The sequence below is a fragment of the Camelimonas fluminis genome, from assembly GCF_014656355.1.
Classification (GTDB): Bacteria; Pseudomonadota; Alphaproteobacteria; order Rhizobiales; family Beijerinckiaceae; genus Camelimonas; species Camelimonas fluminis.
Window position 1 is genome coordinate 363262 of sequence record NZ_BNCG01000001.1, and the last position, 57671, is coordinate 420932.

Below are 57671 nucleotides of genomic sequence, written 5' to 3' on the forward strand. Positions count from 1 at the left end.
GTTTGCTCTGGGCGCCGGTGACCACGTCGAAGGTGACGACGCCGTGATATTTGTCGGCGGAGGCTTCAGCCGGAGCGTAGCCCTTGCCCTTCTGGGTCACCACATGCACCAGGATCGGGCCATTTTCGGCGTCACGCACATTCTTCAGCACCGGCAGCAGGTGCTCCAGATTGTGGCCGTCGATCGGGCCGACGTAGAAGAAGCCCAATTCCTCGAACAGGGTGCCGCCGGTCAGCATGCCGCGGGCGTACTCCTCGGCGCGCTGGGCGTTGCGGTAGAAGAAACGCGGCAGCTTGCTGGCGAGCTGCTTGCCGATTTCGCGCAGGGAGCGGTAGGCGCCCCCTGACACCAGCCGGGCCAGGTAGGCCGACATGGCGCCCACCGGCGGGGCGATCGACATGTCGTTGTCGTTGAGAATGACAATGAGCCGCTCGCCGCGCGCGCCAGCGTTGTTCATGGCCTCGTAGGCCATGCCGGCGGACATGGCGCCGTCGCCAATGACGCACACCACGTTGCGCCGCTCGCCCTTCAGCTCGCTGGCCACCGCCATGCCGAGGCCGGCGGAAATCGAAGTGGACGAGTGGGCGGCGCCGAAGGGGTCGTATTCGCTCTCGGACCGTTTGGTGAAGCCGGAGAGGCCATTAACCTGGCGCAGGGTGCGGATGCGGTCGCGCCGTCCGGTCAGGATTTTGTGCGGATAGGCCTGGTGGCCGACGTCCCAGATAATGCGGTCGTCCGGCGTGTTGAAGACATAATGGAGGGCGACGGTCAGCTCGACCACGCCAAGCCCGGCGCCAAGATGGCCGCCGGTGACCGAGACCGCATCAATGGTTTCGGCGCGCAGTTCGTCGGCGATCTGCGGCAGATCGCTTTCGGGGAACGCCCGCAGGTCGGCGGGGATGCGCACTTGATCGAGGAGCGGGGTCTCGACTGCCAAAGTAGATACCTTCAACCGTTTGCCGCGTTACGGATTCTGCAGAAACGGGGGAACCCGCGCGCCCCCAGGACATAAGCCTTCACGAGCCGCAGGTCAAAGCCCGCGCGACGCGGCGTCACGCCGCCCGAGGCCGGGCCTGCCGTTCCGGCTCCTGTCCTATTCCTGCGGATCCAGCGGAACCACGCCCGTTGGGGCGCCGTCCGGACCAAGCGCGATCTTCTCGATCCGGGCTTCAGCGTTGCGCAGCAGCGTTTCGCAATGGCGCTTCAGCGCCTCGCCGCGTTCGAAGATGGCGATCGATTCCTCCAGCTCGACCCGCCCTTCCTCCAGCCGGCGCACGATGGCCTCCAGCTCGGACATGGCGGCCTCGAACGGCAGCGTGGCAATGTCGCTGACGCGGGCTTCTCCGGATTTTCCGGGCACTGGTTCGGTCATCTCGGCCTGTTTCCTTCGCGCCTTCCAAAGACGGCCCTTTTACGCGGAAACGTCGTCGTCCGCACCCCCGGCGCGCTCCTGGCGCGACGACGGGGGATACAGCAGCAACTGATAGGCTCGGGCGATGCCGATCAGCACCAGGCCAAGCCCGATGAACGACAGGGCGCGCCAGACGCCGTCGAGATTGGCCATGTCGAACAGGAAGGCCTTGAGCACCGCCGCGACGATGAAGGGCGCCGATGCAAGGCGCGCCAGACGCCGCTGGCGCAACAGGCCCCAAGCCAGCAGGCCGACGCCGATGACCAGCAGGGCGGCGGTGTAGCACCACCACTCCGCCTCGCCGGCATTCCGCCATATGGAGAGCACGGGCCCCTGGAAATAACGGCGGATGGCCAGCATCACCCATGCGGTGAACAGCGCGAGGCCGAGCACGGCGGTCGCCAGGGTGCGCCAGCGCGGCCAGCAGGCCCGGTTCAGCGCTGCGAGGCTGCCGGCGATGAGCGCCGGGATGAGGTAAGCCGGGATCAGCGAATTGAACAGGGCGCCGCCAATCACGACTTCACCCGTGAACAGCGGATTGACGAGCACGAACAGGCCCATGACGATCAGCCCCGTCGAAACGGCCATGAACGCCAGGCTGGCGACGCGATAGACTGGATCGGACCTTCGCCGGTTCATGCGCGACAGGGCCAGCGAGAACAGCAGGGAACTGCTGGCCAGCAGTCCGGTTTCGAGGTGATCGGACGCGACGCGGAACGGATCGCCGCCGTTGAGGGCGTGGCGGATCTCGAACAGGACGAGCAGCGCCGAGAAGATGATGGCGAGGCTTTCGCACAGGCCGGTGATCCGGTCGCGGCGGTGGCGCGCCAGCAACGTGGACGCGGCCCAAAAGGCCAGGGCCGGGACGCCATAGCCCCAGAGCAGCCAGTTGAACACCGGCGTCGTTCCCATGGCGCCATGGGCGGCGATGGCCGGGTTCCAGGCCAGACGGCCGAGGATCAGCAGGCCAAGGGCGCCCACCGCGTAGCGCAGGGCGGGAAGCTCAAGCCGCGCCGCCACCCAGGCCGCGCCCGCCGCCGCGAGGGCGAAGGCCACGGTCAGCATGCCCTTGTCGAGCGCGAAGGTGAGGCCCAGGGCAACGGCGGCGACAACCCCGGAGGCGATGGCGCCGACAGCAAGCCGCCAGTTGGGCGATGCGCTTTCCGGCCCGGCGCGCAGCCGCGCCGTTAGCGCCACGCCGGCGAGGGCCAGAGCGGCGGCGACAATGGCGAAAGGAATGCTGACCGCGAAACCGGCGATCTTCATCCACACCACGGTCATGACGCCGAGCGGCGTCAGCGTCGCCGCGGCGGCGTAGCTGGCGGCGGCGAACAGGGGCAGTTCACGCCCGGCCAGCAGCCGGCGCAGGGCGCCGGCGGCGATGGCGAGGCCGGCGACGATGGCGAAGCCAAGGTAGACCGTCAGGTTCTCCGGCATCGGATGGGAGCCGACGCCGCCGGGGGCGAGGGTTTGCGGCTCCTCCATGGCGAGCGCCACGACGCGCCAGTTCCACAAGGCGCCGGCGGCCGCCACGCCGGCCAGCGCCGTTGCTGGCGCCACGGCGGCGACGCGCCAGCCAGCAGCAAACAGCAGGCCGGCCATGGCGCCGCCAGTAAGCATGCGCGCCGCCGGCGTCAGCGGCAGGTCGGATGCTGCGAAGCCCAACGCCGTGAACGTGACCAGCACCGTGAGCGCGAACCAGTCCGGCCGCGCCTCTGCGTCCGGCGTGCGCCAGTGCGGCTCCACCGCCAGCACGGCGGCGGCCAGCAGCAACTGGATGATGACGTGGGCATTGATGGCGAGCGGCGCGTCATGGCCGGCGGCGACCAGCGCCAGACCCCACAGCCACGCGCCGACAGCGGCGGCGATGGCCAGCCAGCGCCAGCGCCGGATGCGGGCAAGAGCGTAGGCGGCGCTAACCACAACAGCGAGATAAAGCGTCAGCGCCCAGTGATTGGGCTGGTTCGACGAGACCAGCAACGGCGCCGCGAGGGCGGCCGGCAGACCGAGCGCGGCCAGCGCCGGGCCCTGTAGCGCCGCGCTGAACATGGCGAGCACCGCAACGACGCCGAGAGTGACGAAGGCCAGCGCCGGTCCGATGAAAGCGTAGAGCGCGTAAGCGGCGTAGACCGAGCCGAATATGGTCGCGGCGCCGGCGGCGGTAAGGGCGGCGGGCGCGCCGGGCGCGGCGAAGGGATGATCGGCGACAGCCACAGCCCGGCCGGCGCGCAGGTCGCGGCGCCGCAGCCATTCGCCGGCGCCGGTCAGTCCAAGGCCAAGCGCCAGCCCGAGCAGCACGCGCGCCGCAGGCCCGAAATAGCCCTCCTCGATGCTGAAGCGAACCAGCATCAGGCCGCCGACCGCAAGGGCAAGGGCGCCGACCCAGACGCTCCAGCGTGCGCCCAGCTTTTCTTCGAGACTGCGGCCTTCGCCTTTTGGCTTGCGGGATGCAGGAGATGCGGGGGCGGCGCCCTGGCTCTGGCCGGCCGTCGCAGGTTTTGGCGGCGCGGCGGCGGGAGCGTCCGACGGCGCAGCGGAGCCTGGATCGATGGCGGGTTTCTGGAGGCTGGCGGCGCCTGGGGTTGGGAGGGCTTCAGCGGGCGGCGCGGTGGGCGTCTGTTGCGGGGCGGCCCGGGCTGCGGTGGTTTCGGGCGCGGCCCTGAGCTGGGTGATGGTCTGCTCAAGCCGCATCACCCGGGCTTCCAGCAGGGAGGCGCGGTTGCGGGCGCCGATGCTCAGGGCCAGAGCGACAATGGCAATGACCGGAATGGACAATACGAGCAGGACGAGAAGTGTCAGTTCGCTGTCCAAGATTGTTTCCCTTCGCGGTCATCTGTCGGTTTGGGGGATTTCTTATCCGCAAATGGCCTGGATTGTGAAATCTGGCGGGCGGGCGTTTGGCGTCCGTTCCGTGACGGCGGCGGGGTTTGGTGGCGATCCGGCGGAAAACCTGATTCAGCCGGGGCGGCTATGACGTTGGTGATGCGGGGTTTTTGCGCGATCCTGTTGCCCGCCCCCGTCGCCCGGCGCCTTGCTGGCGCCGCCCGCTCACAAAATGGTCAGGGGGCGCGACCCGCAGCATACAAGGGCAGGCCGCCAGGTTCCGGGGTGCATTGGCGATATTTTACTCACTCCGGTCCAGGTTCTTCATAGCGATGGAGCGTCGCGCCGGATCAGGCGCGACCCATTTGCGCGCAATCCCTCATGTTCTGATTCAGAATCGCTGTTCGCCGACAAGTCATTGGCGGCGGCGGGAAAACGTCGTCCGGGTTCTGTCGCCCATGGCCCGGTTGCGTCTGGGAAAACTGCGAATTCGTCCGGGGAGCCTGGCAGGCCAGGGCGTCCCCTTGGGAAATGAATCGGGATTTTCCACTATCCCATTGAATATATGCGCTTTCATGGCGTGGCGCGGGCACTGTCCGGTTGGTCGGCGTCGTGAACTTCGGCCAGGGCCGCCGCCTCGCACAGGCCGCCAAAACGTTGCAGAAAGCGCTGGCTGGCGTCGTCGGCGCTCCACGGGGCGAGAAAATCGTCGATGGCGAAGGACAGGGGTAGCGGCGGGCCGAACAGGGCGCTGGCTTCCTCCGCGTCGAAGCCCGCCAGCCGGACCGCTTCATGCCAGGCCGACTGGCGGTCAGCCTGTTTGACGATGCGATGGATCAGCGGCGCGGTCCGCGCTGGCAGGCCGAAGCGGCGATGCACCGCCTCCTGAAGCCGTAGTTCGACCCGGCCATAGTCGTCGCCGAGCACGGCCTTGAACGGCGAGATCATATCGCCGATGACATATTCCGGCGCGTCATGCAGCAGCACCGTCAGCCGGCCCTTGCGCGACAGGTGTGGGTGCAGGTCGGCGGCGATGGCCTCGACGAACACGCAATGCTGGGCGACTGAAAAAATCGCCGGCCCCAGGGTTTGACCATTCCAGCGCGCCACCCTGGCCAGGCCGTGGGCGATGTCGGCGATCTCGATATCCAGCGGCGACGGATCGAGCAGATCGAGCCGGCGACCGGACAGCATGCGTTGCCAAGCGCGTGAGGGAGCCGGAGTGTGTTTGCGCGTCAAGGGCGGTGTTCCTGAGCAGCTTTTCCTGGACAAATTTGCCAGCGCTGGAAAATCATCAAGACGACGGCCGTGTGGCCGGAGGCCAGGTAAAGCCCATTCATGTAAAGCCCATTCATGCCGAACCGGCATTTTCCCGGATCTGGCGTGTTTGGGCGCATGCGCGTTCCGGCGCGGAGCCCGACGCGCTTGCCCGGATCCGGCCAGAGCAAAATCCGTCATGCTGAACCGGGGATTTGCTCTATCTTTTTGAAATAACGCACTATTTCATTTCAGGCGTCGTCCGTTCCGCCGGGAATGCTTCAAGCGGACGCCACGCCGCTGTCGCAACGCAGTGATCCTGCACTGGCGTTTCCAGCGCAGGCGGCGCATTCGCCGTGGCGGTAACAATCCACCAGATGGTCGTTGACCATGCCCACCGCCTGCATGAAGGCGTAGGTGATGGTGGGGCCGCAGAACTTGAAACCGCGCGCCTTCAGCTCTTTCGACATGCGCCGGGAGGCCTCGCTTTCCGTTGGCGCATCGGCGCGGGAGCGCAGGCCGTTCTGCACCGGAACGCCATCGACAAAATCCCACAAGAATTGTGAAAAGCCCTGACGTTCCTGAATGTCGAGCCAGACGCGGGCGCTGGCGATGGTTCCAGCGATCTTGGCGCGATTGCGCACGATGCCCGCATCGTTCATCAACCGGGCCACGTCGTCGTCGTCAAAACGGGCGATGGCCTCCGGCTCGAAACTGGCGAAGGCGCTGCGGAAACCGTCGCGCTTGCGCAGGATGGTGATCCACGACAGGCCAGCCTGGAAACCGTCGAGAATCAGCTTTTCAAACAGGGCGCGGTCGTCGTGCTCCGGCACGCCCCATTCCTCATCGTGGTAAGCAACGTAAAGCGGATCGGTTCCGGGCCACCAGCAACGGGCGCGGCCGTCGCCGTGGATGATCAGATCATTGCCGGTGGAGGCTTCGCCGGTTTCCGCCACGATCCATTCCCTTGCATCAGAAGTTATCGTCCGCCATTGAAGAACATATAAGGAACAAATGCAAGGCCCGACGCCTCGCTTCCGCTGCTCAGTCCCCGGCCATGTCGAAGCTGGCCCAGGTTGGCCTTGTCAGGGCCACAGGCGCGCCGCCGACGGTGGGCGTTACATTGTCGGCCAGGGCGTCGGCGTAACGGTCGAGCCGCACCATGGCGATGGCGCCGGCTCCGGCGCGGGCGCGAATGTCGCCGATGCGTTTTTCGCCGGCCATGATGTCGTCGCCCTGGCTGACGGCGGCGGCTTCTTCCAGGCGGGCCGCGACCATGCGGGTGCGGGCCGTGCCGCGGTGGTGCATGCGCGACACCACCTCCTGGCCGACATAGCAGCCCTTGTCGAAGGCGACGCCGCCGAGCTGGTCGAGATCAGCCTCGTGCGGGAACACCTCGCCACAGGCATAGTCCGCGCCGCCTTCGGGCACGGCCAGGGCGATGCGGTGGGCGCGCCACGCCGCCATATGGGCCGTATTCGCGTCGACGTCCGCGATCCCGGCCATGGCCGCGGCCGGCGCGATGGCGCGCTGGCCGAGGGCGGCGAGGCGGGGATCCGTCCAGTCAAGGCCTGGCAGTTGCGGGCCGTCGTCGCTCCAGCGCACGGCGATGGCGAAATCGCCGCTACGATCGGCGACAACCACTTTGGCGCGGAGCTTGTAGAAATTCAGCCGTTTGGCCAGGTCGGCGGCGCTGGCGGCCGCGACATCGAACAGGAAGCCGCCCTCGTCCAGCCCGGGCAGGCTTCCCGCCGGGGCGTGCACGACGAGAAAGTCGAACAGGATCTTGCCCTGAGGCGTCAGCAGCGCGCCCAGGCTGGCGTCGCCGGGCTGCAGATGGTCGATATCGCAGGTCACCAGGCCCTGCAGCAGGCCGGCTGCGTCGGCGCCTGTAACGGAAACGACTCCGCGATCTGACAGATGGGCGACCGGCATCGGCGTTCTCCTGGAGCGTTTTCCAGGGAGGCGGGCGCCGCTTCTCGTCTGGAAAACGCGTTAATTCAAAGACGTATAGCGAAAATCCGCTTCAGCCAGGACGGATTCGGCGCTGCGTGAGCGGCGCTTGCGCGCCTGTGCAGGCTGACATAATCCCACCTTGCGCCGGTTCCAACATACCGGAATGGTATGGTTCCGGAATGGGCGGACACGACGCAGGCAGGAGAGCAAGGCTGATGGCCGATATTTACGATCTCGTTCTCGCGGGCGGCAATGTCGTCAACCAGGATGGCGAGGGCGTGCGCGACGTCGCGGTGCGCGACGGCCGCATCGTGCATATCGGCTCGGTTGACCCGTCGCGGGCCGGGCGCGTCATTGATTGCCGTGGCCTGACGATTCTGCCTGGGGTCATCGACACCCAGGTGCACTTCCGTGAGCCGGGGCTCGACCACAAGGAAGACCTGGAAACGGGTTCGCGCGCCGCTGTCATGGGCGGCGTCACGGCGGTGTTCGAGATGCCGAACACCAATCCGCAGACGGTGACGGCGGAGGCGCTGGCCGACAAGGTGCGACGCGGCCATCACCGCATGCACTGTGATTTCGCCTTCTGGGTCGGCGGCACGCACGATAACGCCGCCGACATTCCGGAACTGGAGCGTCTGCCCGGCGCCGCCGGCATCAAGGTGTTCATGGGCTCGTCCACCGGCGATCTGCTGGTGGAGGACGATGAGGGGGTTGGCCGCATCCTGCGCCAGACGCGCCGCCGCGCCGCCTTCCACTCCGAGGACGAGATGATGCTGCGCGAGCGCAAGGACCTGCGCGTCCCGGGCGATCCGTCGAGTCATCCGGTGTGGCGCTCGGCCGAAGTGGCGTTGCGTTGCACCAGGCGGCTGGTGCGCATAGCCCGCAATGAGGGCGCGGCGATCCACGTGCTGCACATTTCGACCGCTGATGAGATGCGGTTTCTCGCCGGTTGCAAGGACGTCGCCTCGTGCGAGGTGACGCCGCATCACCTGACGCTGGCCGGACCGGAAGCCTACGAAAAGCTGGGAACCCTGGTGCAGATGAACCCGCCGGTGCGCGACGGCGCCCACCGCGCCGGCATCTGGGAGGGCGTGGCCCAGGGCGTGGCCGACATCCTCGGCTCCGACCACGCCCCCCATACGCTTGAAGAAAAGGCGAAGGCCTATCCGGATTCCCCCTCGGGCATGACCGGGGTGCAGACGCTGGTTCCGACCATGCTCAACCATGTCGCCGCGGGACGCATGACCCTGGCGCGCTTCGTCGACATGACCAGCGCCGGCCCGGCCCGGCTGTTTGGCGTCGCCCGCAAGGGGCGCATCGCCGTCGGCTATGATGCGGATTTCACCGTCGTCGACCTGAAGCGCACGGAAACCATCCGCAACGGCTGGATTGCCTCGCGCTGCGCCTGGACGCCCTATGACGGCGTTTCCGTCACGGGCTGGCCCGTGGGCACGGTGGTGCGCGGCCATGTGGTGATGTGGGAGGGCGATCTGACGACGCCGTCCCAGGGCGAGACGGTGCGCTTCACCCAGGCGCTGCCGCACTGACAGGCAGGCGCCGTCACACGCCGCACGCCAGTGAGGCCGCGCGGCCTGCGCGAGTTGCTGCCCGGCCCGGCGCCGTCTGTCATTGTGGCGGCGTACGGGAATGGAGCGGGCGATGGGCGGTTCATCTGACCAGCAACAGAATTCGCAGCAGGGGAACGGCGCTGTGCTGGCCTTGCTGGCGTTCATGCTCTGGGGGGGCGGCGGCGGCGGTCAGGCACTCCCGCAGGCGCGGCGGCCGCGTTCGGTTGGCAATCCCAGTTATGCGGGGGAGCCGCCGCCGGAGCCGCCGGATCTGCCTGTCGCGCGGCATGCTGGCTATCGCGACGTGCAGGGCGAACTGAAGGCGCATTTCAGCCAGGGCCGCACGCGCCCTGGGGACATTGTGGCCTGGAACCGGGAAGTTCCACGAGAGGTGAGGGTGCTTGCAGATCCCAATGAGTGGGCTGCCTTCCAGGACTTGTGCGCCCAATTCGCGCAACCTGCCGGCGTTACCGCCGCCCTGGGCGCTGGCGGACAGTCCGCCGGATTCATGTCCGCCGGATTCATGCCGGCGCTGAGTGCCGAAGAACTGGCGGGGCTGCATGGCGCCATGCGGGGCGCCAATGACGCGTTGCGGCGGTTGAATGGGCTGGGTGGCGGCGTCAGATCGCCGGCGGGCTTTGAGCGGGATGTCCGCATGGTTGAAGGCCGCGTGCGCCGGTCCGGTTCAATCCCGTCCGCAGGCAGCGTCGCCTCCCTGCCGCGATCGGCTTTCCGCATTGAGGTAGACGAGGGCATGGGGGCAATGGCGAGGGGGCTTTTGGCGTAGTGACGCCGTCACTCCGGATCGCCGGAGCGAGGCCCGTCTTGCCGTCCCCCGCCGGGACACCCTGTCAGAACGCCTGGTTCTGTATTGCCTGGCCCGATGCTACTTGACGATCACCTTCGCCCCGGACTGCACGCGATTGTACAGATCAATAACGTCGATATTACGCATGCGGATGCAGCCGGACGATTCGGCCCGGCCGATCTTCTCTGGCTCATTGGTGCCGTGGATGCGGTACAAGGTGTCCTTGCCGTTCTGATAAAGATACAGCGCCCGCGCGCCCAGCGGATTGCCGGGGCCGCCCTTCGTGTCGCGCACATGCGGCCAACGCTGCTTCATTTCCGCCGGCGGATGCCAGTCCGGCCATTCCGCCTTGCGCTGCACCACGGCGGTTCCCGTCCAGCCAAAGGCTTCATTGCCGACGGCGACGCCGTAACGCATCATCTTGCCGCCCGGCAGCACGTAGTAGAGCTGGCGCGCTTTGGTGTCGACGATGATGGTTCCCGGCTCTTCGCCAGTGTCGTCCTTCATCATGTAACGGGCGTAGATCGGGTCCTGTTCGGCTTTCGGAACTTGCGCCAGCCATTCGGCGTCGCGGCTGGAAACCTCCGGGTCAGGCGTCGCCGTGTAGCAGCCGGCGAGCAAAATTGCGGTCGCGGCCGCTATAACGACCCTTGAAAGATACGGCATTGTCAGTCCCTGAGCCGGCGGCGGCGCCAGCCGGGCCGCGAATCGTCATGCAAATCAACGAATGTCAGCGATATCCGACCGGCGTTCGCGGTACAATGATCAGCAGGCTCAACCAAATGAGAGTATGCCTGCTCTGGCATGCGCCATGGACAAGCCGGCGCCAGCTTGCAAGACTGCCGCTTCATATATGTTTTACAGGGCCCTCCATTGACGACGCTCTTTCTGTCGCATCCTGCCTGTCTCCTGCATGAGACGTTTCCTGGCCACCCCGAATGCCCCGATCGCCTGCGCGCCGTTGAACGGGCGCTGGAAGACGAGAAATTCGCGCTGCTGGCGCGGGAGCCGGCGCCGCTGGGCACGGAGGCAGACGTTCTGCGTTGTCATGGCCGGCAATATGTAGAGCAACTGCGCGCGCTGGCTCCCACCGACAACCGCCTGGTCGAAGTCGATGGCGACACCACCATGAGCATGGGCACGTGGGAGGCGGCGTTGCGCGGCGTCGGCGGCGCCGTGCGGGCGGTGGACGAAGTGCTGGGCGGGCAGGCGACCAACGCTTTTGTCGCCACGCGGCCTCCGGGGCACCACGCCGAGCGCGATCGCGCCATGGGGTTCTGCTTCTTCAACAACGCCGCCATCGCCGCCCGGCACGCCATCGAGGCGCATGGACTGGAGCGGGTGGCCATCGTTGATTGGGACGTCCACCACGGCAACGGCACCCAGAATATCTTCTGGGACGACCCGGCCGTGCTGTACTGCTCGACGCACGAGGCGCCGCTGTTCCCCCACACGGGCGACATGGGCGAGCGCGGCGAGCACGGCAATATCGTCAATATCCCGCTGACGCCGGGAACCAACGGCCGCACCTATCGCGAGATTTTCGACCTGATGGCGCTGCCGCGCGTCGACTCGTTCAAACCCGATCTGGTGATCATCTCGGCGGGCTTCGACGCCCACTGGCGCGATCCGCTGGCCAATATCAATCTCACCGAGAATGACTTCGCCTGGGCGACGCGACGCCTGCTCGATCTGGCCGACCGGCGCAGCAAGCGCCGCGTGGTTTCGGTGCTGGAGGGCGGCTATGACCTGGAGGCGCTGCAACGTTCGACCGCGGCGCATGTCGAGGCGCTAATGGCTGGCTAGAGGGCTTTCCGATCAGCCGGAATCGGCGGGTCGATCAGAATTCGCTCCAAACAAAGTGAACTGGAGCAGTTTGCGATCCAGATTGATCGAAAACTGCTCCAGTGGTCTGTGTCCGACACTCGCATGCCGCGATACAGGGCGGTGGAGCGAATGCCGGAACACCTGGAAAGGCGTGGCCATTCAAAAAGTCAGGGCGAAATCTGGTTCAGGATGAACGGATTCGGCTCCAGGATGCCTCCGGCGGCCTGCTGCGCTTGAGGCGTTCGACCTGTCTGGTTCGACGCGGTCCGTTGGCGGGCCACGCGCTGTCGTTCACGCGCAGTGGCGTCTGCGCCGCGAGAAAATCGCTCTGTTTCCGTTTCGCAGGAGGCCCGTATGTATACGCCGCCGGCTTTCCGTCAGGATGATCCAGCTTGGGCGCACCAGTTCATCCGGGCGGCGCGCCTGTGCACGCTGGTGACGGCGACCCCGGATGGGCTGGCGGCAACGCCGCTGCCGATGATCCTTGATGCGCCTGAGGGCGGCGAGGCGACGCTGCTCGGCCATCTGTCGCGCGCCAACGACCAGTGGAAGCGCCCGCCTGTCGGCGAGGCGCTGGCGATTTTCACCGGACCCGACGCCTATGTGACGCCGTCTTGGTATCCGTCGAAGCAGTAGGCCGGCAAGGTGGTTCCCACCTGGAACTACCAGGCGGTGCATGTCTATGGCGAGGCGACGTTTTTCGACGATCCGGACGCCCTGCGCGCGGCGGTGACGCGATTGACCGACCTGCATGAGGCTGAGCGGGCTGAAGCGGGCATGGAGACATGGCGGGTGAGCGATGCGCCAGAGCCTTTTGTGGCGGCGCAATTGCGCGGCATTGTCGGCGTGCGGCTGCGCATCACCCGCATCGACGCGAAATCAAAGATGAGCCAGAACCGCAGCGCCGAAGACCGGGCTGGCGTCGTCGCCGGGCTCTCACAGGGCGCGCGCCCTGGCGACCGCGTGGTCGCCGCCATTGTCGCGGGCGAGGGCAAGCCGTAGCCCTCAAGCTCTATGAGCCCGGGCGTCGGCTCTGAATGAAGCCGGAGCAGCGCACGGGGGTTGTTGCAGGGACACGCGCGCCAAATTGTCCACGAAGCTTTTATCCATAGTCTGGCAGGCTTCTGGAGAACTCTCTGGGACAGCTTCCGTTGCCACGCCCCTGGCGCGTCAGCATCTGCGCGACCAGGCGCAAGGACCAACCATCTTTCAGGGCTATCCGTCTTCCAGCTTCGCGCGGTTGGTGAAGCGGGCGTTGCCGAGGCCGGTGCCGATGGTCAGCACGCCCCAGTGGGTCACGTCCTGCATGAACGGGGCCTGGCTCAGGCCCTGCACGACGGCGTCGTTGTGGATGACCACCGCGGTCTCATGTCCGCCGATTTCCGGGATGGCCGCGCGCAGGCAATCGGCCAGATTGAAGCGCGAACTTTCCCAGTTTCCTGGCAGGTTCTGGCCGCCGCGGGCGATGGCGCCGTCGGGGCCGATGACGCCCGGAACGCCAACGCCGATCAGCGGACACAGGCGGCGGCCGTCGCTGTCTGACATGGCGATCAGCTCCGCCAGCATGTCGGTGAGGCGGGCTACCGCCTCATCGCGCTTCGGATCGTCGTCGCGATGGCGCCAGAGGGTGGATTTCCAGACCCGGGCCTTCGACAGATCCTTTTTCTTCTTCAGGTTTACGTCGATCACACCGCAGCGGATGTTGGAGCCGCCAACATCCACGGCCAGAATGGCGTCGCGGCCTTCGTAGATCCACGCCGGGGCCAGATGGGCGCAGCCGATCAGCCCGGCTTCGTCCGGGTGATGGCGGATCATCTCCATGTCGATGTCGACGCCCTGGCTTTTCAGCAGCACCATGGCCCGGCCCACGGCGAGTTCGCCCACGCGGCTCTGTTTCAGGCCGCCGCCGACGACGATCCGCTCCGTGCCCTTCCAGGCCGGGTCGTTGAGGAAGCGCCGCGCCACATGCGCCAGTTCGCCGGCAAAATGCTCGATGGCTCCAAGCACGACGCCCGCCGCTTCCAGATCGCCTTTGGTGAGAAGCCGGTCGAGGGTGGATTTGCTGATGTCCGAACTGGGGTCGTCGCCGAGGGGATCGCCGTCGCGGTCGTTCTGGCGCAGCGCCTTGCGGATTTCATCGAGCGTGGCGCGAAACGCCCGGCCGCTGGCGCGGTCGCCGACAAAGCCTTCCCTGTCGCGAACTTCCAGGTTGTAGCTGTCGACCAGGACCGAGGACAGCCGTCCCGCGCCGTGGGCGGCGATGCCGCCGGCGGGCTGCTGGTCGTCGCCATTCGCCACGGGCTTCCGGCCCTTGCCGGTTGCTGTCGACGCGGTCTTTCCGGATTTTCCGGACGCAGATTTCTTGCCCGATCTGGATGACGCGGATCTGGCCATTTATCCCCCGGTTTGGGACGCGATCATCGCGTCCAGCGTCTGCTGAACAGGCCTGAAGCGCGTTACGCCGTTCAGACCTCGCCAGTCAGGAAAACCACCGGGAGCCGGTTTTCGTTCCGCCGGGTCAGGGGATCGGAGGTTCTGCAGCCAGGCGGATGGCCGCCTGGCTGCAGGGATAGCGCGTCAACGAGAGGGAAGCCGCAGGTTCGGAATGAACCGGGTTTGCCCGGCGCTCAGCCGTCAACCGGCTCGGTGCGGACAATCTCGATGCCGAAGCCGGCGAGACCGACAAAGGCGCGCGGCGTTGACGACAGATTGACGATCGACGAGACGCCGAGGTCGCGCAGGATTTGCGCCCCGAGGCCGATCTCGCGCCATTCGCGCACGCGGCTTTCCTCGGCGCTGACCGGGTGCTTGTCCTCATCCTGGCGGTGCAGGGGCACGCCGGCGGAGCCGTCGCGCAGATAGATCAGCACGCCGCGACCGTCGCGGGCAAACCGGGCCAGGGCCTGATCGACGGCGGAAGGGCCGAACAGGTCAGCCACCACGTCGGCGCGGTGCAGGCGGGCTGGCACCGCTTCGCCATTGCCGATGGGGCCCATGACGAAGGCGAAGTGCTGCACGGTGTCGAGGTTGGTTTCGTAAGCGTAGCCGGTGAGGTCGCCATGCCGGGTGTGCACCGGAAACGTTCCCACGCGCTCCACCAGCTTCTCGCGGGAGCGGCGGAAGGCGATCAGATCGGCCACCGAGATGCGCTTCAGATTGTGCGTGGCGGCAAAGGCGTCGATCTGCTCGCCCTTCATCACCGTGCCGTCGTCGTTGGCCAGTTCGCAGATCACGCCGACTGGCGGCAAGCCGGCGAGGCGGCACAGGTCCACCGCCGCTTCCGTATGGCCGGAGCGCATCAGCACGCCGCCGTCACGGGCGATCAGCGGAAAAACGTGGCCCGGGCGGACGAAATCGTCCGGCCCCATATTGCCGTTGGCCAGGGCGCGCACGGTGTTGGCGCGTTGCTCGGCGGAAATGCCGGTGGTGAGGCCGTGGCGCACGTCCACGGTGACCGTGAAGGCGGTGCCGAGCGGCGCATCGTTGGCGGCGACCATCGGATCAAGCCGCAGGCGCTGGGCTTCCTCGCGAGATGTCGGGGCGCAGACGATGCCGCAGGTGTTGCGGATGATGAACGCCATCTTCTCCGTGGTGCACAGGGAGGCGGCGCAGATCAGGTCGCCTTCGTTCTCGCGGTCGTCGTCATCGGTGACGATGATGATCTCGCCGCGGGCGATGGCTTCGATGGCTTCGTTGACGTTATGCGACATGGGGTTTCCGTCCGGACGTTTTCGAGTGGCCGTCTTGCTGGTTCTGCGCCAGGGCAACATCCGTTCACCCTGGACCGGATGTTGCGCCGCCGCCTTGATCGGACGCATTTTTTCACGAAAAAGCGGCGCCCACTTTCCGTGAAAATGCTCTACGCGCCCGGCCAGTGGCGGACGCCGCCAGTCTGGGCGCGGTCGCGCAGGTAGTGATCGGCGATGGCGCAGGCGACCATGGCCTCGCCCACCGGCACGGCGCGCAGGCCGACGCAGGGATCATGACGACCCTTGGTCAGAATGTCCGCTTCGTGGCCGGCGCGGTCAATGGTCTGGCGCGGCGTCAGGATTGAAGAGGTCGGTTTCACCGCGAACCGGGCGATGACCGCCTGGCCGGTGGAAATGCCGCCGACAACGCCGCCCGCGTGGTTGGACAGGAACAGCGGTCGCCCGTCGTTGCCCATGCGCAGTTCGTCAGCGTTCTGTTCGCCGGTCAGTTCAGCAGCGGCGAAGCCGTCGCCGATCTCGACGCCCTTCACCGCGTTGATGCTCATCAGATTGGCCGCGATGTCCGTGTCGAGCTTGCCGTAGATCGGCGCGCCGAGACCCGCCGGAACGCCTTCCGCCACCACCTCGATAACCGCGCCGATGGACGAGCCGCTTTTGCGGACGCCGTCCAGATAGGCGGCGAACACGTCAACCATGGCCGCGTCCGGGCAGAAGAACGGGTTATCGTTGATGATCGACCAGTCCCAGTTGGCGCGGTTGATCCTGTGCGGGCCGATCTGCACGACGGCGCCGCGCACCACGAGGCCGGGAACCACCTTGCGGGCGATGGCGCCGGCGGCGACGCGCATGGCGGTTTCGCGCGCTGACGAGCGGCCGCCGCCGCGATAGTCGCGCAGGCCGTATTTCACGTCATAGGCGAAGTCGGCGTGGCCAGGGCGGTACTTGTCCTTGATGTCCCCGTAGTCCTTCGAGCGCTGGTCGGTGTTCTCGATCAGCAGGCCGATGGACGTGCCGGTGGTGACCTGCTCGCCGCTTTCCGGGTGCGGAAACACGCCGGAGAGGATTTTGACCTCGTCGGCCTCGCGACGCTGGGTGGTGAAGCGCGACTGGCCAGGTTTGCGCCGGTCGAGATCATGCTGGATGTCGGCTTCCGTCAGCGCAATGCCCGGAGGGCAACCGTCGACGACGCAGCCAATGGCCGGACCGTGGCTCTCGCCGAAGGTGGTGACGCGGAACAGGTGGCCGAATGAGTTGTGCGACATGGACTTCCTCTGCCGTCTGCATAGGGCCGCCGCCGCGCGCGGTCAAACAGCGGCGGGGATTTTCCGGCGGGCGATCCCCGCGAACGCCAAAACAGGAAAGGCCGGCGTCGCCGCCGGCCCTTCCATTCATCCGTTGCGCTGGCGGCGGGCGACCGGCTAGGCCGCCGCGTCGCTCAGGCCGCGATGCGCAGGGCCCCGCCCTTCGTCTGGGCGGCTGCGTCGCCCAGGGCCCGGCGAACCGGCACGGCGGGGGCGCCCGCCCATTCGGAGTGAGCCGGGAGGCTTTCGCCCTTCATCACCACGGTGGTCTGGCCGATGCGGGCGAAGTCGCCGACATGGGTGTCGTAGAGCACGGTGGAGCCGGCGCCGACTGTCACGCCCTTGCCAAGCTCGACCCGGCCCACCTTCATCACCCGGTCTTCGTACAGGTGGGTCTGCAGGGTCGAGGTCATGTTGATGGCGCAGTAGTCGCCGATCTTGACACAGTCGAACTCGGTCAGATCGGTCCAGTCCATCCACACGCCCTTGCCGATCTTCGCGCCATAAAGACGCAACAGCCAGGGCAGGAACGGCGTGCCGCGGAAGTACTCAAGCGACGCCTTGCCGACGAGGCCGCCATAGATCACCGCCACGGCCTCGGTGCGCATGGCCCACCACGACCACATGGGATGGGCGGTGGGCTTGTAGGCGCCCATCATCACCCATTTGACGATGGCGGCGAAGGCCACCAGCGCCAGGGCGATGACCACGCCGGCGGCGAGGAAGACGCCGGTGGCGGTCAGCCAGTCGCCACGGCCGATCGGGTTGGCGATGACATCGGCGGTCATGTAGCCGCAGGTGATGAACAGCGCCGTGGGCAGCGAGGTGTGGACCGCCTCGAACAGGCCGCGACCCAACAGTTTCAGCTTCGGCGGCTGGTAGGTGAAGTTGGCCGCCACGTCGAACTTCTGCCGCACCGGCAGCTTGATGGCCGGGCTGCCGAACCAGGTTTCGTTCTCGCCGATATGCAGGTCTTCCGGCATGCGCGACTTGATGCCGAGCAGCGCGCCGTCTTCGATCACCGAGCCGCCGGGGACGATGGCGTCGTTGCCGAGGAACACCCGGTCGCCGGTCTTCACCGTGCGCAGCTCCATATAACCGCGGCGGATTTCCTCGTCGCCGAAGATCACCTCGTCGCCGAGGAAATTGCCGTCGCCGATGTCGACCAGGTCGTAGCGGCCGGCGAGGTTGGTGGAAATCTCCGAGCCCTTGCCGATCTTCGCGCCCATCAGGCGATACCAGATGCGCATGAACAGCGTGGCGTAGAGCGAGTTCAGGGTCTCCAGCGTCACCTCGGTGGCGAGGCCCATCAGCCATTTGCGCACATAGGTCCAGGAGTGGATCGAATACACGCCAGGGCGGACGCGCGGCAGGATGACCCAGCGGCAGACGATGATCACCGCCATGGAAACGAGGATCAGCGCCAGCGCCGTCGGGATCGTGAGCAGCGGCAGCATCGACCAGGACACTTCATGGTCGTTCACGCCGCTGAACAGCCGGTCGAGGTTGTAGAGAATGTAAAAGGCCGGGAAGATCGGCAGCAGGCCAAGCATCAGCATGACGATGTAGCCGACGCCATAGACCGCGCCCTGGACGGCGCGCCGGGCCGGGCCGGCTTCCGCCTGCGGTGGCAGGGCGGCGAGATCGACCATGCCGGTCTTGCGGGCGGGCGAACCCTCCCACTTTTCCCCGTCGCCGACGACGCCGTTCTCCGGGATCGCCGTCAGGTCGGCCAGTTCGGCGCTGCGGCCGACGCGGCTGTTGGGGCCGAACGAGCAGGTGTTGCCGGTATAGGCGTCGGCGCCGATCTCGATCGCGCCGATAATCAGCTCATTGCCCACCACCTGGACGTTGGCGAAGCGGGTCTTGGCGCCAGTGGAGGCGCCGTCGCCGATCGAGATCAGGTCGATGGCGCCAGCCTCGAAGTCGCCGATGATGGCGTCGCGGCCGACCTTGGCGCCGAGCATGCGCAGATAGACACGCATCAGCGGTGAGTTCTGCAGGAACTTCAGCGACGTGGCCTGGATCATGCGCTGCACGAACCAGACGCGGAAGTAATAGACGCCCCACAGCGGGTAGCGGCCGGGTTTCGTGCGGCCGAGGACGGCCCATTTCAGGCCGGCGATCAACAGCTTGGCGCCGATGTTCAGGATGACATAGACGGTGAACAGCGCCGCCATCTCAGCCCAGATCGAGGCGTCCTCGCGCAGCAGCGCGATGGAAGCCAGGAACAGGCCAAGCCACTGGATGGTCACCACGCCGAGAATCACCGGCAGGGCGACGGCCTGGGCGACGCCGCACCAGAAGCGCCGCATCAGGGGCGGGGGGTCAAACGACAGGTCCAGGGCTTCGCCGCCGCCATTGGCCTCCACCAGCGCCGCCATGGCGCGCAGGGTGCGGGCGGCGTAGACGTCCTGCATGGTCAGGGTGGCGTAGGCCGGGTGCCGGCGCACTTCGGAGACGAAGCGCGCCGCCAGCAGCGAATGGCCGCCCAGATCAAGGAAGAAATCGGCGTCAAACGGGATGGCCTGGCCGGGGAAGACATGCTTCGCCGCCGCCAGCAACACGGCCTCGGCGTCGCTCTGCGGCGCTTCCTCTTCAGCCGCCTCACGAGCGGTGAGTGCGACGCCTTTCAGCGTCTTGCGGTCGATCTTGCCGGAGGTGAGGCGGGGCAGCGTCGTCGCCAGCTCGAAGTGCGACGGGCACATGTAGGACGGCAGGCGCTCGCGCAGGCCAGCGCGCAGGGCCATGCGGTCGATGCTCTCGCCCGGCTGGGCGACGAGGAAGGCGACAAGCCGGTCGACGCCGTCATCCTGGCGCACCACCACCGCGGCCTGGGCGACGTTGGGGAAGTCGGCCAGCGCCGCTTCGATCTCGCCCAGTTCGACGCGAAAACCACGAATCTTGACCTGGTCATCGATGCGCCCGTGGAAAACGATGTTGCCGCTGGCGTCGAGGCTGACGGCGTCGCCGGAGCGGTACAACACCGGGTCGATCGGCTTTTTATCGGTGGCGAACGGATTGGCGATGAACTTCTCCGCCGTCAGCTCCGGGCGGCGCAGATAGCCCTGGGCGACGCCCGGGCCGCCGATCAGCAGTTCGCCTTCCACGCCGGGAGCGACGGGGTTCAACTGCTCGTCGACCACATAGCAGGTGTAGTTGGGAATCGGTTTGCCGATGGTGACGGTTTCGCCGGGCACAACTTCAGCCACGGTGGCGACAACCGTCGCCTCGGTCGGGCCATAGGTGTTGAAAATGCGCCGGTCCTGGCGGGCCCAGCGGGCGATCAGCGGCGCCGGCAGCGCCTCGCCGCCGAGCAGGATCACCCGCAGGGCCGGGACGTCGCGCGGCAACAGGGCCAGCAGGGTCGGCACCGTATCGAGCACGGTGACGCCAGCGGCCTCCAGCAGGTCGGGCAGACGCTCGATGTCGCTCATCACCTCGGGCGTCGCGACCGTCAGCGTCGCGCCAACCAGGTACGGGACCCAGATTTCCTCCATCGACAGGTCAAAGGCGACGGAGGCGCCCTGGAACACAACGTCGTCGGAGGTCAGGCCGTAGACGTCATTGGCCGAACGCAGGAAGTGGCAGATATTGCGCTGGCTGATGACGATGCCCTTGGGCGTGCCCGTGGAGCCCGAGGTATAGATCATGTAGGCGGGGCTGTCGGCGCTCTGGCCGCGCGTGCGCGGGTCGGGCAGCTCCGGCAGGTCGCCTGCGGCGGCTTCCGCCTGGAGCGCCTCGACGGTCCAGACGGCGAATTTGGTCTCGCGCGCCCGGGCGGCGAAGCTGTCGCAGGTCAGCAGACCCTTGGCGCCAGCGTCGGCGAGGCAGACGGCGATGCGGTCAACCGGGGCGTCGGCGTCGAACGGCAGCCAGGCGGCGCCGGTGCGGGTGACGGCGATCTGGGCCATCAGCAGGGCGACGCCGCGCGGCGCCCACAGGCCGACCACATCGCCCGGGCCGATGCCCTTCGCCGCCAGCGCCCGGGCCATCTGTGCGGTCAGTTCGTTGACCTGCGCATAAGTCCAGACCTGGTCGCCGCTGGCGTAGGCGATGCGGTAGCCGCGCAGACGGACCGTAGCGGCGAAAATCTCGGCCAGGGTTTCGTCGCGCGCGAATTCCGGTCGCACAGGACCAGCCAGCATGAATGGCGACGCCGTATGGCCGGCGGTCGCTCCCACATTCATGTCTTCGCCTGGTATTCTCATCTTGCCCCTCGCCCGGACGGCCTTCCGCCCATGGATGCTGTGGCAAAGCCCGGATTCCACACGGAAGGGGCTTGCATGGGCGGATCATTGCGCCTGGCTGCCTGAACCGTGCATGAACGAAAATGAACGGGCCGGTTGCAGGGGGCTGCAGCGGGCCGGGCGCGCGAGATCAGGCTCGTGGAGGGGCGCCTCCAGCCGTTGCAGCGTCATGGGTTGCGGGTCATGCATTGCCGGCCAGGGGCTTGCCAGCAAGGCGCCTGCCGTCATGTGCGCCCTGGCCCAACCACCGCGCGACATCCTCCGCATGGTTTTTCCACACGTCATGGCGGGCTGGTCCCGGCCATCCACGGAGCCAGCGCCATTCAGTCATGCGAGGCGGTGGACGCCTCTCAGCTGTGGGTGGCGCGGGTGGGATGAGTATGGCGCGGTGAAGAGCGGGGGAGCAGCCGGGCGGCGACGCAGGCGCAGGCTTCCCGCCGCGTATGGCGCAGGAAACTCAAAGCGCGCCGGAAAATTCAGCCCGAAAATTCAGCCATGGCCCGGCGGAACATCTTCCGGCAGCCAGCGCCAGCCGCTGGCGTCGATGCGGAGCACCCGACCCTGCCAGACAGGAAAACGGACGACCTCGACCGGATCAAGATCGCAGGTCAGGGCCAGCAGCGCCCGGGCGACGCCGCCGTGGGACACGATGACCGCATCGCCCTCCAGCGCCGCAATGGCGGGTGCCAGCCGGGCGGCGACGTCGGCGTAGCTTTCACCGTCCGGCGGCGCATAGGTCCACGGCGCCGCCTTGCGGGCGGCGTGGGCGGCCGGATGCCGCGCTTTGATGTCTTTCCATGGATGGCCTTCCCAGCGGCCGAAGGAAATTTCGGCCAGCCGTTCGTCGGCCAGATAACCATCGGGCTCAAGCCCCATGGTCTGGCGCAGGATTTCCATGGTGCGGGAAGCGCGGGCCAGAGGGCTGGCCAGCCAGAGCGGGCGAGCAGGATCGGGAAGCAGGCCGCCAAGGAGCCGGCCCGCGACCGCCGCCTGGCGTTTGCCGGTGCGGTTCAGTCCGGTGTCGCGCCGGCCCTGCAAACGTCCGGCGGCGTTCCAGTCAGTCTCGCCATGGCGAATGAACCAGATGACGCCGCGCGGGCGGGTTCGGGGAACCGGCGGCGCGCCCGCAGGCGATGTGTCCTGCGGTTTGGCGTCCTGTTGCCCGGCGTCTTCGGCCTGCGTCCGGATGGCGTCCACGGCGCGGCTTATTCCTTGTTGAGAACGATGTCGGGGGCGTCGGGATTCTTCATGCCAACCACATGGTAGCCGGCGTCGACATGGTGCACTTCGCCGGTGACGCCCTTCGACATGTCGGAGAGGAAATAGGCGGCGCTCTCGCCGACGTCCTCGATGGTCACCGAACGACGCATGGGCGAGTTGTATTCGTTCCACTTCAGGATGTAGCGGAAATCGCCGATGCCGGAGGCGGCCAGGGTCTTGATCGGGCCAGCGGAAATGGCGTTGACGCGGATGCGCTGCGGGCCGAGATCGGCGGCGAGGTAGCGCACGCTGGCTTCCAGCGCGGCCTTGGCGACGCCCATCACGTTGTAATGGGGCATCCATTTCTCGGCGCCGTAATAGGTCAGCGTCAGGATAGCGCCGCCCTCGGTCATCAGCTTCTCGGCGCGCTGGGCGATCGCCGTGAGCGAATAGCACGAAATCAGCATCGACTTCGTGAAATTGGCCTCGCTGGTGTCGAGATAGCGGCCGGTCAACTCATCCTTGTCGGAAAAGGCGATGGCGTGAACGAGGAAGTCGATCTTGCCCCAGAGCTTCTCCACCTCGGCGAACACCGCGTCGATGGTGCTGGCGTCGGTGACGTCGCAATGGCCGACGACGGCGGCGCCAAGTTCGGCTGCCAGCGGCTCGACGCGCTTCTTGAGCGCGTCGCCCTGATAGGTCAGGGCGATTTCAGCGCCGTGCTGGCGCGCCGCTTTGGCAATGCCCCAGGCAATCGATTTGTTGTTGGCCAACCCCATGATAACGCCGCGCTTGCCGGCCATGAGGGAACTGATTTGCGCAACGTTGCCTGCCATGGTGAAACTGGGACCCTGGTGCTCGCCGGAACCGCCGACGCTTCTTCCGTTGCATCATTAGCCGACGCGGGCGGGTGACGGAAGCCCGGATTGTTCCACTGTTTCACAAGGGCGCGCGGCGGTGACGACGCGGCGCCGCCATCCATGCCCGCCGCCGCGGGTCGGGGCGCCGCGAGGCCACGGCTGAGCTTGCGTCAGATTCTGGATGGTTTATACCGCCGGCCGCTGTGTGCGCGGCGCTTCAATGGCGCCGACGCAGCATTGATCCGCTTTCCGGATATTGTCGCCGAACTTTGACAAGCTGGTGAGAGAATGACGTCCGGCCATTGCGCAAAACCGATTTGCACGCCTCAATGATGGCGGTTGTCTGACAACGCGATGGCAATCCGCGAACGCCGGCAAACGGATCGACCGATCACATTGCCGGCGCCGCCATAAATCGGGCGTTGCGTCCAGAGGCAGAATTTTGATGTCAGCAATGCAAGGCCGGGAAGAAACGGGCGGCGCGGCCGGTTCCCACGACGGCGCCGCGCCTGGCGGGCACGATCCGAAAACCGGCTTCTGGACGCTGGTGGTTGGCGCCGCCGGCGTCGTGTTCGGCGATATCGGCACCAGCCCGCTGTACGCGTTCCGTGAAGCCGCCAAGGTGGGCATGGAAGGCGGCCTCGACGCCCGCGCGTCGGTTATCGGCGTGCTGTCGCTGATTCTCTGGGCGCTGATGCTCGTGGTGACGGTGAAGTACGTCTTCATCCTGCTGCGCGCCGACAACAACGGCGAAGGCGGCATTCTCTCGCTGATGGCGCTGGCGCAGCGGGCGATGGGGCACGCCAACGGCCGCCTCATTATCTTTCTTGGCATGCTCGGCGCGGCGTTGTTTTATGGCGACGCCATCATTTCCCCGGCCATCTCGGTGCTGTCGGCGGTCGAGGGCCTGAAGCTGGTGACGCCGGCGCTTGACGATTATGTGCCGCAGATCACCACAGCCATCCTGCTGTTGCTGTTCCTCGTGCAGAGCCGGGGCACGGCGCAGGTCGCGCGGCTTTTCGGCCCGATCATGATGCTGTGGTTTTTCCTGATGGCCGTTGGCGGCCTCTACCACATCAAGGATGATCTTGGCGTGTTCTGGGCGCTGAATCCCAAATACGCGGTGGATTTCATCCTCCATAATGGAGCCATCGGCCTGGCGATTCTGGGCGCCGTGTTTCTCGCCGTCACAGGCGCTGAAGCCCTGTACGCCGATCTTGGCCATTTTGGCCGCAGCCCGATCCGCTTCACCTGGTTCATGGCCTTGCCGGCGCTGGCGCTGAACTATCTCGGGCAGGGCGCGCTGGTGCTGGCGCATCCCGAGAAGATCGAGAACCCGTTCTTCCTGCTGTTTCCGGAGTGGGCGCTGGCGCCCATGGTGGCGATGGCGACGCTGGCGACCATCATCGCTGGCCAAGCGGTGATCACCGGCGCCTACTCCCTCAGCCGCCAGGCCATCCAGCTCGGCCTGCTGCCCCGCCTTGAGATCCGCTACACCTCTGACGTGCACGCGGGGCAGATCTACATGCCGCGCATCAACTATTTGCTGCTGGCCGGCGTGCTGCTGTCGGTGGGCCTGTTCCGCAATTCCAGCAATCTGGCGGCGGCCTATGGCGTGGCGGTGACCGGCACCATGGTGGTGACCGCCATTCTCGCCTTCGTGGTGATCTGGAAGGACTGGAAGCGTCCGCTGTGGCTGGCCGCGGTCATCATGCTGCCGTTCCTGATCATCGACAGCACCTTCCTCCTCGCCAACCTGCTGAAGGCGCTGCACGGCGGCCTGTTCCCCATCATCGTCGCGGCGATCATCATGACCATGATGCTGGTGTGGCGGCGCGGCACCCGCATCGTGCTGGAAAAAACCCGCAAGGCCGAAATGCCGATGGAGGAGCTGGTCGACATCCTGGCCAAGAGCAACCCGCACCGGGTGCGCGGCACGGCGGTGTTCCTCACCAGCGACCCGGATTTCGCGCCAGCGGCCCTGTTGCACAACGTGAAGCACAACAAGGTGCTGCACGAAAAGAACGTCATGCTGACGGTGATCACCGACGACAGGCCCCGGGTGCCGGACAGCGAGCGGGTGTCGATCGAGCCGATCCGCGATGGCTTCAGCCGCGTCACCATGGCGTTCGGCTATGCGGAGACGCCGAACGTGCCGCGTGGCCTCGCCATCGCCCGCAGCCAGGGCTGGCGTTTCGACATCATGTCCACGTCGTTTTTTGTGTCGCGCCGTTCAATCCGCATCGGCGCCAATCCGCGCATGCGGCTGTGGCAGTCGAAAATGTACATGTTCCTGGCGCGGAACGCCTCGGACGCCACGGACTTCTTCCAGATTCCCACCGGCCGCGTCGTCGAGGTGGGCACCCAGGTAACGCTTTGAGCAACACTGTAGCGTGTCGCTGCAGGCCACGCCGCGGGATGGCCCGGGCGGCCTGTCCTTGACGGCCGGCGATGGCCGTCCGTTAAGGGGAAGTTAGTCATGTCCATGAAAATTCAATAAAATCTGCCAGAAAAGGCCCCATTGTTGACGTGCTTCGTCGTCTCCATAGGGGGCTATCGCGCCATGGGGGCGCGTTTTGGGAGCTTGCAGGGCAGGACAATGACTGAGAGAGCGCATGGACGCGGCCCCCGCCGCGCGGGAGTGAGCCACGAAGAGCGGCGGCGTGACGCCGGCCTGACATTCAGGGCTGTCGCCATTCCGGCATTGGCTGGGGCGCTGGCTTCGGCGCCGCGCAAATCTTCGGACTCCAGGACGGCGCGTCAGCCATGCGAGGCGACCTTGCAGCACGACGCCGACGACGCGGTGGCGCTGCGCTCCGGCAACTGAGCGCCTGATCCGCGAAGGCTCCCGGCAGGGAATGTGGTCAGGGCGATAGCGCGGTCAGGGCAGGGCTTTGGCCTCGCGGATGCTGGCCCTTGCCTGTCTGACCGGGACGCGGGGCTGTCTGGCCGGTTAAGGCCGCGGGGCAGCCGTGCGGGCGGGACAGCCATATTTGTCCGCCACAGACGACAACGGGGCCGCCGGGTTGCTCCTGTCGCCGACGCCGGAAAGCGCCGGCCGGCAGTGTCTTGCCTTTTCCGGGAAGGGGGGCGGCGGGCGCCGCGAATCAGTGCCGGCGCGCGGTGGAAAAACCGCCGCCACGCAGACGCGCGGGCAGGCTTTCAGCGAAAGTGGCGACAGCCTCTTCGCCATAGGCGTCGACGAGCTCACGGAAAGCCGTGAACAGCGCCGCATGGGCGACGCAATCGCCGTCCAGCCCATCAAGCTGCGCCTCGGCGAAAGCCTCGGAAAGGTAGCTCAACGCCGCCCGCTTTTCATCGCTGGCATCGCCAAGATCGTAGTCAAAATTCGAGTCGTTCATCACGCGCCTGAATACCGGGGCTGGATGTGGATGGACATGGGCAAGACCGGCCATCCCTGAACACGGTCGCCTGATATCTGATTGGGTTATCTGGCGCGCTGTCGCCCGCTTCGTTCGCGAAGCGGAAACCTGCTCGCCTGATGTGTCCTCTGACGTGGGCAGAATAGCGTCTGGAGATCGCAGCGCCAGGAGGTTCTTGCCAAACAGTTAACACGCCTGCGAAGCCCGGTAAATTTCTCCAGTGACCGCAAATGCAGGCAATTTGACGGCGTGGGTCGCCAAAAGCGCAAATTCTAGCGGGCGATGCGGGCGGACAGGGCGCGGGAGAGCGAAGCGCCCTCGGTCAGATAGCGCTGCACCGCCAGTTCGGCGGAGGGCGTGCAGCGTTTGTATGACAGGCTCCAGGCGCGATAGCTGTCGTTCCATGCGGCGGCGAGGCGTTGCCGGCGTTCGGGCGGCGTCGTTTCAGCCTCGATCAGCGCATTCATGCGATCGCGCCACAATTGCCCGTCACTGGCGCCGCACAGGCCGCGTAGCCAGGCCAGCGAGCCCATGATTTCAGCGAGCCGCAGCATGCTTTTTTCAGTGGTGGGCGCGGCGCCGGCCGGTCCGGGAGCCGCGACGGGCGGCGCCGGAACTGATGGCGCGGCTTTCCGGGCCGCCTGGGCCTGCGCGGTCTGGGCGCCCCCCAGGGCGAGGCCCAGCCCCGCCAGAACGGCCAACGCCATCGCGAGGCGCGCCCGGTGGAGGCGGGGGCAGGCAGGTGGCCGTAAAGTGAGTGGGCCGGCGTGGGATTCGATCAACCGGTTTCGCAATTTTTCCTGCCCGTCAGTTCTGACGACTGCCGGCCCGGATGCCCGGCTCCGGCCGTATCCACATGAGACGCCACGCGAAACGCCTGATCGAGAATGGTCAGCAGATGATCCGTGACCGGCAGGCCGCGCGCTTCGTCCGGCGTTACCCATGCCAAAGCGGGCGCTTCGGCGCTGACCGTCGCGGCGCCGCCTGTCCAGATCGCGGCGAAGCACATGATAACATAATGGCGCAGCACACGGTCAGCTGAATCGGCCGGCGTGCGGCCGCCCCGGGCGAAGGCGACGTGCTCAAGATAGCCGGCGAGGCCGATGATGCGGGCCGACACGCCGGTTTCTTCGGCCAGTTCGCGCAGGGCGGCGGCCTCCAGGGTTTCGCCAGCTTCCACGACGCCGCCCGGAAAGCTCCAGACCAGGGGCGGCGCGGCCCGCTGCGCCAGCAGGACGCGGCCGTCGTGGATGACGGCGCAACTGGCTGCAACAAACGGCCGGGTGGGGAAGCGCCTGTCAGGCGCCTCCGCTGCTTCGGGCGGCGCCCCCTGAATTTCACTGTCCGCGCGCGTTTCAGCCACGCCTGGTCTCCTTATGGGAACAGGCGCTGCCGCGACCACGACGTAGTTTCGTCGGGTCGGGTGAATGTCACCCGGTCATGCAGACGGAAGGGACGGTCGTGCCAGAACTCGATGGCGAGAGGCGTCAGCCGGTAACCGGTCCAGTGCGGCGGACGCGGCAGTTCGGAGCCCTCCGGATAGCGTTTTTCCACGTCGGCGACGCGGGCGACAAGGTCCTCGCGGGAGGCGAGGGGGCGCGACTGGTCGCTGGCCCAGGCGCCAATGCGGCTGCCCCAGGGGCGGCTGAGGTAATAGGCGTCGGCCTCGGCGTCGGAGACGCGGCTGATCAGGCCGCGGGCGCGCACCTGGCGGCGGAGGCTTTTCCAGTGGAAGACGATGGCCGCCTTGCCGGCGCCATCAAGCTCCTGACCCTTGGCGCTGCGGGTGTTGGTGAAGAAGCAGAAGCCGCGTTCGTCCAGGCCTTTGAGCAGGACGATGCGGGCGTTCGGCAGACCGTCGGCGTCCACCGTCGCCAGGGTCATGGCGTTGGGGTCGTTGGGCTCCGAGGCGGAGGCGTCGGCCATCCACACGCGGAACAGCGCAAACGGATCGGTTGTCTCCGTGAAGTCACCGGTAATTAACGGTTCCAAGGCCAATCTCCTTTAGCCATCCTGGCGGAGTGGAATTCTGATTTCTGAAGCCCCCGGTTCGCATCGGGCGTCGCATCAAGCGTCAAATTCCCGGTCCGCCGGAATTCCTGTCTTTCTGAAACCGGCCTTTGTCCCCTGGCAAAAGCCGGAGCCTGAAGCCCTGGAGAGATGGCCGGTCACGCTGGGCCGGCGCTTTCTCCACATTTGAACCCGCGTTCTCCCGGCGCAAGCAGCGCCCGTCTTGCCGGGAAACGTCCTGTTGGAGACCCCTGCGTTGGAGTGTTCCGCGACATCCAGGGCGCGTGCGCCCGGTCAGGCGCTTTATATGCGCCATCCGGCGTTTCGCGAAGGACGTGATCGTCGCGCATCGGGGAAGCGTGGATATTTTGGGGGCGCGCGAATGGTTTTTTTCCAGCCTCTGGCTGCCTTCTTCCGCCTGGGGCGCTCCGCCCGCGCTGGCGCGGCCATCGCCGTTTGCCTGGCGTTGCCTGGGTGTGGCTTCAGCATTCCCATCAAGCCGCTGGCCCGGGATGAAGTGGTGACCGGCTCGATCACGCCGGTTGACGTCGAAACCCGCCTGACTCCTGGTCTGACCGAAGAGGACTGGCGGCGCGCCAGCAACGCCATGTCGGTGGCGCTTGATCCGCTTGGCAATGGTGAGCGCGCCGGGTGGGACAATCCGGAAACCGGACACTCCGGCGCCTTCCGGTCGGCGGGCCTGCCCTTCGTTCGCGCCGGCGAGGTGTGCCGGTCGTGGGTCGCTGACGTGAAAACCAGAATCATCACCCGCCGCCAGGAGGGAACCTCCTGCCGGGCGCCAGGCGAGGACTGGCGCATCGCTTCCAACCAGCAGGTCGCTGACGCGCGTTAGCGGAGCTAATTTGGGATTTTCCTGCACTTTCACATCACGCGGCGCGGAAAAGCCAGATTGATGAATTTATCTATAATATCAATAAGTTGTTTGTGATTTTTTGATCTTGATATTCGCCCGCGGCCTTGTATCGAGGGATGAGAATGTCGAAATCCGAAAAGGCAGGGCTTCCCGACCAGGCGGCTCCGCCCGATTGTTCAAAGTTCGCGTGGGGCAAGGCGTGGTGGAGCTCCCTTCAGTCGCACGACGGTGCAACATGGCCGGCTCTGGCTCTTCGACAATTTCTGCAGAAATCGCGCTTCACCGGCATTCTGGTAGTTGCATAATGGCAACATGCGCCCATATGCGATGAGGCGCCCATTCGCGCGCCTTTGCGGTCTTCCAACGTACGCCTTCCCCAGGCCGGAAAATCCGGCGTATGTCTGACCCCGCCGTGTCTGCGGCCGGGTTCGACGTGGTAACTTTCAGCGCAGGATGGATTGCGGGGCGGATTGACTGTATGCGCGTCAATGGGGTTGCTTGGGACATTAACGCCCTGCCGGGCGCTGGAGCAGACAGGTAATGCGTGATCCTTATCAGGTTCTTGGCGTAGCGCGGGATGCCAGCGAGGCGGACGTCAAGAAGGCGTTCCGCAAGGCCGCCAAGACATGGCATCCGGACCACAACAAGGACCCGAAGGCCAAGGAACGCTTCGCGGAAATCAACGCGGCCTATGAAATCGTTGGCGACAAGGAAAAGCGCGGTCAGTTCGATCGCGGCGAGATCGACGCCGAAGGCAAGCCGAAGTTTCAGGGGTTCGAGGGCTTTCACCCGGGCGCTGGCGGGCGCAGCGGCTTTGGCGGCGGTCAGGGCTTCGAGGGTTTCTCCTTCGGCTTTGGCCAGGACGGCCGGGTCGATCCGTCGGATATTTTCGGCGACGCCTTTCGTGACGCCATGGGCGGGCGGGCGCGGGGGCGGCGGGCGCCGCCGCGCGGCGCCGACATCGAGGCCGAAATCATCATCAGCCTGCGCGACGCCGCCGAAGGCGGGCAGAAGCGCCTGCATCTGCCCAGCGGCAGCGACGTCAACATGAATATTCCAGCCGGCATTCGCGACGGCAAGGTGATGCGGCTGAAGGGGCAGGGCGACCCGAGCCCGTTCGGCGGCGAGCATGGCGACGCGCTGCTCACCGTGCGCATTGCCCCGGACGAGCGGTTCACGCTGGATGGCGACACCCTGCGGGCTCGCCTGCCGGTGGATCTGGAGGACGCGGTGCTTGGCGGCAAGGTGCGCGTGCCGACGCTCGATGGCGAAGTGGCGATGACCATTCCGCCGATGACCAGCAGCGGTCGCAACCTACGGTTGCGCGGCAAGGGTTTTCCGACAGGCAAGGGCGATGCGCGCGGCGATCTGATCGTCACCGTGGACGTGCGCCTGCCGGACGAAGCGGATCCGGAGCTGACGGCGCTGATGCAGAAGCGGCGCGACGCCAGCGTCTGAGCAGCGTTAGTTCCCGACGGAAACGCCTTCACGCCGGGCTGCGTGAAGGCGTTCCTTTTTGGGGCGTTTTCCTCATGCAAAGCGGCGTCCACCTTGCGGGAAAATGCTAGCGCGCGCTGTTCACCCAGACCGTGGTGCGATCGAGGGCGATGGCGAGGCGCTCGAACAGCAGGTCGATTTCCGATTCGGTGATGATCAGGGGCGGGCACAGGGCCATGGAATCGCCGAGACTGCGGGCGATCAGCCCTTCCTCCGCCGCATAGCGCGTGAACATGGCGCCGACGCCGGCCTGAGCCGGGAAGGCGGCTTTGGTTTTCCGGTCGGCCACCAGCTCCAGGGCCCCCATCAGTCCCATGCCTCTGGCTTCGCCGACGAGGGGGTGCTCGCTGAATTCACGCAAACGCTGCTGGAACAGGGGCGCGACCTTGCGCACATGGCCGACAATGTCGTCGCGCTCGTAAATCTCTATTGTTTTCAGCGCCACCGCGGCCGCCACCGGATGCCCCGAGTAAGTGAAGCCATGGTAGAAGGCGCCGTTCTTGCGGCTCTCGTCGACCATGGCCTGATACATGCGCTCGGGGATCAGCACGGCGCTGATCGGCATGTAGGCGGCGGAGAGCGCCTTGGCCAGCGACATGCTGTCTGGCCGCATGCCCAGCGCCTGCGAGCCAAACATCTCGCCAAGACGGCCGAAGCCGCAGATCACTTCGTCGGCGATCATGTAAACGTCGTAGCGGTCGAGCACCGCCTGGATTTTCTCGAAATAGCCGGCAGGCGGGACAATGACGCCGCCGGCGCCCATCACGGGCTCGGCGATGAAGGCCGCCACGGTGTCCGGGCCCTCGCGCAGGATCATTTCCTCCAGCTCATTGGCCAGGCGGGTGGCGAAATCTTCCTCGCTCTCGCCCTCATGGGCGTAGCGGTAATGGTGCGGGCAGGCGGTGTGCAGGATGCCGGCGATGGGCAGATCAAAATCGGCGTGGTTGCCAGGCAGGCCAGTGAGCGAAGCGCTGGCGATGGTGACGCCGTGATAGGCGCGCTGGCGGCTGATGATCTTTTTCTTGTTGGGGCGGCCCAGCGCGTTGTTCATGTACCAGACCAGCTTGATCTGGGTGTCGTTGGCCTCCGAGCCCGAATTGCAGAAGAACACGCGCGAGACCGGAATCGGCGCCATGTCCTTCAACTTTTCCGCCAGTGCGATGGCCGGGTCGTGACTGCGGCCGGCGAACAGGTGGTTGAACGGCAGACGCGCCATCTGCTCGCGCGCCGCTTCGACGAGTTCGGCGTTGCTGAAGCCGAGCGAGGCGCACCACAGGCCGGACATACCCTCCAGATAAGGCTTGCCGGCGCTGTCGTAGACATAAACGCCGTCGCCGCGCTCCATCACCACCGGCCCCTGGTCGGGTAACGTCGCCAGATTGGCGTAGGGGTGGGCGATGGTCGCCAGATCACGGGCGGCGTAATTGTCGGTCATGCGGCTCCTCCCTGCTCACGGCTGTGGCGGCCGGGGCTTTTGTCCCAGTCTGCCACAGTTCTCGGCGGAGGCCACCGAAGGCGCTGCAGTTACTTCGTCCAGGCAGCCGCCTTGCGCAAGCAGCCGCCTTGCCGGGCGGCAACAGGCTCACGTGTTTTGGGCCTGCCTGCGGCGAAAGGGGATGGGGGTGACAGGGGCGCGGAGAGTGGGGCGGCCTGGCGGCGCCCCGCTCGCGCAGGCGCGTTTCAGCGCGCCATGGGCGGCGCGCGAAAACCGCCGTTGAGCTTCTCGAGCATGCCGGCGACCGCGATGGTGGTGCGGTCTGCGCCTTCCGCGCCGACAATCTGCACGCCCGCCGGCAGCGCGCCGTCGGCCTGCGGCACAGGCGCGACCGTCGCCGGAAGATGCGCCACGGTGGCCAGGGCGGCCCAGTGCAGCAGGTTGAAATAGGGGGCCTGCACGCCCCCGCCCATGTCGATGCGGCGACCGTGGATGTCCTTGCCATGGTCATGGGCAATGGCGGTGACCGAGGCCGGCGGCATCAGCACCACGTCATAATTCTCGAAGAAGCGGTTCCAGGCCTGCTTCAGCTTCTCGCGACGGGCCACAAGTTCGCGCCATTCGGCGGCGCCGAGGCCGGCGGCCCGGCATTGCTGCGCCTGGTGGCTGTGATCGTCGGCGGCAAACGAAGCGGCGTTGTCGGCGAGGCGTTGACGCGCCTTCTCCGGCACGGCGGAGAGCGCGATGGCGTGGTTCATCAGGGCGTAGACCTCAAACGCCTCGAAGAAATCGAAGTCCGGCCGGGCGTTGTCATCAACGATTGCCCCTGCGCCAGCAAGGCTGCGCGCTGCTGTCCCGACGGCTTCCGCCACCGCGGCGGAGACCGGAGCTTCGGCCTCATTCAGCCACACGGCCACGCGCAGGCCCTCTGGCGTCGTGCGGCGCGGCGGCTCCAGCCGGGCCAGCGCGCCATCGGGCGAGTCAGAGCCGGCGGTCAGCGACAGAATCAGGTCAAGATCGGCGGCCGAGCGGGCGATCGGGCCGCCGACGCCGAGGTCCGGGTTATGGTTGACGGTTCCCGGCGCTGGCGGAATGTGGCCGCGCATCGGGACCAGGTCCCAGGTGGATTTGTGACCGAACACGCCGCAGCAATGGGCGGGCCAGCGGATCGAACCGCCAATATCCGAGCCCCATTCAAACGACGACATGCCGGTGGCGGTGGCCGCCGCGGCGCCGCCTGACGAACCGCCGGGGCTGCGGGCAACGTCCCACGGGTTGTTGGTGGTTCCATAGACGGCGTTGAACGCCTGCCAGTCGCTGGTGAAGGCCGGAACGTTGCTCTTGCCGAAAATCACCGCTCCGGCATTGCGGAGCCGGGCGATTGCGGCGGCGTCTTCTTCCGGAACGTAGTCCTTCAGCGCCGGCGCGCCCGCGGTGGCCGGCATGCCTTTGACAGCGAACGAATCCTTGATGGTGACCGGCAGGCCATCGAGCGGCAGCGCCTTGCCGGCGGCGCGGCGCGCGTCGCTGGCGCGGGCGGCGGCGCGGGCGCCTTCCACATCCATGGCGACCACGGCGTTGAGCCCGGGGTTGAGGGCCGCCACGCGATTCAGGGTCAGTTCCAGCAGGTCAACCGCCGTGGTCTCGCCGCGCGCCAGCGCCGCAAGCTGTTCACTGGCGGATTGTGTCAGCAGATCCATGGCGTGCTCCCCTTGCCGTATTCTGTTGGCCCAAGGTGTGGGCGGCGCGGGTATGGATACATTCACAAGAAATTTGCGCAACTGTTGGCGCCAGGGGCTGGATGCGGGCTGACCGGGGCGGAATTCCGCCTTGTTGCCTTTCGGCCGCATGTCCAGGAGGACGCCAACGACATGAGCAAAACATGTTCAACAACCGCCTTTCATTGTTCTTGCTGATTATCGCCGGGCTTGTCGCTGCGCCGCTGGCGCTGGGGTTCGCCGGCGGGCTACATCCGGCCTTTGACTCGTTCGCGCATTTCCGGGCGCATCTGGCCGTGCTGACGGCGCTGCTGGCCCTGCCGCCGCTGTTCACGGCCAGGCGGCGCGGCGGAGCGGCGCTCGTGTTGCTGGCCGCGGCGGCGTTCGCGACCACGTTCTGGGCGTTCAGTCACCCGGGCGGGCAGGATGCGCAGGCCGCGCCGGGCTCCCGTTACCGGCTTGTCCAGATCAATCTGCGTTTCGATAACCGGACGCCGGAGCGCGTTCTCGACATGATCACGCGCGAGAAGCCGGACGTTATTGCCTATCAGGAGGGCGGCGCGCACTGGGCGCCGTGGCTCGACAGGCTGGCGGCGGCGTATCCCCATCGCCTGCATTGCCCCAAGGGAGTGGGGCTTCTGTCCCGCCATCCATTCCGCTGGGAGAACGCCTGGGTTCAGCAAAGTGGCGCGGACAAAGCTACTCCCAAGACTGCCGGCTGCACCGGTGATGGCCTGATGGCGATCGCGCCGTTCAATCTCGGCGGCGTGGTCGTGCGCGTGGCGTCGCTGCATCTCGAATGGCCGTGGCCTTTCGCACAGCAACGGAACCTGCGCCAGATCGGGCCAGAACTGGAAAAACTGCGCGGCCCGCGCATCGTCGCCGGTGATTTTAACGCCACGCCATGGAGCCATACGGTGCGACAGGTGGAAACTGCCGCCGGCGCGCGCGCCATGAACGGCGCGGGAGCCACCTGGTTTATCGGGACGCTGCCGGCGGCGTGGCGGCCATATCTTGGTCTGCCCATCGACCAGATTCTTGTCAGCCGCGACATTGCCGCGCCGCGCCTCTCCACGCTGGAACATGTCGGCTCGGACCATTTGCCGGTGCGACTCGATTTCTCGACGCTCCCGGCCAGATCGCAAGCCGCTGCTTTCTAGTCAGGCAGCGTATTGCGCCATGCCCGCTGGATGCGATCAAGGACTGCGATGTCGGCGGCGGAGAGGCGGCCGAGCGTCTGGTCGACATATGCGCGCTGAATGGCGAGACCGCGCGCGACCACGTCGCGCCCCTGCCCGGTGAGGTAGAGCGCATGGCTTCGCCTGTCGCCAGGCAGGGCGCGACGTTCGGCGAAACCGCCGCGCACCAGACGATCGACCAGGCCAGACACGTTGCCCTTGGTGACATAAAGGCGGTCGGCCAGCTCCTGCTGGCTCAAGCCTTCGCGTTCCGACAGGGTGGAGAGCACGTCGAACTGGGGGACCGACAGGGCGATGTCGCGCAGTTCGGCGGTGATCGCCGCGTACAGCCGCCGGTTGAGGCGCACGAAGCGCAGCCAGACCTTCATGACATCCGCCGCTTCATCCGCGCTCGCCGCGCCGGGAAGCGGTTCGATTGACGCGTTCACTGTCGCCTCCAGGTCCTGCCAAATGCCGCCGCCGCGATCGGCGCCGCCAGCGCCTTCTTATCAGCACACATGTTTACACATAAACCATTGCAATCGGGCGCGCGTGGACGATGATCGGTTCTGTCGGGCGCGAACCAGAACCTGTGGCGGGCGCGCGGCCGGGACAACGCCAACGGGAGGATAAACGTGCTGGGTCTGATGCAGGATTGGCCGCTGTTGATACACCGGATCATTGATCACGCGGCGATACAACATGCGAACCGCGAAGTGATCACGCGCTCGATCGAGGGACCGTTCCACACGACGACCTATGCGGATATCCGCGCCCGCTCGCTCAAGGTCGCCAAACGCCTGGCGAAAGAAGGCGTGAATCCCGGCGACCGCATCGCGACGCTGGCCTGGAATACATGGCGCCATATGGAAGTCTGGTATGGCGTCACCGGCGTTGGCGCGGTTTATCACACGCTCAATCCCCGCCTGTTCGAGGACCAGCTCGCCTACATCGCCAATCACGCCGAAGACCGGCTGATGTTCCTGGATCTGACCTTCGTCGGTCTGATGGAGGCGCTGCAGGATCGTATTCCGACGGTGCGGCGTTTCATTGTGCTAACCGACGCCGCCCACATGCCGCAGACCAGCCTGCGGGGCGCGATCGCTTATGAAGACTGGATCAATGAGGTCGACGGCGACTTCGCCTGGGTCCGTCTTGACGAGAACACGGCCGCTGGCATGTGCTACACCTCCGGCACCACGGGCAATCCCAAGGGCGTGGTCTATTCTCACCGTTCCAACGTGCTGCACGGCATGATGTGCATGGCGCCTGACGTGCTCGGCCTGTCGTCGCGCGACACGGTGCTGCCGATCGTGCCCATGTTCCACGCCAACAGCTGGTCCCTGGCTTTCTCGGGCCCGATGTCGGGCGCGCGCATGGTCATGCCCGGCATGAAGCTGGACGGCGCTTCGGTTTATGAACTGCTGGAGCACGGCAAGGTGACCATTACCGCAGCCGTGCCAACGGTCTGGCTGATGCTGTTGCAGCATATGGAGGCCAATGACCTGCGGCCCACGACCCTCGAGCGCGTGGTGATTGGCGGTTCGGCCTGCCCGCGTTCGATGATCGAGACGTTCGAGAGCCGCTATGGCGTTTCGGTTCGCCACGCCTGGGGCATGACCGAGATGAGCCCGATCGGCAGCAGCGGCATGGTCAAGCCGGATTACGGCGAGCTCGACCGCGAGGCCCTGTTCGACCTGAAGGTGAAGCAGGGCGCCGCCCCGTTTGGCGTGGAGATGAAGATCACCAATGACGCCGGCGAGGATCTGCCCTGGGACGGCAAGACCTTTGGCCGGCTGAAGACCCGTGGCCCGGCGGTGGCGAGCGCTTACTTCCGCAACGAGGGCGGCGAAATTCTTGACGCCGATGGCTATTTCGACACCGGCGACGTCGCGACCATTGATCCGTACGGGTCCATGCAAATCACCGACCGCGCCAAGGACGTCATCAAATCTGGCGGCGAATGGATTTCCTCCATCGACATCGAGAACCTTGCCGTGGGTCACCCGGATGTCGCCGAGGCGGCGGTGATCGGCGTCGCCCATCCCAAATGGGACGAGCGGCCGCTGCTGGTGATTGTGCGCAAGGAGGGGCGGGCGCCGGACAGGGCGGAGATCCTCGCCTGGATGGAGGGCAAGATCGCCAAATGGTGGATGCCTGACGACGTGGTGTTCGTGGACGAAATTCCACATACCGCCACCGGCAAGATCCAGAAAATGGAGCTGCGAGGGCAGTTCGCGAACTACCGTTTGCCTACGGCCTGACGCCAGGAGTTCGGGGAGCCAACAATTCATGGCGACGCGCCGGTCCCGCCGCCGGTTGACAGGCGGCGGACGACGCAGCAACCCTGCGAGGCGCCGCGGAGGGCCAGCGTTCGCTGGAGCGCCCCGCCATGGTGGCCCAGTCCGGGGTTGCCTCTGGAGCGGTTCAGATCAATCTGGATCAGAAACCGCTCCGGTTTTCTCGTTTGAGCGAATTCTGATTGGCCGGACGCTTCCGTCTGGTTGATATGGCTCCGGACGCGAAGCCCGCGTCGTGCGGGGTGGAGCCGGTGCGGACGATTGTTTGAGACAATGGAGCGAATGGCTTGAAGCGGATGCGTCTGACGGAAGCGCGGACGCGCGCTGGTGGGTTCTCGCCAAAGCTGGCCTGGTTTGGCCTGTTCGTGACAATTGGCGGCGTTCTGGCGGCGCGCTTCGGCGATGTGGGATCCTGGCCGGTGATCGCGGTGATCTGCACGGGCTGGATGCTGTCAGCCATCGCCCTGTTGCTGGCGATCACGGGCCTTGTCGTGGTGTGGCGGCAGGGATTGCGTGGCGCCACGGCCGCCATGCATGGCTTTGTCATCAGTTGTCTGGCCCTGGCCTGGCCGGCGATTCTCGCCGCGCAGATCTGGCGTTCGCCAGACCAGACAGACCTTTCGACTGATACGTTTTCGCCCCCGGCCTTCGCCACGACAGCAAGGGCGGCGGCGGGGCGGAGCGGCTTTGTTCCGCCGCCGGCTCCGCCGGTTCAACGGGCGGCGGCTGATCAGGCGCGCCTCATGGCCCTGCCGCTATTTCTGGACCAGCAGCCGGCTGATGCGCTGAAGGCGGCGGAAACGGCGGCGCTCTCTCTCGGCTGGACCCTGACGGACACGGTGGATGCGCCGGATGGCGGAGGTCAGTTCGAGGCTGTCGCCAGGAGCGATCTGCTGCGCTTTCCACAATATGTCGCCGTTCGCGTGCGTCCGACAGCGGATGGGGCGCAACTGGACGTGCGCGTGGTGTCCGTGTTCGGCCGCTACAGTCCAGGTTCAGGCGTGCAGCGGATACTGGATCTGCACGAGGCGGTTCAGGCGGTCGACGAGGGGTAAGCATTTCCAGTGACGTGCGGTTGCCCGATGCGCCCTGTCTCACCGGATGAAAAGCGGAGTCCAATTTGCCTGGAAGGCTCCAGGCCACGACAATGCGCCGCGACGCCGGGGCATCCGCGACCTGCGGGGGCGGACGTCGCGCGACGCCCGGACCCATGCCCGCACTTCCGCCGCCTGGGGCATCATGACGCCAGACGATAGTGCCCCTTGAGCTTCGGCGCACCGTCGGTGACGACCTTGCCGCGATTGGTCAGGTCTTCCAGGTGAGCGAAAACCGACAGGCCCGCGGCGCCGATCAGCTCTGGCGGCAGCCCGTCGTAGAGGCGCGGGACAATCTGGTCGATGGTTTCGTCACCTTCGGCCAGTCGCGCCAGGATGGCGTTTTCCCGCTGCCGACGGTGGACGAGCAGGCCCCGCACCAGCCGCTGCGGATCGGCGATCGGCGCGCCGTGTCCCGGCCAGTAAACGTTTTCCGACCGTCCGCGCAGTTTTTCCAGCGAAGCCATGTAGTCGGACATGGAGCCGTCTGGCGGGGCCACGATGGTGGTTGACCAGCCCATGACGTGGTCGCCAGAAAACAGGCCGTTTTCCTCTGGCAAGGCGAAGGCCAGATGGTTGAGACAATGACCGGGCGTCCCGATGGCGGTCAGGGTCCAGCCAGGCCCGGAAATGGAGTCGCCGTCAGCGAGGATGAGGTCCGGCGCGTATTCCAGATCAGCACTGGCGTCGAGGCTGGCGCCTTCGCCTTCGCCCAGGGGGCGGGAGGGCCGGTGCGGGCCGCAGCCAACCAGGCGCGCGCCAGTGGCGGCAACCAGTGGTCCAGCTCCCGGGGAATGATCCCTGTGCGTGTGGGTGATCACCACATCGGTGATGGTCTCGCCCTGCGTTGCCGCGAGGATGGCCTGCAAATGCGCATCATTCACGGGGCCGGGATCAATGACGGCGATGCGTCCGCGCCCCACGATATACGTGTTGGTGCCCCGAAAGGTGTAGGGACCTGGATTGTCGACAAGAATCCGGCGAACGAGGGGGCTGAGCTCCATGGCGACGCCGGCAGGAACATCGAACTCCTTGATAAAGGGCGCTTCCCCTTGCGTCTGCTGGGCCATCTCGTTGTCTCCCGGAGCGCTTTCCCGGATGCTGGTGGCGAAGGCGCTCTGTCCTGTTGGTTTTGTCACGGTCCGCCGTGCAAAAGTCCATGACTTTTGCCGGAGCCGCGCCGCTGTCTATCAACTAGCGCAGCCTTGCGATGATCGCCAGAGCCAGAAAGGACAGGGGGGCAGGAGAGGGGCGGGATGGTGCGGTCTTGCGTTCTGGGCGCAGGAGCGGCGCACCGTGTCCAAGGAGAGGCCGGGCATTGGCGATCCGTGGCGTTATGTCGTGCAGTGTTGAGAACGCATTCCAGGCAGACGCCGCTGCATGCTTCCCGCGAACACGCACCGCGGCGCCTTTGCGGAGCCAGCCCGATGTGTGAGTAGGGGGGTATTTTGGATTTAAATCCATATTGGAGCGGGATATATTATATATAATATCCATTTCATGTGATTTGCAATGTATAGATCATAAGATTTACCGAGGAACGGGAAATTGTTGGCGGTCTTTTTTGTGCTTGTATTCGCAGCGCCCGCACCGTTTCAGTCGATCCGAGCGCCAGGAGCAGGCCGCCAGTCGCGGGAGTGTTGAATGCAGCCGCGATGGGCAAAGCTCAACCCAGCGTGACGCATGACCCCGCTGGACATACTTTGCGCGACCTCGATCTAACCAGGGCCCAATGAGCGCCCCAATTGAGGGAAGCATTGGATTTTGGCGTCATGGCACTCTGTGTAAGGTATAGTTTTCTGAAAGCCATGGAATATATGGTGAGCGCAAATTGTAATTAGTAATTTTGCAAAAATTTGTAATTTCATGCTAAAATTATGTATAATTTAAGATTGGCATAATCATTTATGTATTTAGAGTTGATATATATGAAAATTAATTCCAAAAATTCGCGTACTGGAATTTGCTGGAAATTCGGTCGTCGCATGCCCTGTTTGCGATTTTGTCTGGTTGGGTGATCCCGAGGTCTCCAAGTCTCCAAGTCTCCAAGTCTCCAAATCTCCCGGCTGCTGGCGCCCGTGATGCGCCTTCTGCCCGAACAGCCGGCATTGATCCGGTTGTTCGGGCCAGCCCAGTTTGACGTAAGAGAATATCAGGGCGCCAGGATAGGTCGTCTGGCTTGCATGTAAGCAATATCAGCCAGGCCTGACGATGACCGGCAAGCTATGCTCGCGCGCGAGAGCTCTTCCCCTGGCTCGCGTTCCCGTTTTGAGATTGTGAATGACCGCCGTGTGGCGCTGTTTTTCCCGTGCATATTCAGATCGCGATTTTGCGTAGTTTGGCGCGACCATCGGGTAATCAGGCGGTAAATTCCACTTCCTTCTGTATTCGGCCGGAGTCATGCCGTACACTGTCGTGAGATGGCGTTTCATGATCTTGAATTTTTTGCCGTCCTCAAGGCAAATAATATAGTCTGGCGTGATCGAATTTCGGATGGAAATGGCTGGTTTTTGCTGTTCTTGGGCCTCAACTTTGGCGCCAGATATCTTGTTGAGCGACGCATGAACTGAGCTAATGATTTCTGTAACTTGTGATCGGTCAATAGCATTGTTTTGAATATAGGCGGCCACGATACGTGCTGTAAGATTGATGAGGCTTGTTTCAGCTTCTGCTTGTGACATGAGTTTGCTCCAAAAAACACAGACGCCACGAACGCCCGAAATTGCACCGGTATACGGATCGGGGGGGCTTGAATGATTTAATTGTTGCAACTTTTTGAAAGCTAGTGGGTTTTCTGGGGGGCTGCAACAAGGATTTTGTCTAATTTTGAATTTTATTTGTTTTTTATGTGAAGCGATGAATATTTGATAATCTGATTTACGCGCGTAAATTTTATTACGTAAATTATATTACGTGCGTAATGTTCTTGGTGCGTCCGGTTATTCAGGTCGACGCCTGGCAACTGTGTGTCTCGTCCGGCGGCGCGCCTGCCCCCTGGGAGCAGGGCGAGACGGGGCCAACGTTTGCAAGAGCCCTTTGGCAAGATCCTGCAGGCTGCGCCCGATCTGCTGCGCTTGATCGCGGGCCTCTTGTAAAAGCCCGGGTGAGGCATGGCGACAGGAAAACGCGTCACGCTGATTGAGCGATGCAGATCGTGGATGCGTCAGCGTCTTCATGATCTGGTTTCAATCTGTGGGGTGGACGTCTTATGTTTGCGGGGCGCCGCCGGCAGGCGCCGCGCAGGTGGTGGAAGCGCAAGAAAACACAAGACAGCGTTTCCGTCGAATGGGGAGGAATGATCATGAACCAGTGGTTGCGCATGGGAGCGCTGTCCGGGGCGGCAGGGCTTGCCGTATTGTTTGGGTCCGCGTTCGCCAGCGCCGAAAAGTTCACCGGGCCGGGTGTGACTGACAAGGAAATTCGCATTGGCAACACCATGCCTTACAGCGGGCCGGCGTCAGCGCTCGGCAATACGGGCAAGGTCATTTCCGCGTACTTCAAGATGATCAATGACGCGGGCGGCGTGAATGGCCGCAAGATTGACCTGCGTTCCATGGACGATGGTTTCTCGCCGCCAAAGACAGTGGAGCAGACGCGAAAGCTGGTCGAAGATGACCAGGTTGCTTTCATGTTCGCGACCATGGGCACGGCGCCCAGCTCGGCTATCCAGCGGTATCTCAGCGGCAAGGGCGTGCCGCTGATCTTTCTGATCAGCTCCGCGGGGAAATGGAACGATCCAAAGAACTTCCCGCTGACCATGGCTTTCCCCTGGCAGCCGCCATACAGCACCGAGGGCCGGATCTACCTCGACTACATGCGCAAGAACGACCCGAAGGCGCGCGTAGCGGTGCTTTACCAGAATGATGACAGCGGCAAGGAATACATTCGCGGGCTGCGCGAGGCGCTCGGGGCCGACGCGGACAAGGTAATCGCCGCGGCCATGCCGTTTGAGGTGACCGAGCCGACAGTCGACTCCCAGGTGCTGGCGCTGGCCGCCACGAAGGCGGAAGCCTTCATGATTCTTGGCGTCACGCCGCGCGCCTGCTCCCAGGCCATCCGCAAGGCTTGGGAAATTGGCTGGCGGCCCATGCGGTTTCTCGCCAGCAGCTGTATCAATCCTGACCAGATCCTGAAGCCGGCTGGCCTCGACAAGGCGGAAGGCATCATCACCATGCTGTCATTCAGGACCGTGAGCGCGGACACGCAGAATGACAGCAAGGTTTCCGGTTACCTCGACTTCATGAAGAAGTACGCGCCCGGCATCGATCCCACGGACTTCTACGCCGTCTACGGCTACACTGTCGCCGGCGCCATGACCGAGGTGCTCAAGGCGGCCGGCGATAACCCGTCGCGTGAGAATGTCATGAAGCAGGCGGCGACAATGAAGGGCGTGGCGCTGCCGATGTTGCTGGACGGCATTACGCTCAACACGACGCCGGATGACTATCGCCCCCTGCGCTCCGGCTATCTGGCCCGCTTCACCGGCGGCCAGTGGAAACCGTTTGGGTCGCTGCTCTCGGGGCAGTAACCGGACGTACGCCCGGAACCCGTTGCCCCCCGTCGCTGGCGGGCAACGAAAGGGACCCGGGCGTTTTCCTTCCACCGTTGCCGGCGCCGCCATGGACCGGGGCGAGGGGATCCAGCCGGATCTCGCGGGGCCGCGGGAAGGGGAGGGCGTCTGAAAAAAATCCGCGCCTCCGCAATCCGGGCGCCGGCGCCGGGGACGAAGCTCGCGCATTTGTGAGCCAATGCGATCCTGTTCATCCTGTGTGAACCATAAGTCTAACGTGTGGCGCCGGACGGCGGACATTTTGGTTGCTAACGCGGGAAAGAAACCTCTCGCTCATACCTCGGCTTTCATGGTCGGAATGCGCAATGGGTGCGACTGTTGCGCATGGGACGCTGCAGAATGGCGACAAAAATGGCAGGAAGGACAGGCAAGTCGACCTGCCGCTGCTGTTCAGGATCCGTTGCCGGATCCGCCATGCCGCGCAGATGCGAACTGAATCTTCTGTGACGCGGTTCACAGGCCGGAGATATGTATGACGAGGCGGCCGCGGGGGCGGTGGCGCAACCCCCTGTGTAAGGAACTGTTTTTTGGCGCGGCCCTGGCTTCGGCCGCCGCGCCTGTCGCGACCCTCGGGCTGACCGCTGCGGCGTCGGATGCGCGCGCCTTCGATTTCTTCGGGCTGTTCGGTGACAAAAAGCCGGAGCCGGTCGCTGACGCCGTGACCTATGAGGTCAAATTCAAGGCGGATGACCACAGGTCGCTGGCCAACGCCATGCAAAGCGCTTCGACGCTTTACCGCTTGCGGAAGGATGCGCCGCCGGACGGCATGGCGCTGGCGCAGCGCGCCGCCATCGATCTGGCGCCGATTGTCGACGCCATGTGGGCCGAGGGCTTTTACGACGCCGCTGTCAGCATCGACATCGCAGGCGTGAAGCTGCAATTGCCGGTGAGCGAGGCGACGTTGCAGGCGGCCTGCCGCGCCGCCGGCGCCATGCGCGGCCGTCAGGTTGTTCCCGTTACGGTCAGCGTCAATCCGGGCGAGCAATTCACCCTGTCGTCAGTGGACGTGAAAGACGCCCGAGGGCAGAGTCTGACGCGCGCCGGGCTGCCCGCAAACGTGCTGAAAATTGGCGATGGCGGCCCTGCGCGGGCCGGCGATCTGCGCGCCGCCAGCGCCCGCGCCGTCGACTGGTATCGCGGCCAGTCGTATCCGCTGGCAAAGGGCGTCGACATCGCAGCGACCGTCAATCACGACACCCGCACCATGGCGGCGACGATTGTCGTCTCGCCAGGGCAGAAAGCCCCGATCGGCGAGGTCGAGGTGCGCAACGCCGGCGGCGCCAGACCTGGGGATGGCCCCACGGTTGATCCGCGCGTCATCCGCTCCTTCATTTATCTGGAGCCGGGCGAGCCCTATTCGCCGAAGAAACTGGCGGACACGCGCCGTTCGCTCACCCAGCTTCCCATACTCGGCGGCGTGCGGGTCACCACGCCGGACCGGCTCGACGCTGAGGGGCGCATCCCGGTTTTCGTCGACGTAACGGAGCGGCTGCCCCGCGTCATTGGTTTTTCCGCCGGCTACTCCACGGTGGACGGTCCGAACCTGCGCGCCTATTGGGAGCACCGCAACCTGTTCGGCGGCGCCGAGCAACTGCGACTTGAAGGCAGCATCTTCGTCGCGCCGCGCAATGACGGCACCCGTCGCAAGGGCGTCGCGGATCTCAATGAAGGCGATTTCGGCGGCCGTTTTCGCGCGACTTTCATCAAGCCGGCGCTGGGCGGCACGCGCAACGACCTGATCGTCGAGGCCATGGCCGAGCGCGACCGCACTGGCGGCGACCGCTATGGCGGCTATACCGTGCGCGACGTGCAGGCGACGGCGTCGATCCGGCATCGCATCAGCGACGTGTTTTCCGTTCAGGGCGGCCTGAAGGTCGAGCGCGGCCAGACCAGCGACGTGCTGTCGTCAATCGACTACACCCTGGTCGGAACGCCGGTGTCGGTGACCTATGACTCCACGGACAACCCGCTTGACGCCACCCGGGGCTTCAAGGTCGTGGCTTCGGCGACGCCATACCCGTCGTTCCTCGGCTCGACGGTGAATTTCACCGAAGGAAAGCTGTCGGCCTCCACCTACTATGCGGTCGATGAAGATGCGCGCATCGTGCTCGCCGGGCGGGTGACCATCGGCATGCTCGGCGGTCCCAGGCTCAGCGAAATTCCTGCGAACCACCGTTTTTATGCTGGCGGCGCCTCATCGGTGCGCGGCTACCGGTTGAACTCGCTTGGTCCCCAGGACGGCAGGTTTGGCTTTGTTGTCGGCGGGCGCAGCCTGCTGACGATGAATCTGGAGGCGCGCATCAAGGTGACCGACACCATCGGCGTCGTGCCATTTTTCGACGCGGGCAATGCCTTTGACAGCACCACGCCGCACCTGAAGGACAGGCTTTACAAATCGGCGGGCATCGGCCTGCGATATTACACGCCAATCGGCCCGATCCGCGCCGATTTCGCCTTCCCGCTCGACCGGCGCAAGGGTGACAGGCCGGTCAGCATGTACATCAGCATAGGGCAGTCGTTCTGATGATCCGGTTCATCAAAATCCGGTCGTTTCGCCAGGCCCTTTTTCTGGTTCCGGTGGTGCTGCTGGCGCTGGGCGCGCTGGCGTGGGTGCTGGCGCCGGAAGATGTCCGTTCGGACGATTCCGAGCGCACCGTGCTGGGCGACCTGATTTCCCGCGTGCTGTCGACCGATAACGCCACCGTCTCGGTGGGAGCGGTGGAGGGCGCGCTCTCGTCTGACGCGACGATCCGTAACGTGGTGATTTCCGATCGCCAGGGGCCGTGGCTGCGTCTGAACGAGGCCCGGCTGATCTGGCGGCGGCTGGCGTTGCTGTCGGGCCGGCTGGAGATTGACCGCCTGGAGATTGGCAAGCTGGAGCTGATCCGCCGGCCTGTTCCCCCCGAGCGCGAGGTTGCGCCGGCCAGCGATGAGCCGCTGTTGCCGCAACTGCCGGTGGAAGTGATTGTCAGGGCGTTCCAGCTCAAGGATCTGTCCCTGGGCGAAGCCTTCGCGGGCGTCGCGGCGCAGATCGGCGCCGATGGCGAGGCGCGGCTTGGCGATCCGGCCCAGGGCCTGAACTTCCGGCTGGAAGCGAAGCGTCTCGACGCGCCGGGGCAATTCAACGCGCGGGTGACGTTCACGCCCGCCGACAAGAACCTGAAAGTGCAGTTGCACGCCAACGAGCCGGCGGGCGGCCTGGTGGCGCGGCTGGCCTCCATCCCCGGCCTGCCGCCGATGAAACTTGATGTGGATGGCGCGGGTCCGCTGGACGGCTTCACGGCCAATCTGAACTTTGACGGCGGTCCGGACCTGTCCGCGCGCGGTTCGGCAAAGCTGACGCAGCAGGATCCTGATCAGCAAAAGGTTTCAGGTGGTGGTCGCGTGCTGGCGCTGGACATGGACGCGCGTGTTTCGGGGGTGCTTCCGGCGCCGGTGGCGCCGGTGTTCGCCGGCGACACCAGGCTCGGTGGGCGCATCTTCCTCAATAGCGACGGCGCCTTCTGGCTTGACGACCTGGCGGTGCAGGCCGAGGCGGCCCGCCTGTCGATCACTGGCGGCATGACCTCCGGCAAGCAGCTCGACGTCAAGGTGTTGGCTGGCGCCGTCCCCAATGACGGCGGCGTGCTGCGCACCGGCAACGCCGAGATCGGCAAGCTGGATTTCACCGCGCGCATTACCGGCCAGCCCTCCATGCCGACGGTGAAGGCAAGCCTTGAACTGGCCAAAGCCAAATTGCCGACAGGCAGCATCGCCTCCGCCAGGGCAACGCTGGACGCCGAGCCCACCGGCGTGATTGGCGAACGCGGCACGCGCCTCAACGTACAGGCCGACGCCACTGCGGCCGGCGTCGCCCTGGCCGACAAGGGGCTCGACGCGGCGATCGGCGACAAGGTCACCCTGACGTTGCGGGCGGCGCTTGGGCGTTACGGCACGGCTCACGTGGACGTGTTCAACGTGGCCACCGCCTCCGGCGCGGTCGATTTCAAGGGCGTCGCCGGCAGTCGCCGGCTGGATGGCCTGCTGTCGGCGAAAGTTCCAGATCTGGCCCGCCTGCGCCTGCTCACCGGCATGCGGCTCAGCGGCGCGCTTGATCTGGGCGCCAAACTCACCGGCGAGCCGCGCTTCAACCGCATTCGCGCCGAACTGAATGGCGGCGCGCGCGATCTGGGCACGGGCATCGAGGCCGTTGACGGGCTGAGCGGCGGCCGCGTGACGCTCACAGGCGCGGTGGAGATGGCGCCGCGCGGCGGCTTCGGTTTCGACAACCTGACGCTTGCGGGGGCGCACGCGACCATGCGCGTCAATGGTCAGGCGCGGGAAGACCAGTCCGCCATCGAGGCAATGGCGAGCATCGCCGACCTGCGCTACGCCGACCGTCGCATGACCGGCAAGGGCGAGCTTCAGGCCAGCCTGACCGGACCGCTGACCCGGCCTGACGCCGCCGCGACGCTCAGCATCCGCGACGGCTCCATGCTGGGGCGTCCGGCGCCGCTGCTGCAACTGGTGGTGAAGGCCACGGATCTCACCGGCAATCTGGTCGCCAACGCCAGCCTCAGCGGCGAGCTTGATCGCAAGCCGCTGAAGGGCGCCGTCGAGGCGGCGCGTCTTGCCGCCGGCGGCTGGGACATCCGGGGGCTGGATTTCGCCATGGGATCCGTCACCGCCCAGGGCGCGGTCGCGATCGACGCCGCCAATCTGGCGAAGGGGCGGCTCACCGTGCGCGCCGCCAACCTGGATGATGTTTCAGCCCTCGCCCTGCGCCAGCTCGCCGGACAGTTCAACGCCGACCTGACCCTGGAGAGCGTCGATGGCGGCCAGAATGTCGCCGTGCGGGCGGATGGCGCGCGCATGCGCATTGGCGACATCAGGGCGGATCGCCTGAACGCCGATCTGCGGGCCAATGACGTTCTGCGCCGGCCCTCTGCGGATGGCTTCGTCAATATCGACAATGCCGTCGTCGGCGGCCAGCCCATGTCCCGCGCCCGGCTGGAGGCGCGCGGCGCCGGCGCCGCCACCGACATCACCCTGGCGGCGGTGGCCGCAGGCTTCGATCTGGACGCGAAGGCGCGGTTGACGCCGGGGGACCAGACGCGCGTCGACGTATCCAGTTTCACCGCGCGTCGTGGCGCGCACCGCATCGCCCTGGCCGGGCCGGCGAGCCTCGTCGTCGTGGATGGCGGCGTCGATATCCGCCAGCTGGCTGTGGCGCTGGGCAGTGGGCGGCTGACAGCCCAGGGCAGGGTGGGCAGGACGCTGGACCTCAACATTGGCGCCAGGGCCGTGCCGCTGTCCGTCGCCGAGATTTTCTCGCCAGGCCTTGGCCTCGCAGGCGTGCTGGAGGGCGAGGCGACAGTCAAGGGAACGTCGCTGGCGCCTTCCGGGCGGTGGCGGATCAATCTGACTGGCGTCTCGGCCGCAGCGGCGCGCTCGGCCGGCCTGCCGGCGGCGACAATGACCGCCAGCGGCGTCCTGGACGGCGCCGGGCGCACCTCGCTGAATGCGACGGTGACAGCCGGCCGGGTCGCTGATCTGCGTATATCCGGTAGCGCCCCGCTTGATCCGGGCGGCCGCCTTGACGTGGGCGTCCGCGGGCGGGTGGATCTGGGCGTGGCCAACGTCCAGCTCGCGCCGGCTGGCCGGCGTCTCACGGGCGCGGCCAACCTCGACATCCGGGTGGGCGGCTCGGCGACGCACCCGCAGATAACCGGCGGCGGCGGGTTGTCTGGCGGAGCTTTCTCCGACGCTGTCACCGGCGTGCGCCTGACCAATATCAACGGCCAGATTACCGCGCGTGGCCAGGAAATCGTCGTGCAGCGCATCGCCGCCTCCACGCCCAATGGCGGCTCCCTGTCCGTCACCGGCAATGTGCGGGTGGACCCGGCCGCCGGTTTTCCCGGCTCGTTCCGGATTACCGGCTCCAACGCCCTGCTGATGAACGATGGCATGGCGCGCGCCGCTGTCGACCTGAACATGACCGCAGCCGGGCCGCTGGCCTCCCGGCCGCGCATTGGCGGAACCATCAGCATCCGCTCGCTCAATATCAGTGTCCCCAACCAGTTGCCCGGTTCGCTGCGTCCGCTGGCCAACGTCTGGCAAATCGCGCCGACCCCACAGGCGAAGGCGCGCCTCGCGCTCGAGCAGCGCGTCCGCGTCCAGGGCGCCCGCTCCGCTCCGTTTGACGCGGTTCTCGATCTGGTTGTGACGTCGCAGAACACGATTCAGGTGAGCGGGCGGGGCATCAACGCGGTGCTGGGCGGCCAGTTGCGCATCGCCGGAACCATGTCGGCGCCGGCGCCGACGGGCGGCTTCACCATGCGCAGCGGCAGCTTCGATCTTGGCTCGCAGACGCTCGATTTCACCCGGGGCCAGGTCACATTCAGCGGCTCGCTGAGCCCGGAACTGGATTTCATCGCCGAGACCATCGCCGGCGGCGTGACGGCGCGGATCCAGATATCCGGTCCGGCCAGCGATCCGGCGTTTGATTTCAGCTCCAGCCCGGCGATGTCCAGGGAAGAGGTGATCTCGCGCATCCTGTTCGGTCAGTCGGCTGGCGAACTGTCCGGTCTTGAGGCGCTGCAACTGGCGCAGATCGCCGCCCAGTTCTCGGGCGACGGCGACAGCGCATTCGACAGTCTGCGCCGGACCCTTGGCCTCGGCGGCTCGGACATGGACGGCGACAGCAACCAGGGCTTCCTGGCCAGGGCGAGCCGGGCGCTCGGCAAGCGCATCCGTTTCAGCGTCAAGCCGGGCACCTCGCCGGAAACCACTGGCCTTGGCGTCAATGTCAACGTCACGCGTCACATCCGCGTTCAGGGTCTCGTTGGGGCGACCGGCAACACCTCGGTGAATATCGGCGCCGAGTGGGAATACTGATCGCCGCGACGGCGGCTGCCGGGGCGCCATCGCGTTTTGCATGCGGCGACCTTCCGCCGGCGTCGGGCTTCCGGGCAGGAGGCTCACGTAAGGAGCGGGTCCCCAGGTCATGGGTTCGCCAGTTTTGCGTTCAGAAATTTCTGGCGGCCGGCAATAAATGTTGCCGGTCCGTTGACGCGCTACTATTGTCCCCAGGTTTTCACAATTTGGTGAAGCGCTGATTTGCCAGCCGCGTGATTGCGGGAAGCGCCGTCAGAGGCGGCGCTTCGGGAAAATCGGCGGGCAAACCGGCCAGCTTCCGGCGCTCGCGGCCGAAGCAGGGACCCGGATTGTTATCCTGCCCGCAGGGAGCGTCCGACGCCTGCAGGCAGTTGGAAACATGGCGCGGTGTTTGGGGAGCGACGGATGAAGCGTTGGGCGATCTTCTGTGTGGTCGCGGGCATGGCGGTCCCGGTCGCTTCTGCGGCTTCGGCGCAGTCGCTTCCCGCATACCAGGCCAATGCGACCTGGAATTTTCCCGGGGCGATCACCCGGTACAATGACCCGCTCGGCGCGCCGCGCAACGTCTGTTTCAGCGCGGCGGCGTTGCATCGCTGGTGCCGCGTGTTCGTGACGGCGTCCGCCGGACCGTGCGTTTGTGGCGCCGCAGCCGATGGCCGCGGGGTTTTCGCCGGTACGCTGATCACCGACGCGCAGCTTTACGAGTTGATTGGCGAGGACGTGAAGCAGGCCGAGGTTGGAGCCAATGGCCGCCGCGTCGCCAATTCCCGGAATTACAACGGCTACTAACGCCGCTGCCCGGAGCGCTTTCCGACCAGATGGAATCGTCTGGTCGATCAGAATTCGCTCAAAACAAGGGAAACTGGAGCCATCCCCGATCCATGTAGATCGGGGATGGCTCCAGGGGAATGTAAGCGTTTTCGGTCATCGCTGACGCATTGGGCCCGCGCGTGTCGCGGGCATTCGCGTATTTGCGCCTGGCTGGCCGTGGACCGTTCGGGGGCGGACCGCTGCGTCACTGGCCGGAGCGGGCCTGACGTCAGGCGCGCGGCCACAATGATGAGCGCGCGCCACCTGTTGGCAAGAGGCGGCGCGGCTCAGGAGGCCGGGCTCAGGAAGCGGCTTGAGGGGCCAGTTCCGGCGTCGCCGGGAAGGTCGGCAGCGCCGTGTGGATGACGCCGTAGACCTTGGATTTTTCGCCGCGCGTCACCGCTCCGGCGAGGGCGTCCAGACAACGTTCCAGCTCATTGATATCCGGGAAGCTTGGGTCGGCGGCGATAATGCCTGGCAGGTTGACGTCGCGGGTGGCTTCGCCGTCGTCGAGCACGATTTCCTCAAGACGCTCGCCGGGGCGCATGCCGCTGAACACGATGTCGATGTCGACGTTGGGTCGCAAGCCGGCCATCTCGATCATGCGCGTGGCCAGATCGAGGATTTTGACCGGCCGGCCCATGTTGAGCACATAGATCGAGGTGCCCTTGTCCGGGTCGTCGATGGCGTGGAACGACGCCACAACCACCAGATCGCAGGCCTCCGGGATGGTCATGAAAAACCGCACCATGTCCGGATGGGTGACGGTGACTGGCCCGCCCTTGTCGATCTGCTCGCGAAACTTGGGCACGACCGAACCGTTTGAGCCCAGCACATTGCCGAAGCGCACCACGACAAGACGCGTCAGGCGCGCCGCCTCCGGATCGCTGGTCGCGCCGTTGCGCGCCGCCAGTTCAGCGTCCTTGGCCTGAACGTACATTTCCGCCAGACGCTTGGTGGCGCCGAGGATCGACACCGGCTTCACCGCCTTGTCGGTGGAGATCATCACAAAGGCTTCGGCGCCGCAGGCAATGGCGGCGTCGGCGGCGTTCATGGCGCCGAAGACGTTGGTGCGCACGCCCTCGCTCCAGTCCTTCTCCAGGTAATGGACATGCTTGAGCGCGGCGGCGTGATAGACGATCTGCGGCCGGTATTCACCGAGAATGGCGAACAGCCGGTCGCGATCGCGGACGTCGCAGATGCGGCCGACCGGGTTGCAGCCCGGGACCCGGCCCAGGTCTTCGAGAATCGCGTGCAGCGCCGGTTCGGAATTTTCCAGGATCAGGATATCCGTGGCGCCGAAGCGGGCGAGGCGACGGGCCAGTTCGCCGCCGATGGAGCCGCCGCCGCCGGTGATGGCGATGCGCCGGTGCGCCGCCAGCGAGGTGATGGTGGCCTCGTCAATGCTGATCGCCGGGCGCAACAGCAGGTCTTCCATGGAGATGGGCGCGAGCCGGGCGGAAACGTTCTGCGCGCCTTCGTCCAGTCCCTGGGTGCGCAGCACCTCCACGCCAAAGCGGCGGGCGGTGGTGAGGATGGTCCCCGGGTTGACCTCGTCGGCGAGGGCCGAGGGGGCCATGACCACGATGGCGGGGGCCTGGTCGCGGGCGGCGAGGCCCTGCATGACGCTGGCCAGGTCGTTGAAACCGCCGAGCACCCGAATGTCGCGGATCGACTGGCCGGCGTCCGCGCCGTGGCGGCTGAGGGCGCCGACCGGGCGCAGCCGCGACAGGGCGCCCTGCTCGATGCCGCGCAGGATCGCTTCGATCTCGATGCCGGTTCCCAAAATCAGCGCGGCGTCGCGCTTGCTGGCCGGGGAGGCCGAGGTGAGCTGTCGCTGCTTAAGGGCCCGGTAGGCGACGCGCGGCGCAGCCAGCAGCAGCATTTCCAGCAGGCAGAACAGCAGAATCCAGCCGCGCCCGAAAAAGTTTTTGCCGAGCAGATCGGGGTGCGACACCACGGTGTCGAACACCAGCAGCACCAGCGAGAGGGCCAGCGACGCCTTGGCGATCTTGATGATGTCCGGCAGCGAGGTGAAGCGCCACTTCGACTGGGGCAGGCGCACCGCGAGAAACACCAGCGCCGCCACCGGCAGCACGCCGGCCAGAATCAGCGGCAGATCATGCAGATAGACGCCAAGACGCTGGTCCTGAAACCGCAGAAAGAAGGCAAGCGCCGTCGCGCCAGCGGTGACGACGAGATCCGCCGTCAGGTTCAGCAGGATGGTCCTGATCGCGCGTCGCGACGCCATGGTGCTCCCCGGATGCGCCGACAAACGGCGAAACTGTGCTGTACGACATAGAACATGATGCGCGCGCACGAAACCGGCGATGGCGCCCGGCGCACGTCAAATCACGCGTCCACCCGGTGAGAAATGGTTTTCGCGGCCATACCAGGGCGGATGCAGGGCTTGCGGGCGATGCTGGTCAAAGGTTGCGCCAGCGGCGGAACCACGCGACGAAATGGGCGACGCCAGTTTCCAGCGGCGTCGCCGGCACATAACCGATCGCCGCCTGCAGGGCGTCGGTGTCGGCCCATGTCGCGGGCACGTCGCCTGGTTGCATTGGCTCCAGCACGATCTGGGCCTTTCGGCCCAGGCCCTCTTCCAGCAGCGCGATGAGGCGCGGCACCGCAGTCGGACTGTTGGCTCCAATATTGTAGACGCGCCAGGGGGCAGAGGAGCTGCCAGGCCCAGGCGCCGCGCCGCTCCACTGCGGATCAGGCCGGGCGGGTCGGTCGAGCAGGCGCACGACGCCTTCAACGATGTCGTCGACATAGGTGAAGTCGCGGCTCAGGTCGCCGTTATTGAACAGACGCAGCGGCTTGCCGGTGGCGATGGCCTCGGCGAACAGCCACGTCGCCATGTCAGGACGCCCCCACGGCCCATAAACTGTGAAAAATCGCAGCCCCGTGGTCGGTAACCCGAACAGGTGGCTGTAGGCATGGGCGGAAAGCTCGTTGGCCTTTTTGGTGGCGGCGTACAGGCTGAGCGGATGATCGACGTTCTGGCTGACCGAGAACGGCATTGTGCGATTGGCGCCGTAAACCGAGCTGGACGAGGCGTAAACCAGGTGGCGCACGCCGTTATGCCGGCAGCACTCCAGGAGGTTCTGGAAGCCGACGAGGTTCGATCTCGTGTATGCGTCGGGGTTCAGCAGCGAATAGCGCACGCCGGGCTGCGCCGCCAGATTGACGACGATGGCCGGTTTGCCGGCGCGAAACACATCGGTCAACGCCGCCGCGTCGGCGATATCGGTCTGGCTGAAGCTGAAATTGCCGGACGGCGTCAGTTGCTCCAGCCTGGCCCGCTTGAGCGCCGGATCATAATAATCGTTGAGCGTATCCAGCCCCACCACGCGCCGGCCTTCCGCCAGCAGGCGTTGGCACAGGTGAAAACCAATAAAGCCGGCGGCTCCGGTGACCAGAACCGTTTCCTGGCTGTCCATGTTCCCGCGCTCCATTCCGGATGCGCGCGATTTCCCTCCGGCGCGCGCTGCTGTGATGCCATTGCTGGCCCCGGTTGGCCAGCCCCCCGGGTGCGCTCGCTCACACGGCGCGCTGGATGAAGGCCGCCGCTCGTTGCGGGCTGGTTGACGCCGGCCAGGCCCCCGGCGACATTCAACCGCCGGTTCTGGCGCACAAACGCCTGGAACAGACGTCTGGAACTGGCTTCGCTTGTGCGTGGCGACGGCCCACGCGTATGCGGCTGGCTGCGAAGCCGGCGTTCTCCATGAAGATTGAAATGGAGATCAGGCGCCATCAGACCGATGGGCGGCGGGGCAGTCCGGCCTTGTGGACCAGCCCCGGCGCAGGACGGACACGGAGGTCAAGTTGTCGAAATTTGCGCGAAACCTTTTAAGCCGTCGCGATCTGTCCCTCGGGGCGCTGGTCGCCGGGGTGGCGCTGCTGTCGGGGGAGGCGTCCGCGGCGCCGGTCACGCTGCGCGGCGAGGTGGTCTATCGCGAGCGCATGGCTCTGCCGCGCGGCGTTCGCGTTGAGGTGCAACTGGTCGACATTTCGCTGGCTGACGCGCCCGCCCGCGTGCTGGCCACGGCCCAGGTCGGCAAATTCGCCGGCAGCCCGATACCCTTCACCCTGCGCGTCGATAGCCGCAGGCTGGGGCGGGGACGGCGCTACGCCCTGCAGGCGCGCATCAGCGACAATCGCGGCAAGCTGATGTTCATTAACGACACGGTTCATGCCTGGACGCCTGGCGACGCCGGGCCCTTCACCATCCAGGTCGTGCGCGCCGGCGCCGCCGGCAAACCGCGCGCGCCGGCTGAGCCGTGGGGCCGCTGGGTGGCGGAGGACATTCTTGGCGGGGGCGTGGCGGAGCGGGTGCAGTCGGTGCTGGAGATCGCCCCGGATGGTCGCGTCTCCGGACATGGCGGCTGCAATGGCATGGGCGGTTCGGCGCGGGTGAAAGGCAAACGCATTGTGTTCAGCCGCATGGCGTCCACCATGATGGCCTGTCCGCCGGCGCAAATGAATCAGGAGCGCCGTTTCCATGAGGCGCTTGGTCTGGTTCGCGGTTTTCGGGTGGAGGATGAGCCGCGAAAGCTGCTCCTGCTCGATGGCTCCAACCGCGTGGTGATGCGATTGACTGCGGATGAGACCAAAAACCGGTGAGTCCGGCTCATTGGGTTATGGCCCGGGCAGATGGGGATGCATCAGTGTCTTCGCGTGGCGTGAGGGATTCTCAGACGACCACGACGCCGCAGTGTTTGGCCTTGTGCTCGGGTTCGATGTGGATGGTGATCTGGGCTCCCGGCACCTCGTCTTTCAGGGCGGCCTCGATCCGGTCGCAAATGCTGTGAGCGGCTTCAACCGTGGAGTCGCCAGGCACCACCAGGTGAAAATCGATGAAGGTGACGCGCCCGGCGACCCGGGTGCGCACGTCATGGGCTTCCAGCGCGCCGATCGCCTCGCGGGAGATGACGCCGCGAATGGCGGCCAGCATGTCGTTGGGCGCGGCTTCGTCCATGAGGCCGCTCATGGATTCCTTTGTCACCTTCCAGCCTGACCACAGGATGTTGAGCGCCACCAGCGCTGCGAGCAGTGGATCAAGCACCAGCCAGCCGGTGACCACGGCCAGCGCCACGCCAGCGATGACGCCGAGGGATGACACGACGTCGGTGAACAGATGGCGGCCATCCGCCTCCAGAGCCGGGGAGCGCAGCTTGCGGCCCTCACGGATCAGCACCCAGCACCAGATGGCGTTGAGGACGCCGGCTGCGGCGTTGATCGCCAGACCTTCCAGGGGAGCGTCCAGCGGCTGCGGCGCGAGGAACCCCTGCCAGGCCTTGTGCAGGATCAGCAGGGCGGCGACGACAATCATCACCCCTTCCATCACAGCGCTGAAATATTCCGCCTTGTGATGCCCATAAGGGTGGTTGGCGTCCGCTGGCCGCAAGGCGATGCGCACGGCCGCCAGCGCCGCCAGCGCCGTCGCCACATTGACGATGCTCTCCATGGCGTCAGAGTAAAGCGCCACGGAGCCGGTCACGCGCCAGGCAAGCAGCTTCAGCGCCAGAACCACCAGCCCCACGGCCAGGCTGCCGATCGCGATCTGCAGGGTTCTGTTCATATCCATTCCGACGGCGTTGCTGGAGCCCTGGGGTTTAGGCGATCGGATGACGGACGGCAACTCCATGGTTTTTAAATGCAAATTGCTTGCAGTTGCGACATGTGGACAGACATGCTGGACTTCATCCAGGGGCCGGGTTCACCCTGTTTTCCGGACCATGCGGGTGTTGGGGAGATCGTCATGCCGCCAGATATTCGGCTCAAGCGCATCTACGAACCCGCCAGCGAGGCGGACGGAGCGCGCATCCTGGTCGATCGCTTGTGGCCGCGCGGCGTCCGCAAGGAGGATGCGCATCTCACCCTGTGGATGAAAGAGATCGCGCCCAGCCCGGAATTGCGCAAGTGGTTCTGCCACGATCCGGCGTTGTTCGGTGAATTCACCTTCCGCTACCAGGCCGAACTCGACGCCAATCACGCCGCCGTGGCGCAGATCGCCGATTACCTGAAACATGGGCCGGTGACGCTGCTCTACGCCGCGCATGATCCGGCGCACAATCAGGCGGTGGTGCTGGCGGATTATTTGCGGACCAGTCTCATGGGCGTTGCCGCAGGCGACGGAGGCAAACAGGCTGACTGAACCGGGCTGCGGATGGCGTTGGCAAACCACTGTCCGGATGAACGGGGCGCTCACAGTCGTTGATGTTTCAGGGATATTTGACGTTCCATAGCCAGTGCCGGGCGCTTCCCATGAGCCCCGGATTTTCTTGCGTCCGGATTGTCCACCGGCTTCGCGGCGCCGTTTCACAACCATGTGACGGAGTGCCGCCGGCGCGCGTCGGACGCCATGCTGGTGCTAGGCTGTAAGCCGACGTTCGGGCCGGAGCCTGGCGCATGTATTCCATGTGACCAGACCGCTGGCTGTGAAGTCCGCGGGGCGCGTGGGCAGTGGGGTCACGCCTTGTGTGGTCGCGTTCAGATGAGGCTTTCGTGACATTTCAGGATATTGGTCTGCAGCCGTTGGGCGACGCTGTGGAGCGGCGGGGCTGGAGCGCCGCCGAACTGGCGGCCGGGATGGGCGGCCAATGGGCGGAAAATGGTCCGGGGCCTGGCTGGAGGACCATGGGCGTCTGCATCTACCCGCCGGAAATGCAGCCGGGCGACGTCGTTGTCGTGCGGGGCAAGGGGGCCACGGGCGTTGCTCCATCTTCTGTGCCCCGTCTGCCCTACATCCCGCAGGCCGTGGTGCTTGAACGGGACGCGCCTTCCGTGCCCGGCGTCGGGTATGAATTGCGGGTGGATGATCTGCGGGCGGCCGTGCTCGCCATGGGCCGCTACGCCCGTCAGACAACGTCAGCCAGGATCGTTGGCGTCACCGGCAGCGCCGGCAAGACCACCATGGTCGCCATGCTCTCCCACGTCCTGGGTC

Annotated in this window: 42 protein-coding genes and 1 pseudogene (1 of these 43 running past the window's edge); 18 read left to right on the plus strand and 25 right to left on the minus strand. The window is 65.8% G+C overall.

Translation table 11 applies throughout. The annotated features are described in order from the left end of the window. From IE243_RS01560 to ygfZ, 6 genes are all read right to left on the minus strand, one after another. Positions 1-937 (minus strand): 1-deoxy-D-xylulose-5-phosphate synthase N-terminal domain-containing protein (locus tag IE243_RS01560; RefSeq protein ID WP_244642608.1); only part of this gene is annotated, 937 nt, incomplete at its 3' end. A 156-nt stretch (positions 938-1093) separates the two neighbouring features. After that, positions 1094-1372, minus strand: coding sequence for an exodeoxyribonuclease VII small subunit (locus IE243_RS01565; protein WP_191317572.1), 279 nt, complete (start codon positions 1370-1372; stop codon positions 1094-1096). 39 nt (positions 1373-1411) lie between these two features. Next, a complete protein-coding gene (locus IE243_RS01570) occupies positions 1412-4222 on the minus strand; it encodes a DUF2339 domain-containing protein (RefSeq protein ID WP_191317573.1) in 2811 nt (936 codons plus the stop codon). Positions 4223-4807: 585 nt separating this feature from the next. Then, positions 4808-5428, minus strand: coding sequence for an HD domain-containing protein (locus IE243_RS01575; protein ID WP_191317906.1), 621 nt, complete (start codon positions 5426-5428; stop codon positions 4808-4810). A 344-nt stretch (positions 5429-5772) separates the two neighbouring features. Then, complete coding sequence (locus IE243_RS01580; protein ID WP_373301531.1) at positions 5773-6447, minus strand: DNA-3-methyladenine glycosylase I; 675 nt, start codon at positions 6445-6447, stop codon at positions 5773-5775. An 88-nt stretch (positions 6448-6535) separates the two neighbouring features. Then, positions 6536-7426 carry a CAF17-like 4Fe-4S cluster assembly/insertion protein YgfZ gene (gene ygfZ / locus IE243_RS01585; RefSeq protein WP_191317574.1) on the minus strand — a complete coding sequence of 297 codons (891 nt, stop codon included), beginning with the start codon at positions 7424-7426 and terminating at the stop codon, positions 6536-6538. A gap of 236 nt (positions 7427-7662) precedes the next feature. On the opposite strand from ygfZ, the gene IE243_RS01590 reads away from it, so the two are divergent. Beyond that, positions 7663-8997, plus strand: a complete 1335-nt coding sequence (locus tag IE243_RS01590) for a dihydroorotase (RefSeq protein WP_191317575.1) — start codon at positions 7663-7665, stop codon at positions 8995-8997. 112 nt (positions 8998-9109) lie between these two features. After that, on the plus strand, positions 9110-9805 hold the full coding sequence (locus tag IE243_RS01595; protein WP_191317576.1) for a hypothetical protein: 696 nt from the start codon (positions 9110-9112) through the stop codon (positions 9803-9805). A gap of 99 nt (positions 9806-9904) precedes the next feature. Here the strand turns inward: IE243_RS01595 and IE243_RS01600 are convergent, their stop codons facing one another. After that, positions 9905-10492 (minus strand): L,D-transpeptidase, encoded by a 588-nt coding sequence (locus tag IE243_RS01600; RefSeq protein ID WP_191317577.1) that lies wholly within the window; start codon positions 10490-10492, stop codon positions 9905-9907. Between the two features lie 207 nt (positions 10493-10699). On the opposite strand from IE243_RS01600, the gene IE243_RS01605 reads away from it, so the two are divergent. Next, positions 10700-11632, plus strand: coding sequence for a histone deacetylase family protein (locus IE243_RS01605; RefSeq protein WP_191317578.1), 933 nt, complete (start codon positions 10700-10702; stop codon positions 11630-11632). Between the two features lie 375 nt (positions 11633-12007). Continuing rightward, positions 12008-12655 (plus strand): annotated as a pseudogene (locus tag IE243_RS01610) (FMN-binding negative transcriptional regulator). 213 nt (positions 12656-12868) lie between these two features. On the opposite strand, the gene IE243_RS01615 reads toward IE243_RS01610, so the two are convergent. From IE243_RS01615 to fabI, 6 genes are all read right to left on the minus strand, one after another. Next, positions 12869-14047 carry an ROK family protein gene (locus tag IE243_RS01615; RefSeq protein WP_191317579.1) on the minus strand — a complete coding sequence of 393 codons (1179 nt, stop codon included), beginning with the start codon at positions 14045-14047 and terminating at the stop codon, positions 12869-12871. A 233-nt stretch (positions 14048-14280) separates the two neighbouring features. Beyond that, positions 14281-15363: a 3,4-dihydroxy-2-butanone-4-phosphate synthase gene (ribB, locus tag IE243_RS01620; RefSeq protein WP_191317580.1), complete on the minus strand. Its 1083-nt coding sequence runs from the start codon at positions 15361-15363 to the stop codon at positions 14281-14283. 149 nt (positions 15364-15512) lie between these two features. Then, a complete protein-coding gene (gene aroC, locus IE243_RS01625; RefSeq protein WP_191317581.1) occupies positions 15513-16625 on the minus strand; it encodes a chorismate synthase in 1113 nt (370 codons plus the stop codon). A gap of 173 nt (positions 16626-16798) precedes the next feature. Then, entirely contained in the window at positions 16799-20854 is a 4056-nt protein-coding gene (locus IE243_RS01630; protein ID WP_191317582.1) for a Pls/PosA family non-ribosomal peptide synthetase, read from the minus strand. 549 nt (positions 20855-21403) lie between these two features. Continuing rightward, entirely contained in the window at positions 21404-22111 is a 708-nt protein-coding gene (locus IE243_RS01635) for a histidine phosphatase family protein (protein WP_244642610.1), read from the minus strand. An 8-nt stretch (positions 22112-22119) separates the two neighbouring features. Beyond that, positions 22120-22950 carry an enoyl-ACP reductase FabI gene (gene fabI / locus IE243_RS01640; RefSeq protein ID WP_191317583.1) on the minus strand — a complete coding sequence of 277 codons (831 nt, stop codon included), beginning with the start codon at positions 22948-22950 and terminating at the stop codon, positions 22120-22122. A 469-nt stretch (positions 22951-23419) separates the two neighbouring features. Here fabI and IE243_RS01645 point away from each other — a divergent pair, with 469 nt between their 5' ends. Both IE243_RS01645 and IE243_RS01650 read left to right on the plus strand, forming a co-directional pair. Further along, positions 23420-25354, plus strand: coding sequence for a potassium transporter Kup (locus IE243_RS01645; protein ID WP_191317584.1), 1935 nt, complete (start codon positions 23420-23422; stop codon positions 25352-25354). A gap of 219 nt (positions 25355-25573) precedes the next feature. Continuing rightward, a complete protein-coding gene (locus tag IE243_RS01650) occupies positions 25574-25801 on the plus strand; it encodes a hypothetical protein (protein ID WP_191317585.1) in 228 nt (75 codons plus the stop codon). Positions 25802-26081: 280 nt separating this feature from the next. Here IE243_RS01650 and IE243_RS01655 read toward each other — a convergent pair whose 3' ends face one another. From IE243_RS01655 to pdxH, 4 genes are all read right to left on the minus strand, one after another. Continuing rightward, complete coding sequence (locus IE243_RS01655; protein ID WP_191317586.1) at positions 26082-26336, minus strand: hypothetical protein; 255 nt, start codon at positions 26334-26336, stop codon at positions 26082-26084. 293 nt (positions 26337-26629) lie between these two features. Next, positions 26630-27064, minus strand: coding sequence for a TIGR02301 family protein (locus tag IE243_RS01660; protein ID WP_191317587.1), 435 nt, complete (start codon positions 27062-27064; stop codon positions 26630-26632). Positions 27065-27135: 71 nt separating this feature from the next. Next, on the minus strand, positions 27136-27720 hold the full coding sequence (locus IE243_RS01665) for an NUDIX hydrolase (RefSeq protein WP_191317588.1): 585 nt from the start codon (positions 27718-27720) through the stop codon (positions 27136-27138). An 11-nt stretch (positions 27721-27731) separates the two neighbouring features. After that, positions 27732-28349, minus strand: a complete 618-nt coding sequence (gene pdxH / locus IE243_RS01670; protein ID WP_373301532.1) for a pyridoxamine 5'-phosphate oxidase — start codon at positions 28347-28349, stop codon at positions 27732-27734. 400 nt (positions 28350-28749) lie between these two features. Between pdxH and IE243_RS01675 the strand changes: the two genes are divergently transcribed. Together IE243_RS01675 and IE243_RS01680 are read left to right on the plus strand one after the other, a co-directional pair. Continuing rightward, positions 28750-29220: an RT0821/Lpp0805 family surface protein gene (locus IE243_RS01675; protein WP_191317590.1), complete on the plus strand. Its 471-nt coding sequence runs from the start codon at positions 28750-28752 to the stop codon at positions 29218-29220. 561 nt (positions 29221-29781) lie between these two features. Continuing rightward, positions 29782-30699 carry a DnaJ C-terminal domain-containing protein gene (locus IE243_RS01680; protein ID WP_191317591.1) on the plus strand — a complete coding sequence of 306 codons (918 nt, stop codon included), beginning with the start codon at positions 29782-29784 and terminating at the stop codon, positions 30697-30699. A gap of 106 nt (positions 30700-30805) precedes the next feature. Here the strand turns inward: IE243_RS01680 and IE243_RS01685 are convergent, their stop codons facing one another. Together IE243_RS01685 and IE243_RS01690 are read right to left on the minus strand one after the other, a co-directional pair. Then, positions 30806-32173, minus strand: a complete 1368-nt coding sequence (locus tag IE243_RS01685) for an aspartate aminotransferase family protein (protein ID WP_191317592.1) — start codon at positions 32171-32173, stop codon at positions 30806-30808. 245 nt (positions 32174-32418) lie between these two features. Further along, positions 32419-33873: an amidase gene (locus tag IE243_RS01690; RefSeq protein WP_191317593.1), complete on the minus strand. Its 1455-nt coding sequence runs from the start codon at positions 33871-33873 to the stop codon at positions 32419-32421. Between the two features lie 182 nt (positions 33874-34055). Between IE243_RS01690 and IE243_RS01695 the strand changes: the two genes are divergently transcribed. After that, positions 34056-35051, plus strand: a complete 996-nt coding sequence (locus IE243_RS01695) for an endonuclease/exonuclease/phosphatase family protein (RefSeq protein ID WP_191317594.1) — start codon at positions 34056-34058, stop codon at positions 35049-35051. Here the strand turns inward: IE243_RS01695 and IE243_RS01700 are convergent. After that, entirely contained in the window at positions 35048-35458 is a 411-nt protein-coding gene (locus IE243_RS01700) for a MarR family winged helix-turn-helix transcriptional regulator (RefSeq protein WP_191317909.1), read from the minus strand. The two genes, IE243_RS01695 and IE243_RS01700, sit on opposite strands and share 4 nt — an antisense overlap. A gap of 246 nt (positions 35459-35704) precedes the next feature. On the opposite strand from IE243_RS01700, the gene IE243_RS01705 reads away from it, so the two are divergent. After that, positions 35705-37333: a long-chain-fatty-acid--CoA ligase gene (locus IE243_RS01705; RefSeq protein ID WP_191317595.1), complete on the plus strand. Its 1629-nt coding sequence runs from the start codon at positions 35705-35707 to the stop codon at positions 37331-37333. A gap of 332 nt (positions 37334-37665) precedes the next feature. After that, positions 37666-38424 carry a DUF1499 domain-containing protein gene (locus IE243_RS01710; protein WP_244642721.1) on the plus strand — a complete coding sequence of 253 codons (759 nt, stop codon included), beginning with the start codon at positions 37666-37668 and terminating at the stop codon, positions 38422-38424. A 182-nt stretch (positions 38425-38606) separates the two neighbouring features. On the opposite strand, the gene IE243_RS01715 is transcribed toward IE243_RS01710, so the two are convergent. Then, entirely contained in the window at positions 38607-39533 is a 927-nt protein-coding gene (locus IE243_RS01715) for an MBL fold metallo-hydrolase (RefSeq protein WP_191317597.1), read from the minus strand. Positions 39534-40658: 1125 nt separating this feature from the next. Beyond that, positions 40659-41144, minus strand: a complete 486-nt coding sequence (locus IE243_RS01720; RefSeq protein WP_191317598.1) for a Ros/MucR family transcriptional regulator — start codon at positions 41142-41144, stop codon at positions 40659-40661. A gap of 620 nt (positions 41145-41764) precedes the next feature. Between IE243_RS01720 and IE243_RS01725 the strand changes: the two genes are divergently transcribed. From IE243_RS01725 to IE243_RS01740, 4 genes are all read left to right on the plus strand, one after another. Then, a complete protein-coding gene (locus tag IE243_RS01725) occupies positions 41765-42991 on the plus strand; it encodes an ABC transporter substrate-binding protein (RefSeq protein WP_373301534.1) in 1227 nt (408 codons plus the stop codon). A gap of 514 nt (positions 42992-43505) precedes the next feature. Continuing rightward, complete coding sequence (locus IE243_RS01730) at positions 43506-45557, plus strand: autotransporter assembly complex protein TamA (RefSeq protein WP_191317599.1); 2052 nt, start codon at positions 43506-43508, stop codon at positions 45555-45557. A 2930-nt stretch (positions 45558-48487) separates the two neighbouring features. Next, positions 48488-49909 (plus strand): translocation/assembly module TamB domain-containing protein, encoded by a 1422-nt coding sequence (locus tag IE243_RS23890; RefSeq protein WP_373301547.1) that lies wholly within the window; start codon positions 48488-48490, stop codon positions 49907-49909. 405 nt (positions 49910-50314) lie between these two features. Further along, entirely contained in the window at positions 50315-50698 is a 384-nt protein-coding gene (locus IE243_RS01740; protein ID WP_191317601.1) for a hypothetical protein, read from the plus strand. Between the two features lie 322 nt (positions 50699-51020). On the opposite strand, the gene IE243_RS01745 is transcribed toward IE243_RS01740, so the two are convergent. Then, complete coding sequence (locus tag IE243_RS01745; RefSeq protein WP_191317602.1) at positions 51021-52970, minus strand: SDR family NAD(P)-dependent oxidoreductase; 1950 nt, start codon at positions 52968-52970, stop codon at positions 51021-51023. 175 nt (positions 52971-53145) lie between these two features. Continuing rightward, positions 53146-54165, minus strand: a complete 1020-nt coding sequence (locus tag IE243_RS01750; protein WP_191317603.1) for an NAD-dependent epimerase — start codon at positions 54163-54165, stop codon at positions 53146-53148. Positions 54166-54550: 385 nt separating this feature from the next. Here IE243_RS01750 and IE243_RS01755 point away from each other — a divergent pair, with 385 nt between their 5' ends. Then, on the plus strand, positions 54551-55348 hold the full coding sequence (locus IE243_RS01755; RefSeq protein ID WP_191317604.1) for an META domain-containing protein: 798 nt from the start codon (positions 54551-54553) through the stop codon (positions 55346-55348). A gap of 70 nt (positions 55349-55418) precedes the next feature. Here IE243_RS01755 and IE243_RS01760 read toward each other — a convergent pair whose 3' ends face one another. Further along, a complete protein-coding gene (locus tag IE243_RS01760; RefSeq protein ID WP_191317605.1) occupies positions 55419-56306 on the minus strand; it encodes a cation diffusion facilitator family transporter in 888 nt (295 codons plus the stop codon). Between the two features lie 180 nt (positions 56307-56486). Between IE243_RS01760 and IE243_RS01765 the strand changes: the two genes are divergently transcribed. Beyond that, positions 56487-56882: a DUF488 domain-containing protein gene (locus IE243_RS01765; RefSeq protein ID WP_191317606.1), complete on the plus strand. Its 396-nt coding sequence runs from the start codon at positions 56487-56489 to the stop codon at positions 56880-56882. A gap of 350 nt (positions 56883-57232) precedes the next feature. Beyond that, positions 57233-57671 carry the 5' portion of a UDP-N-acetylmuramoyl-tripeptide--D-alanyl-D-alanine ligase gene (locus IE243_RS01770; protein WP_191317607.1) on the plus strand. Its footprint extends 1013 nt past the window's final position, so only the first 439 of its 1452 coding nucleotides appear in the window; the start codon lies at positions 57233-57235; its stop codon lies beyond the right edge, outside the window.

What these genes read in the sequence shown, in the direction of transcription:
- IE243_RS01650 (WP_191317585.1), top strand. Translation starts at nt 25,574, where the DNA reads ATGACTGAGAGAGCGCATGGACGCGGCCCCCGCCGCGCGGGAGTGAGC.
- IE243_RS01655 (WP_191317586.1), bottom strand. Translation starts at nt 26,336, where the DNA reads ATGAACGACTCGAATTTTGACTACGATCTTGGCGATGCCAGCGATGAA.
- IE243_RS01595 (WP_191317576.1), top strand. Translation starts at nt 9,110, where the DNA reads ATGGGCGGTTCATCTGACCAGCAACAGAATTCGCAGCAGGGGAACGGC.
- IE243_RS01680 (WP_191317591.1), top strand. Translation starts at nt 29,782, where the DNA reads ATGCGTGATCCTTATCAGGTTCTTGGCGTAGCGCGGGATGCCAGCGAG.
- IE243_RS01690 (WP_191317593.1), bottom strand. Translation starts at nt 33,873, where the DNA reads ATGGATCTGCTGACACAATCCGCCAGTGAACAGCTTGCGGCGCTGGCG.
- IE243_RS01720 (WP_191317598.1), bottom strand. Translation starts at nt 41,144, where the DNA reads ATGTCACAAGCAGAAGCTGAAACAAGCCTCATCAATCTTACAGCACGT.
- IE243_RS23890 (WP_373301547.1), top strand. Translation starts at nt 48,488, where the DNA reads ATGACCGCCAGCGGCGTCCTGGACGGCGCCGGGCGCACCTCGCTGAAT.
- IE243_RS01645 (WP_191317584.1), top strand. Translation starts at nt 23,420, where the DNA reads ATGTCAGCAATGCAAGGCCGGGAAGAAACGGGCGGCGCGGCCGGTTCC.
- IE243_RS01710 (WP_244642721.1), top strand. Translation starts at nt 37,666, where the DNA reads ATGCGTCTGACGGAAGCGCGGACGCGCGCTGGTGGGTTCTCGCCAAAG.
- aroC (WP_191317581.1), bottom strand. Translation starts at nt 16,625, where the DNA reads ATGTCGCACAACTCATTCGGCCACCTGTTCCGCGTCACCACCTTCGGC.
- IE243_RS01725 (WP_373301534.1), top strand. Translation starts at nt 41,765, where the DNA reads ATGAACCAGTGGTTGCGCATGGGAGCGCTGTCCGGGGCGGCAGGGCTT.
- IE243_RS01750 (WP_191317603.1), bottom strand. Translation starts at nt 54,165, where the DNA reads ATGGACAGCCAGGAAACGGTTCTGGTCACCGGAGCCGCCGGCTTTATT.
- IE243_RS01740 (WP_191317601.1), top strand. Translation starts at nt 50,315, where the DNA reads ATGAAGCGTTGGGCGATCTTCTGTGTGGTCGCGGGCATGGCGGTCCCG.
- IE243_RS01765 (WP_191317606.1), top strand. Translation starts at nt 56,487, where the DNA reads ATGCCGCCAGATATTCGGCTCAAGCGCATCTACGAACCCGCCAGCGAG.
- IE243_RS01715 (WP_191317597.1), bottom strand. Translation starts at nt 39,533, where the DNA reads ATGGCCCAGCAGACGCAAGGGGAAGCGCCCTTTATCAAGGAGTTCGAT.
- IE243_RS01600 (WP_191317577.1), bottom strand. Translation starts at nt 10,492, where the DNA reads ATGCCGTATCTTTCAAGGGTCGTTATAGCGGCCGCGACCGCAATTTTG.
- IE243_RS01660 (WP_191317587.1), bottom strand. Translation starts at nt 27,064, where the DNA reads ATGGCGTTGGCCGTTCTGGCGGGGCTGGGCCTCGCCCTGGGGGGCGCC.
- IE243_RS01565 (WP_191317572.1), bottom strand. Translation starts at nt 1,372, where the DNA reads ATGACCGAACCAGTGCCCGGAAAATCCGGAGAAGCCCGCGTCAGCGAC.
- IE243_RS01730 (WP_191317599.1), top strand. Translation starts at nt 43,506, where the DNA reads ATGACGAGGCGGCCGCGGGGGCGGTGGCGCAACCCCCTGTGTAAGGAA.
- IE243_RS01675 (WP_191317590.1), top strand. Translation starts at nt 28,750, where the DNA reads ATGGTTTTTTTCCAGCCTCTGGCTGCCTTCTTCCGCCTGGGGCGCTCC.
- IE243_RS01695 (WP_191317594.1), top strand. Translation starts at nt 34,056, where the DNA reads ATGTTCAACAACCGCCTTTCATTGTTCTTGCTGATTATCGCCGGGCTT.
- IE243_RS01615 (WP_191317579.1), bottom strand. Translation starts at nt 14,047, where the DNA reads ATGGCCAGATCCGCGTCATCCAGATCGGGCAAGAAATCTGCGTCCGGA.
- IE243_RS01745 (WP_191317602.1), bottom strand. Translation starts at nt 52,970, where the DNA reads ATGGCGTCGCGACGCGCGATCAGGACCATCCTGCTGAACCTGACGGCG.
- IE243_RS01760 (WP_191317605.1), bottom strand. Translation starts at nt 56,306, where the DNA reads ATGAACAGAACCCTGCAGATCGCGATCGGCAGCCTGGCCGTGGGGCTG.
- fabI (WP_191317583.1), bottom strand. Translation starts at nt 22,950, where the DNA reads ATGGCAGGCAACGTTGCGCAAATCAGTTCCCTCATGGCCGGCAAGCGC.
- ribB (WP_191317580.1), bottom strand. Translation starts at nt 15,363, where the DNA reads ATGTCGCATAACGTCAACGAAGCCATCGAAGCCATCGCCCGCGGCGAG.
- IE243_RS01590 (WP_191317575.1), top strand. Translation starts at nt 7,663, where the DNA reads ATGGCCGATATTTACGATCTCGTTCTCGCGGGCGGCAATGTCGTCAAC.
- IE243_RS01630 (WP_191317582.1), bottom strand. Translation starts at nt 20,854, where the DNA reads ATGAATGTGGGAGCGACCGCCGGCCATACGGCGTCGCCATTCATGCTG.
- IE243_RS01575 (WP_191317906.1), bottom strand. Translation starts at nt 5,428, where the DNA reads ATGCTGTCCGGTCGCCGGCTCGATCTGCTCGATCCGTCGCCGCTGGAT.
- IE243_RS01685 (WP_191317592.1), bottom strand. Translation starts at nt 32,173, where the DNA reads ATGACCGACAATTACGCCGCCCGTGATCTGGCGACCATCGCCCACCCC.
- ygfZ (WP_191317574.1), bottom strand. Translation starts at nt 7,426, where the DNA reads ATGCCGGTCGCCCATCTGTCAGATCGCGGAGTCGTTTCCGTTACAGGC.
- IE243_RS01700 (WP_191317909.1), bottom strand. Translation starts at nt 35,458, where the DNA reads ATGAAGGTCTGGCTGCGCTTCGTGCGCCTCAACCGGCGGCTGTACGCG.